At 36.5% G+C, this 56,397-nt stretch carries 68 protein-coding genes and 3 pseudogenes; 8 read left to right on the forward strand and 63 right to left on the reverse strand.

What is annotated here, in order from left to right; all coding sequences use genetic code 11:
• The first annotated feature begins 185 nt into the window (after positions 1-185).
• Positions 186-317, forward strand: a complete 132-nt coding sequence (locus tag AC3WOM_RS03440) for a hypothetical protein (RefSeq protein WP_492444972.1) — start codon at positions 186-188, stop codon at positions 315-317.
• 83 nt (positions 318-400) lie between these two features.
• Here AC3WOM_RS03440 and AC3WOM_RS03445 read toward each other — a convergent pair whose 3' ends face one another.
• From AC3WOM_RS03445 to AC3WOM_RS03600, 32 genes are all read right to left on the reverse strand, one after another.
• A complete protein-coding gene (locus tag AC3WOM_RS03445) occupies positions 401-1,429 on the reverse strand; it encodes an Ig-like domain-containing protein (RefSeq protein ID WP_492444974.1) in 1,029 nt (342 codons plus the stop codon).
• A gap of 210 nt (positions 1,430-1,639) precedes the next feature.
• Positions 1,640-2,314, reverse strand: coding sequence for a M15 family metallopeptidase (locus tag AC3WOM_RS03450; protein WP_492444976.1), 675 nt, complete (start codon positions 2,312-2,314; stop codon positions 1,640-1,642).
• Positions 2,311-2,715, reverse strand: a complete 405-nt coding sequence (locus AC3WOM_RS03455) for a phage holin family protein (protein ID WP_492444978.1) — start codon at positions 2,713-2,715, stop codon at positions 2,311-2,313. Before AC3WOM_RS03455 ends, AC3WOM_RS03450 begins: the two co-directional genes overlap by 4 nt.
• Before the next feature lie 106 nt (positions 2,716-2,821).
• A complete protein-coding gene (locus AC3WOM_RS03460) occupies positions 2,822-3,043 on the reverse strand; it encodes a hypothetical protein (protein WP_492444980.1) in 222 nt (73 codons plus the stop codon).
• Positions 3,044-3,141: 98 nt separating this feature from the next.
• Entirely contained in the window at positions 3,142-3,414 is a 273-nt protein-coding gene (locus AC3WOM_RS03465; RefSeq protein WP_492444981.1) for a hypothetical protein, read from the reverse strand.
• 85 nt (positions 3,415-3,499) lie between these two features.
• Positions 3,500-3,724 carry a hypothetical protein gene (locus tag AC3WOM_RS03470; protein ID WP_492444983.1) on the reverse strand — a complete coding sequence of 75 codons (225 nt, stop codon included), beginning with the start codon at positions 3,722-3,724 and terminating at the stop codon, positions 3,500-3,502.
• A 17-nt stretch (positions 3,725-3,741) separates the two neighbouring features.
• Entirely contained in the window at positions 3,742-5,583 is a 1,842-nt protein-coding gene (locus tag AC3WOM_RS03475; RefSeq protein ID WP_492444984.1) for a phage tail protein, read from the reverse strand.
• Entirely contained in the window at positions 5,580-5,717 is a 138-nt protein-coding gene (locus AC3WOM_RS03480) for a hypothetical protein (protein WP_492444985.1), read from the reverse strand. The genes AC3WOM_RS03475 and AC3WOM_RS03480 overlap by 4 nt, the downstream gene beginning before the upstream one ends.
• 161 nt (positions 5,718-5,878) lie before the next feature.
• The gene (locus tag AC3WOM_RS03485) at positions 5,879-6,577 is read right to left on the reverse strand and encodes a hypothetical protein (protein WP_492444987.1); all 699 of its coding nucleotides are present in this window, start codon (positions 6,575-6,577) and stop codon (positions 5,879-5,881) included.
• A 91-nt stretch (positions 6,578-6,668) separates the two neighbouring features.
• Positions 6,669-6,827 carry a hypothetical protein gene (locus AC3WOM_RS03490; protein ID WP_492444989.1) on the reverse strand — a complete coding sequence of 53 codons (159 nt, stop codon included), beginning with the start codon at positions 6,825-6,827 and terminating at the stop codon, positions 6,669-6,671.
• Positions 6,827-7,120 (reverse strand): hypothetical protein, encoded by a 294-nt coding sequence (locus AC3WOM_RS03495; RefSeq protein WP_492444990.1) that lies wholly within the window; start codon positions 7,118-7,120, stop codon positions 6,827-6,829. The genes AC3WOM_RS03490 and AC3WOM_RS03495 overlap by 1 nt, the downstream gene beginning before the upstream one ends.
• Positions 7,121-7,131: 11 nt before the next feature.
• Positions 7,132-9,525 carry an SPFH domain-containing protein gene (locus AC3WOM_RS03500; protein WP_492444992.1) on the reverse strand — a complete coding sequence of 798 codons (2,394 nt, stop codon included), beginning with the start codon at positions 9,523-9,525 and terminating at the stop codon, positions 7,132-7,134.
• An 18-nt stretch (positions 9,526-9,543) separates the two neighbouring features.
• Positions 9,544-10,440: a phage tail domain-containing protein gene (locus AC3WOM_RS03505; RefSeq protein WP_492444993.1), complete on the reverse strand. Its 897-nt coding sequence runs from the start codon at positions 10,438-10,440 to the stop codon at positions 9,544-9,546.
• A gap of 7 nt (positions 10,441-10,447) precedes the next feature.
• The gene (locus tag AC3WOM_RS03510; protein ID WP_492444995.1) at positions 10,448-14,812 is read right to left on the reverse strand and encodes a phage tail protein; all 4,365 of its coding nucleotides are present in this window, start codon (positions 14,810-14,812) and stop codon (positions 10,448-10,450) included.
• A 13-nt stretch (positions 14,813-14,825) separates the two neighbouring features.
• Complete coding sequence (locus AC3WOM_RS03515; RefSeq protein WP_492444996.1) at positions 14,826-15,131, reverse strand: hypothetical protein; 306 nt, start codon at positions 15,129-15,131, stop codon at positions 14,826-14,828.
• A gap of 50 nt (positions 15,132-15,181) precedes the next feature.
• On the reverse strand, positions 15,182-15,685 hold the full coding sequence (locus AC3WOM_RS03520) for a tail assembly chaperone (protein ID WP_492444998.1): 504 nt from the start codon (positions 15,683-15,685) through the stop codon (positions 15,182-15,184).
• 68 nt (positions 15,686-15,753) lie between these two features.
• Positions 15,754-16,506, reverse strand: coding sequence for a phage major tail protein, TP901-1 family (locus AC3WOM_RS03525; RefSeq protein ID WP_492445000.1), 753 nt, complete (start codon positions 16,504-16,506; stop codon positions 15,754-15,756).
• 11 nt (positions 16,507-16,517) lie between these two features.
• Positions 16,518-16,937, reverse strand: coding sequence for a DUF3168 domain-containing protein (locus AC3WOM_RS03530; protein WP_492445001.1), 420 nt, complete (start codon positions 16,935-16,937; stop codon positions 16,518-16,520).
• Positions 16,938-17,355: 418 nt separating this feature from the next.
• Positions 17,356-18,039, reverse strand: coding sequence for a hypothetical protein (locus AC3WOM_RS03535; RefSeq protein ID WP_492445003.1), 684 nt, complete (start codon positions 18,037-18,039; stop codon positions 17,356-17,358).
• Between the two features lie 105 nt (positions 18,040-18,144).
• A complete protein-coding gene (locus tag AC3WOM_RS03540) occupies positions 18,145-18,399 on the reverse strand; it encodes a hypothetical protein (RefSeq protein WP_492445005.1) in 255 nt (84 codons plus the stop codon).
• Positions 18,400-18,401: 2 nt separating this feature from the next.
• Positions 18,402-18,722, reverse strand: a complete 321-nt coding sequence (locus AC3WOM_RS03545; protein WP_492445006.1) for a hypothetical protein — start codon at positions 18,720-18,722, stop codon at positions 18,402-18,404.
• Positions 18,709-19,035 carry a head-tail connector protein gene (locus tag AC3WOM_RS03550; protein WP_492445008.1) on the reverse strand — a complete coding sequence of 109 codons (327 nt, stop codon included), beginning with the start codon at positions 19,033-19,035 and terminating at the stop codon, positions 18,709-18,711. The genes AC3WOM_RS03545 and AC3WOM_RS03550 overlap by 14 nt, the downstream gene beginning before the upstream one ends.
• An 8-nt stretch (positions 19,036-19,043) precedes the next feature.
• A complete protein-coding gene (locus AC3WOM_RS03555) occupies positions 19,044-19,202 on the reverse strand; it encodes a DUF7302 family protein (protein ID WP_492445010.1) in 159 nt (52 codons plus the stop codon).
• A gap of 13 nt (positions 19,203-19,215) precedes the next feature.
• The gene (locus AC3WOM_RS03560; RefSeq protein ID WP_492445011.1) at positions 19,216-20,079 is read right to left on the reverse strand and encodes a phage major capsid protein; all 864 of its coding nucleotides are present in this window, start codon (positions 20,077-20,079) and stop codon (positions 19,216-19,218) included.
• A 32-nt stretch (positions 20,080-20,111) separates the two neighbouring features.
• On the reverse strand, positions 20,112-20,783 hold the full coding sequence (locus tag AC3WOM_RS03565) for a DUF4355 domain-containing protein (protein WP_492445013.1): 672 nt from the start codon (positions 20,781-20,783) through the stop codon (positions 20,112-20,114).
• A 211-nt stretch (positions 20,784-20,994) separates the two neighbouring features.
• The gene (locus AC3WOM_RS03570) at positions 20,995-21,180 is read right to left on the reverse strand and encodes a hypothetical protein (RefSeq protein WP_492445015.1); all 186 of its coding nucleotides are present in this window, start codon (positions 21,178-21,180) and stop codon (positions 20,995-20,997) included.
• 95 nt (positions 21,181-21,275) lie between these two features.
• Entirely contained in the window at positions 21,276-22,337 is a 1,062-nt protein-coding gene (locus tag AC3WOM_RS03575; RefSeq protein ID WP_492445017.1) for a putative phage head morphogenesis protein, read from the reverse strand.
• Between the two features lie 11 nt (positions 22,338-22,348).
• Complete coding sequence (locus AC3WOM_RS03580; RefSeq protein ID WP_492445018.1) at positions 22,349-23,764, reverse strand: phage portal protein; 1,416 nt, start codon at positions 23,762-23,764, stop codon at positions 22,349-22,351.
• A gap of 12 nt (positions 23,765-23,776) precedes the next feature.
• Positions 23,777-24,952, reverse strand: coding sequence for a PBSX family phage terminase large subunit (locus tag AC3WOM_RS03585; protein WP_492445091.1), 1,176 nt, complete (start codon positions 24,950-24,952; stop codon positions 23,777-23,779).
• Between the two features lie 32 nt (positions 24,953-24,984).
• Positions 24,985-25,905 carry a terminase small subunit gene (locus tag AC3WOM_RS03590; RefSeq protein ID WP_492445020.1) on the reverse strand — a complete coding sequence of 307 codons (921 nt, stop codon included), beginning with the start codon at positions 25,903-25,905 and terminating at the stop codon, positions 24,985-24,987.
• Positions 25,906-25,990: 85 nt separating this feature from the next.
• On the reverse strand, positions 25,991-26,986 hold the full coding sequence (locus tag AC3WOM_RS03595; protein WP_492445022.1) for a hypothetical protein: 996 nt from the start codon (positions 26,984-26,986) through the stop codon (positions 25,991-25,993).
• A 298-nt stretch (positions 26,987-27,284) separates the two neighbouring features.
• Positions 27,285-27,473, reverse strand: coding sequence for a hypothetical protein (locus AC3WOM_RS03600; RefSeq protein WP_492445023.1), 189 nt, complete (start codon positions 27,471-27,473; stop codon positions 27,285-27,287).
• A 409-nt stretch (positions 27,474-27,882) separates the two neighbouring features.
• Here AC3WOM_RS03600 and AC3WOM_RS03605 point away from each other — a divergent pair, with 409 nt between their 5' ends.
• Positions 27,883-28,230: a hypothetical protein gene (locus AC3WOM_RS03605; protein WP_492445025.1), complete on the forward strand. Its 348-nt coding sequence runs from the start codon at positions 27,883-27,885 to the stop codon at positions 28,228-28,230.
• A gap of 229 nt (positions 28,231-28,459) precedes the next feature.
• Here the strand turns inward: AC3WOM_RS03605 and AC3WOM_RS03610 are convergent, their stop codons facing one another.
• The 24 genes from AC3WOM_RS03610 to AC3WOM_RS03725 all read right to left on the reverse strand — a co-directional run bounded on the left by AC3WOM_RS03610 (position 28,460) and on the right by AC3WOM_RS03725 (position 45,103).
• Positions 28,460-28,789, reverse strand: coding sequence for a hypothetical protein (locus AC3WOM_RS03610; protein ID WP_492445027.1), 330 nt, complete (start codon positions 28,787-28,789; stop codon positions 28,460-28,462).
• 237 nt (positions 28,790-29,026) lie between these two features.
• Entirely contained in the window at positions 29,027-29,524 is a 498-nt protein-coding gene (locus AC3WOM_RS03615; RefSeq protein ID WP_492445029.1) for a hypothetical protein, read from the reverse strand.
• Between the two features lie 33 nt (positions 29,525-29,557).
• Positions 29,558-30,523 (reverse strand): DUF6731 family protein, encoded by a 966-nt coding sequence (locus AC3WOM_RS03620; RefSeq protein ID WP_492445030.1) that lies wholly within the window; start codon positions 30,521-30,523, stop codon positions 29,558-29,560.
• 227 nt (positions 30,524-30,750) lie between these two features.
• On the reverse strand, positions 30,751-31,308 hold the full coding sequence (locus tag AC3WOM_RS03625; RefSeq protein ID WP_492445031.1) for a hypothetical protein: 558 nt from the start codon (positions 31,306-31,308) through the stop codon (positions 30,751-30,753).
• Positions 31,283-31,507: a hypothetical protein gene (locus tag AC3WOM_RS03630; protein ID WP_492445032.1), complete on the reverse strand. Its 225-nt coding sequence runs from the start codon at positions 31,505-31,507 to the stop codon at positions 31,283-31,285. Before AC3WOM_RS03630 ends, AC3WOM_RS03625 begins: the two co-directional genes overlap by 26 nt.
• Positions 31,507-31,905, reverse strand: a complete 399-nt coding sequence (locus tag AC3WOM_RS03635) for a RusA family crossover junction endodeoxyribonuclease (protein ID WP_492445034.1) — start codon at positions 31,903-31,905, stop codon at positions 31,507-31,509. Before AC3WOM_RS03635 ends, AC3WOM_RS03630 begins: the two co-directional genes overlap by 1 nt.
• Positions 31,895-32,125, reverse strand: a complete 231-nt coding sequence (locus AC3WOM_RS03640) for a hypothetical protein (RefSeq protein WP_492445036.1) — start codon at positions 32,123-32,125, stop codon at positions 31,895-31,897. The genes AC3WOM_RS03635 and AC3WOM_RS03640 overlap by 11 nt, the downstream gene beginning before the upstream one ends.
• A 333-nt stretch (positions 32,126-32,458) precedes the next feature.
• Positions 32,459-34,693: an AAA family ATPase gene (locus tag AC3WOM_RS03645; RefSeq protein ID WP_492445037.1), complete on the reverse strand. Its 2,235-nt coding sequence runs from the start codon at positions 34,691-34,693 to the stop codon at positions 32,459-32,461.
• Between the two features lie 40 nt (positions 34,694-34,733).
• Positions 34,734-34,985 carry a hypothetical protein gene (locus AC3WOM_RS03650; RefSeq protein ID WP_492445038.1) on the reverse strand — a complete coding sequence of 84 codons (252 nt, stop codon included), beginning with the start codon at positions 34,983-34,985 and terminating at the stop codon, positions 34,734-34,736.
• A 176-nt stretch (positions 34,986-35,161) separates the two neighbouring features.
• Positions 35,162-35,458: a hypothetical protein gene (locus AC3WOM_RS03655; protein ID WP_492445040.1), complete on the reverse strand. Its 297-nt coding sequence runs from the start codon at positions 35,456-35,458 to the stop codon at positions 35,162-35,164.
• A 1-nt stretch (position 35,459) separates the two neighbouring features.
• Positions 35,460-36,059, reverse strand: coding sequence for a hypothetical protein (locus AC3WOM_RS03660; RefSeq protein WP_492445042.1), 600 nt, complete (start codon positions 36,057-36,059; stop codon positions 35,460-35,462).
• Between the two features lie 52 nt (positions 36,060-36,111).
• Positions 36,112-37,692, reverse strand: a complete 1,581-nt coding sequence (locus AC3WOM_RS03665) for a DEAD/DEAH box helicase (RefSeq protein WP_492445044.1) — start codon at positions 37,690-37,692, stop codon at positions 36,112-36,114.
• 9 nt (positions 37,693-37,701) lie between these two features.
• Positions 37,702-38,316: a hypothetical protein gene (locus AC3WOM_RS03670; protein ID WP_429982395.1), complete on the reverse strand. Its 615-nt coding sequence runs from the start codon at positions 38,314-38,316 to the stop codon at positions 37,702-37,704.
• A gap of 27 nt (positions 38,317-38,343) precedes the next feature.
• Positions 38,344-39,465, reverse strand: coding sequence for an ATP-binding protein (locus tag AC3WOM_RS03675; RefSeq protein ID WP_492445046.1), 1,122 nt, complete (start codon positions 39,463-39,465; stop codon positions 38,344-38,346).
• Positions 39,465-40,766: an AAA family ATPase gene (locus AC3WOM_RS03680; RefSeq protein ID WP_492445048.1), complete on the reverse strand. Its 1,302-nt coding sequence runs from the start codon at positions 40,764-40,766 to the stop codon at positions 39,465-39,467. Before AC3WOM_RS03680 ends, AC3WOM_RS03675 begins: the two co-directional genes overlap by 1 nt.
• A gap of 56 nt (positions 40,767-40,822) precedes the next feature.
• Positions 40,823-41,359, reverse strand: coding sequence for a hypothetical protein (locus tag AC3WOM_RS03685; RefSeq protein ID WP_492445050.1), 537 nt, complete (start codon positions 41,357-41,359; stop codon positions 40,823-40,825).
• A gap of 143 nt (positions 41,360-41,502) precedes the next feature.
• Positions 41,503-41,760, reverse strand: a complete 258-nt coding sequence (locus tag AC3WOM_RS03690) for an AbrB/MazE/SpoVT family DNA-binding domain-containing protein (protein ID WP_492445051.1) — start codon at positions 41,758-41,760, stop codon at positions 41,503-41,505.
• The gene (locus tag AC3WOM_RS03695; protein WP_492445053.1) at positions 41,757-42,362 is read right to left on the reverse strand and encodes an HNH endonuclease signature motif containing protein; all 606 of its coding nucleotides are present in this window, start codon (positions 42,360-42,362) and stop codon (positions 41,757-41,759) included. The genes AC3WOM_RS03690 and AC3WOM_RS03695 overlap by 4 nt, the downstream gene beginning before the upstream one ends.
• Positions 42,363-42,367: 5 nt before the next feature.
• Entirely contained in the window at positions 42,368-42,598 is a 231-nt protein-coding gene (locus AC3WOM_RS03700; RefSeq protein WP_427546304.1) for a hypothetical protein, read from the reverse strand.
• Positions 42,579-43,247, reverse strand: a complete 669-nt coding sequence (locus AC3WOM_RS03705) for a sigma-70 family RNA polymerase sigma factor (RefSeq protein WP_492445055.1) — start codon at positions 43,245-43,247, stop codon at positions 42,579-42,581. Before AC3WOM_RS03705 ends, AC3WOM_RS03700 begins: the two co-directional genes overlap by 20 nt.
• Before the next feature lie 32 nt (positions 43,248-43,279).
• Positions 43,280-43,732 carry a hypothetical protein gene (locus AC3WOM_RS03710; protein ID WP_492445057.1) on the reverse strand — a complete coding sequence of 151 codons (453 nt, stop codon included), beginning with the start codon at positions 43,730-43,732 and terminating at the stop codon, positions 43,280-43,282.
• A gap of 90 nt (positions 43,733-43,822) precedes the next feature.
• Positions 43,823-44,047 (reverse strand): hypothetical protein, encoded by a 225-nt coding sequence (locus tag AC3WOM_RS03715; protein ID WP_492445059.1) that lies wholly within the window; start codon positions 44,045-44,047, stop codon positions 43,823-43,825.
• 67 nt (positions 44,048-44,114) lie between these two features.
• Positions 44,115-44,849 carry a phage antirepressor KilAC domain-containing protein gene (locus tag AC3WOM_RS03720; RefSeq protein WP_492445061.1) on the reverse strand — a complete coding sequence of 245 codons (735 nt, stop codon included), beginning with the start codon at positions 44,847-44,849 and terminating at the stop codon, positions 44,115-44,117.
• 56 nt (positions 44,850-44,905) lie between these two features.
• Positions 44,906-45,103 (reverse strand): helix-turn-helix domain-containing protein, encoded by a 198-nt coding sequence (locus AC3WOM_RS03725; RefSeq protein ID WP_492445063.1) that lies wholly within the window; start codon positions 45,101-45,103, stop codon positions 44,906-44,908.
• 175 nt (positions 45,104-45,278) lie between these two features.
• Between AC3WOM_RS03725 and AC3WOM_RS03730 the strand changes: the two are divergent.
• The 3 genes and pseudogenes from AC3WOM_RS03730 to AC3WOM_RS03740 all read left to right on the forward strand — a co-directional run.
• A pseudogene (locus AC3WOM_RS03730) lies at positions 45,279-45,644 on the forward strand (helix-turn-helix domain-containing protein); the annotation flags it as partial.
• Positions 45,645-45,794: 150 nt separating this feature from the next.
• A pseudogene (locus AC3WOM_RS03735) lies at positions 45,795-46,211 on the forward strand (LexA family protein); the annotation flags it as partial.
• 84 nt (positions 46,212-46,295) lie between these two features.
• Entirely contained in the window at positions 46,296-48,197 is a 1,902-nt protein-coding gene (locus AC3WOM_RS03740; RefSeq protein ID WP_492445065.1) for a recombinase family protein, read from the forward strand.
• 52 nt (positions 48,198-48,249) lie between these two features.
• Here the strand turns inward: AC3WOM_RS03740 and AC3WOM_RS03745 are convergent.
• The 3 genes and pseudogenes from AC3WOM_RS03745 to comGA form a co-directional block, all read right to left on the reverse strand.
• Positions 48,250-48,330, reverse strand: a pseudogene (locus AC3WOM_RS03745) (prepilin-type N-terminal cleavage/methylation domain-containing protein); the annotation flags it as partial.
• Between the two features lie 10 nt (positions 48,331-48,340).
• The gene (gene comGB, locus AC3WOM_RS03750) at positions 48,341-49,414 is read right to left on the reverse strand and encodes a competence type IV pilus assembly protein ComGB (RefSeq protein ID WP_492445067.1); all 1,074 of its coding nucleotides are present in this window, start codon (positions 49,412-49,414) and stop codon (positions 48,341-48,343) included.
• Positions 49,392-50,411 (reverse strand): competence type IV pilus ATPase ComGA, encoded by a 1,020-nt coding sequence (gene comGA / locus AC3WOM_RS03755; protein WP_492445068.1) that lies wholly within the window; start codon positions 50,409-50,411, stop codon positions 49,392-49,394. The genes comGB and comGA overlap by 23 nt, the downstream gene beginning before the upstream one ends.
• Before the next feature lie 326 nt (positions 50,412-50,737).
• Between comGA and AC3WOM_RS03760 the strand changes: the two genes are divergently transcribed.
• Both AC3WOM_RS03760 and AC3WOM_RS03765 read left to right on the forward strand, forming a co-directional pair.
• A complete protein-coding gene (locus AC3WOM_RS03760) occupies positions 50,738-51,448 on the forward strand; it encodes a helix-turn-helix transcriptional regulator (RefSeq protein ID WP_492445070.1) in 711 nt (236 codons plus the stop codon).
• A gap of 118 nt (positions 51,449-51,566) precedes the next feature.
• On the forward strand, positions 51,567-51,809 hold the full coding sequence (locus AC3WOM_RS03765) for a DUF2626 family protein (protein ID WP_024361272.1): 243 nt from the start codon (positions 51,567-51,569) through the stop codon (positions 51,807-51,809).
• A gap of 101 nt (positions 51,810-51,910) precedes the next feature.
• Here the strand turns inward: AC3WOM_RS03765 and yidC are convergent, their stop codons facing one another.
• The 3 genes from yidC to AC3WOM_RS03780 all read right to left on the reverse strand — a co-directional run bounded on the left by yidC (position 51,911) and on the right by AC3WOM_RS03780 (position 53,559).
• Positions 51,911-52,561: a membrane protein insertase YidC gene (gene yidC, locus AC3WOM_RS03770; RefSeq protein WP_492445071.1), complete on the reverse strand. Its 651-nt coding sequence runs from the start codon at positions 52,559-52,561 to the stop codon at positions 51,911-51,913.
• 30 nt (positions 52,562-52,591) lie between these two features.
• On the reverse strand, positions 52,592-52,852 hold the full coding sequence (locus tag AC3WOM_RS03775) for a hypothetical protein (protein ID WP_427541617.1): 261 nt from the start codon (positions 52,850-52,852) through the stop codon (positions 52,592-52,594).
• A gap of 62 nt (positions 52,853-52,914) precedes the next feature.
• Positions 52,915-53,559, reverse strand: a complete 645-nt coding sequence (locus tag AC3WOM_RS03780; RefSeq protein ID WP_427541620.1) for an MBL fold metallo-hydrolase — start codon at positions 53,557-53,559, stop codon at positions 52,915-52,917.
• A 169-nt stretch (positions 53,560-53,728) separates the two neighbouring features.
• On the opposite strand from AC3WOM_RS03780, the gene AC3WOM_RS03785 reads away from it, so the two are divergent.
• Positions 53,729-53,908 (forward strand): DUF2759 domain-containing protein, encoded by a 180-nt coding sequence (locus tag AC3WOM_RS03785; protein WP_427541623.1) that lies wholly within the window; start codon positions 53,729-53,731, stop codon positions 53,906-53,908.
• Between the two features lie 355 nt (positions 53,909-54,263).
• On the opposite strand, the gene AC3WOM_RS03790 is transcribed toward AC3WOM_RS03785, so the two are convergent.
• The gene (locus tag AC3WOM_RS03790) at positions 54,264-56,159 is read right to left on the reverse strand and encodes an LTA synthase family protein (protein WP_427541629.1); all 1,896 of its coding nucleotides are present in this window, start codon (positions 56,157-56,159) and stop codon (positions 54,264-54,266) included.
• Positions 56,160-56,397: the final 238 nt, after the last annotated feature.

Consider the following 56,397-nt stretch of genomic DNA (forward strand, 5'->3'; position numbering starts at 1 on the left):
TTAATAGTACCTTATCTCAATATTACTTGAATAATTTTTCCCCTTTCACCATTCCAACCAATTATCCAACTATGGTTCACCATGCACTATTGATTGCGGAAGGCTATCATGTTCTCTTTTGATATTTCTAGCCAATTTCAATATTATTAATATTGGAGATAAAAAACATAAAAGAGGATAATTAAATGAACAGATTAGAACAAACAACCCAAGAATTACTGGAAGCTGGTTATACAATTGAGGAAATTAAAGCAGCTTTTGAGGAAGTAATTGAACAAGCTAAACAATCCAATACGGAACGTGGAACAGATAACTAAAAAGGTTGTCTGTTCTACACACTAAAAGACTAGTCACAAGTGCAACTAGTCTTAAATTCTATATATTTATTCTAAGTTGGCAACTACTTATACTCATCAACAGTAAAACTAACAATCTTATCATACATAATATACTCTGTTCTTGAAACTATATTTCCTGTTGATACATTCAATTTAAATTTATAGTAAGGTTTTCCCTGTCCGACCTCACGACCATCTAACCAATTCATAAATTGCTCTATTTCTGTTAAAGATAAATCGTACTCATGGATATCTTTAGTTGTCGTTGTAAGTCTTAAAATTGCTCTATTTGCGTCAATTTCTGCTTCTTTTACTGTCACCTCTGCTGTAGCTGATAGGTTGCTTCCATCAGTAGTTGCTGCAGTAATTGTCACCTTACCAGCTTTCTTTCCGATTACATTTCCATTACTATCAACTGAAGCAATCTCTGGATCACTACTTGTCCATTGAATTACTTTGTTAGTAGCGTTTTCTGGAAGAATTGTTGCAATAAGTGATTCACTGGAACCAACAGTCAAATCCAATTTTTCTTTATTTATATCAAGTGATTCCACAATTGTGTCGGGGGGATAAATCTCACCGTCAGTATCTATGTCTATTGCATCTATTACTAGAGTTTTATTATCATCAGTATATATTTTCACTGAATGTATAACATCTTCCAAACCAGTTTTCTCGTATAATAATATTTGATATCTATAAGTATTATCGCTATTTATGGGATTATACGTTTGTGTTATACCGTCAATATTAATCTTTACATTTGAACTAGCAAATGCAAAACCGTTTCGAATTTTTGGAGATATTATTCTAATTTTTGTACCTTTAAATTTAAATTCGAGACTCCCGTTTCCTGGGTTTGTATCCGGAACTAAATGATGATCTCCCTGAAATGATTTTGATTCTGTGTAATTAAACATGTTACTGCTATATTGAAAAGATTCATAATCATTATTAAACCTTTTCCAACCTTCTTCTGGTTGTAATAATTGTTGTCCTAATATTGCTGCCTCTGCCTTGCTTCCATAAAACGTATCTAGTGAAAAACTAAATAAAATAATTGCAATTAACAAGCCTAAAATTTTTTTCATAATTCCCCTCCTAATATTTACTATTATAAGTATACTTTGAATTACTAAATATACCAATAATATAAATAGAAAAAGCCCAGGCTCAAATTAATTGAGTACATGGGATTTTTTAAGAGAATCAACATTTATAAATTAATACTTCAACCTATACAACTTCTTAACAAATAGTAAATTTATGATTAAATACAACAGGTACCGTACTGATTTTGATTACTTTTTATTACTTCTTCGTTGCTGAATTGTAATATACAATCCAATTAAACGATCAGTCGTCATAGTACCATTCTGTAAGTCCTTCAAATGCGATTCCTGAATAATGCCGTCTTTAACCGCCTGTGCAATAAAATTTTCCGTTTCAGTTTTCATAGCTGGTGAACCTGGATTCCAATTTGGCATTTTAATTTCCTCCTTCGGTTTATCTTCCACAATTAATTGAACTTGCCCTTTGCTATTTGTAGGCACGTTTACTTTTCCTTCTAACTTATAACCTGCAGGCATCTTCCACGATGATTTAACTTCAAAGTGTGGTCGGTCAATAGCTTTCGTCCATGTACCTCCCCACTCAATACCTAATTTTTTAGCGATAGCTCCTACTCGAGTAAGTGTCGTTACATCATATAAAGACTGTGGAGGACCGACAGCAATATCCCACGCTAAGCGTGATTTGTGATTGCTATCTAATGTCCAGGTAACAATTTGCCCAGGTCTTGTACGACCCTGAGCGTATAAATATTTTTGGCGTTCTTGGCTGCGGTACGTTTCGGTAATGAAGATGTTCTTAATGCCTGCCTTGTAACACTCCTGGAATAACAAACGGCAAGCTGTTTGTGCAGCAGGTAATAGCTCAGCAAGATCTCGGCATGTAGTTGTAACACTTAAGCTCATTTCGCATCACCTTCCCTTGTTTTATCCTTTACGATTGCTAAAATGTTTTTAATGAAGTCAGGTGTTGGTAAGCCCATTTTCGTACCGTTTTCTGTGATAGAAATAAATTCGAGTACACAAAAAGCAATGGCTGCCCCATCACCTGCATACTCGATACCTGGAATCACTAGCGCCAGTAAATACACTGAACCGACTAGCATTAAGTAATAAATTTTGCGAATAATGCCGTTGAAACCAATACGGCTGTTTAAGTTACGATTTACAATGCTCCCCATAATTCCGGTAGCATAATCAATTGCCATAAAGGCGATTAACACAGTTACAGCCATACCTAGGCCGTCAACCGAGTATGAAACGATTGTGCCAATTACTCCACTTACTGCTGCTATCCATTTTTCCATTTGAACACTTCCCTTTGACATATTAAAAAGGACACGTCTTATTGACGCATCCTTCATATTCCCAAACGCTTGGGAATATAAAAAGCACCCTCAACTGAGAGTGCCTTCATGATTTACTTTTCACTGGTTCTTTTCCTACATACAAAAATGATTTTACTTCTCGTCCTGTTTCAATCAAAATTTCGTTCGCCAATTTACTAGCAATTACATTCGGATTAACGTAATTCAAATTTTGACTGAACTTAGGTGAAGTGTACGTTGCTGACTTTTCCTCACCATTTTCCAGATAAATGTATCCACATTTCAAATGAATCTTCACATCATACATAAACATTCCCTCCTTTTAATCATCATTCGACAAAAGAAGGATTTATCCTTGTACTATAAAACCCTCAAATGATTGTAGAAGGCATAATGTTTAAAACTTTACTCAGTTATATATCCCCGTACAACGTCCCAATACACACCATAAAATACTAAACTTTTAAGATTGAATTGCTCTACTATATTCCATATTTGTTTACCTAATTCATCACTACATCCATCACCATATTCCATAGTAAATCGCACATAGCAATCACCGTTAATTTGTTCTACTTTAACATTATCTATGCCTTTAGTAAGAAATAAGTAATGTGCAAATTCATAAGCTTCTTTTAGATTATTTGTAAAAACTAAGTCATTTCTTAATACGCTCAATTAAAATGCGCCACCTCTCATCTTACTTTATTCGATGAAAGGGGAGGATTTCCTTTTAAAGTTGACAATAAAAATAACGCTAAGCTTATGCTTGCGTTTGCTCTAATTGTTCTTCTTTTACATCTTCTGTTTGTTCTTTACTAATAAGTGGAATCAAACCATCAACTACATGTTTTTGTAATACAATACCTCCAAAATTAACAAATAAAATTTGATGGTTATTCAATGTATCAGTTAATGCATTTGCATCAATATTTGATCCTGTTAATGTAAATGATTCACCTGTTTTTAAACGTAATTCGTAATCCATAATTTCATATCTCCTTTTTAATTCATAGATAAATACCCGATATCAGAACCGTTTTTTCTAACAACTAAAACTTTGGGATTGTTAGAACTTTGGAAGAAACTAATTCCATTACTGTTATTGAGACCTGTCACAGTGACTCGTGAAAAGTCTACAACATCCCCATAAAATATATGATGTCTTCCTTGATATTCAATATTTTGATATGCATCTAATAAAATAGTTCCATTAGAGCCTCCTATTGTTGTCATATCACTAAAATGCAACATACGTCCCATATAAATATCCCTGTCTACATTTATATCTGTAGCGCCTGTTATGCTACCATTAACCATTACAGCACCATTAAGGTTTATTTTCTGAGCATCAATGGTTACTGAGTAAGGGTCTTGGTTAATCTTACTCACTATGGTTGAGCCGTTATAATCTGTGTAAGATACCTTTTGTGTAATTTGGTCACTCATCTGTGTAATACTAGATTGTGCACTGCTCATCTGCGTATTCAGACCGTTTATTGAGCTTGAATGACTTGTAACCGTAGATTGGATGCTACTAGCTGTAATTGACAGGCTTGATACGTCTTGCTTCACATTATAAATATTATTATTAATTGTTGTGACTTCCGAGCTCACTTCAGCTCGTATCTGTGTTGCCGTTTGTGAAATAGAAGAATTAAAACGTGCTTCCATACTTCCCAAATTATTGTTGATGGTCGTTACATGTTGAGTCATCTCAGTTTTTAATTCACGTGCAGTCATGCTAATCATGGCTGTGTATTCTGTAGTAATATTTTTTTCTAAATCCGTGACAGTTTCAGATAATTCAAGCTTATACTCTTTCCTGATTACCTCTGTCGTTTTTTCAGCTGTCTTTTCAATATTGTCATTCACATTTGACTCAGTGTCTTTAATCTGGTCCTGAAGAATCTCCTCAGCTGTTTTAAACACATAGTTACCTACAGTCACACTTGTAGCTACTAAATCCTCACCGTTCCACTCTTCACGTATCTTCAGGATATTTGTGACGATGGACAGGTCATTCATAGGTTCATAGATAGTGTGAATGGTTTCTCCAAGTTCATAAGACTCCCCCAACTCAGCGATGTCCAAATCGTAAGAAATCTCAATATCTCGAAACTTTTCCTTCGCCCGCTTATAGGCAGCGTCTGAAGTCTTGATACGTTCATCATTTATGATATCCCCATAGATTGGCCGGTCATAGTTGCCAGCTGTTGAAGAAACAAAGGTTTCAGTCTGTTTTAACTCTTCGTCAAAATTCACGATTACATGTGTGACAATATCAGTAGATGTTGAATCCTTAGTGATATTTCTTAGATTATATGCGTAACGGAATTGTCGACCGTAATCTGTACTTAATGTTTTTTTTATGTTCAGGATCTTACCTGGTAGTATTTCAAATTGCACACGTAACTTATTGCAAAGTTCCAGAAGCAATTTCCATACATTGTTTCTACCCCAATCAACTAATTCGATAGAAGCATCTACACCAGTGCTATCGAAATGTGCTGTCCATCCTGTGTTACTAAGCAGCATGCTAAACAGTTCTGAGGGAGTATAGGAACCTTTGAGCTTTTGGTTAAACGGTACACCAACCAAGTCTGTAACAGTATGAAGTGCACTAATATTTTTATAAGGTGTCTTTTCACTCACCTTTTTAATGCGGTACTCATGCCCTTTTATTTTTATAATGGATTCTTCCTGCAGATAAGGATATGCTGGATTATTTTCACGATTTACCACGATCATATTCAACTCATGTGCTGCGTTTAATTCCAGATCTCTACGCATAGCTTGAATGTGATTGATTGGATATTCAGTGCCTTTGTAAAGAACAGTTGTCATGCCTTATCACCAACTAATCTAATTTTTGAAGCCTCTAGTGTAATAACTGATGCAGTGATAGTAACCACTGATTTTTTTCCATTCTCCTCAACTGCACAACCCATCTTGTCCTCGCTCATTTCGATTGTAGACATACATTCACCTTCTTTCTAAGCATAAAAATACGCTACTCCAATTGAGTAGCGCTTACTGAACAATATGGAACAACTAGCAAATAAAATAAAATACGCTACTCGATGGAGATAGCTCCTAATGAAAAAATAAGGATAAATTAATTGATATGTCCTTTCATCATCTATTGAAATTGCTTTATCAAATTATTATTATTCTTAATACAAATAAAGTATAAATATGAAGAGAAACCTAATAGAAAAACTAAAATTCTCCATAAATTAAAAACCTCTTGGGATAAAATAATCAATCCCATTCCTATTACTATTAAAAATAAAGAAATCAAAACCAATATCATATAGTACTTAATAATTATATCATGTCCTAATAATTTAAATTCTTTTACCATTTCTCTCTTTATTTCTTTATTCATAATTAAATCAATATCAAAATGTTGGAAATAATTATTCTCTCTACTGGCTAGAATTCTATTTTTACTAATTCTTTTTTCAAAATCCCATTTTTGATTTTCATCATCTTTAAAAGAAAATTTAACTTTTACACTTAGTAAGTATACTATGGAGAAAATAATAGTAGATATAACTGTTACAAAAGTTATCGTGACAATCGCTAGCCCTACTATCATCTCTTTATCAATTAATTCATCACGTAGAATGTATGCTGTAACTGTGATTAAAATCGTACTAATACTCAGAATTATCAACTGAGAGAAGAATATTATCAACCTTCTCGAGGGAGATAAAAATACTTTCTCTATTGGTTTATGATTAAGTGCATCAATCCCTAATTTTAAAAAAGCAATAATTACGGGTAAAATCCCTATTAAACTTATACTAGAAAATATTTGTTTTGAAATATCCAATTACATCCTCCTTATCTATTAGATCCATTAAGGAGAATATATCATTCTTCTAATCCACAATACAAAATAAACTACCTAAAGTTTTTTACATTTATACACCTTCAGTAGCTGTTAAAATGTAATCTTCAACAGCCGCACGATATGCCTCGTTTGTCACATCATCAATAACATACGTTTTCTCTGTCTTTGGATTAAGTCCTTTGTTAATAATACGTTCTGCAGCAATCCTTACTACGATTTCATTGACCATTATAAAATACCTCCTGTCTCTAAGTCTGTTTGCAATAATAAAGCATCCTCAAGTTCACGGATGCGCTTTTGTTCTTCTGTTTCAGGAATATCATAAGATACGACCACAGGATTTCCATCTTCATCAATACGATCAATATAGGACTTTGAATAATCAATGGACCCATATGGTACGTCAATATATTCTAATGGGTTCCATTCTTCAAGCGGATTTATGTCCCCTTCTGCTTCACCAGTTTGAAAAACAATTTTACCTGTAACAGAATCAAAAATAACTCTATTATCTCTTTTCACATCAATACCTCCTATTCGTACGCATACCATGTATAGTTTGCTGATTGACTAGTAACTGGAAATCTGTATCCTCCTGATATAGCTATATGACTCAAATTATGATTTGGGCTATTAGAAAATAAATTAGAATTATATAAGGAAATTTTAGTAGATGATGTAAAGCCTGTAGGGTCATTAAAGGATGTAAATATACTGTATGACATATTACCATTGCCCGTTGAAGTCATTAATACTATTATACTAGGGGTAAAGTTAAGACCTGTTAAATCTATATACGCAATACTAACTATACCTCCACCTTTATAATTAAATGACGCTAATGTTGATGAAGAAATTAATAACCCGTTAGCTTTTCTACCACCTGTAGGTATGGCATTAATATTATTAGCCATTGTTGTAAATGTAGCATCCGAAGCAGTTTGAACTCCTTTACCAGTAATGGCAGATGCTACTTGTGCTTTACCATTACTTACAGATGTGAAAAGCTGTTGTACATCTACATCTTGACTTTGAATACATACCCATGTAGACCACGTAGCATCATTAATTTGGTATCTTTTATATATCCTATCAGACGTTTCAAACCTTTGCTTTAAACCTCCTCCTGTTTCATTGTTCCACGGTTTAATGGTAGTTAATATACCATAAGTGTCCAATGATGATAAACCCAAAGAAGCTGTGTTTACAAAGCATTTAAAAGTACCTTTTTCATTAGCTAAAAAATAAAATAAGAAATCCCTAAAATTTTCAGGTGTAAATTGTGCCATATTGTGAGCAACACCACCAACTACATAATCCCTACCGTCAATAATATCATTCCACATTGACGTATCCCAAAATCTAGTTTGTGCTCCTGTAGGTATTCTACTAACTTGTGGCATCCATGGATAACCATTATGTGTTGGACTGCCATTGTCGTAAATAACCCAAGTTGTTTCATACATTGATGTAAATGCATTTTTACCACTACCATAACCCTGTAGCTCAAGTTTAACCACAAAAGGATTATTAGCAGATGGTGCTTTTTGCACTATTAAAAATATATTCCCGTTGTTAGCTTCAATGTAGGGTTTGTGTATATAATAATTTTTAGCAAAATCAGGCGTTATAGTCTCTAATACATAATCGTTTAACTTTGTTCCCGTCCCCGATGCTGTATAGTTTCCAATTCTATATAGAACAGTTGCACCTCCATGTGCTTCAGAATTACCCCACATAGATGTATAAGTAACCTTTATTAGACCTGAGAAGGAACCATCTACAGGAATAATTATATCTAATTGTTCTACGTTACCTGTGTTTTTCCAATCCATGTGATTAATGAACAAAGTTCTTTCTGCCGTATTACTGCCTAAATTGCTAATTGATACATTATTATACTGTCCTTTTTGCCATGAGTTGTCGACTTTAGGTTTCATTTGTTCCAAATGTTCAGTAATTTCCGTCAAATCTGCATCTTTTCCCGGTGGACCAGGTGGTCCTTCTAGCCCTCGTGGTCCTGTCTCGCCCTTTAACGATTCAATCCATTCCTCTATTGTTCCAACAAAACCATTTTCAACAGCTAAATCGTATGCTGATTTACCTTCTGGACCTTGGATTGGACCTACGTTCTTCCAGCTACCTGTGTCATCCTGCCAAACATAAAGGTCTCCATCAATCATATAAGCGTCTCCTGCCGAACCAGTTGGTGGTAAATCATCTTCACTTTTAAGGCTAGTAATAATATTTACCCCTGTACCGTCTTTGCCATCCTTACCAGGTAATCCGCGCGGTCCTTCTGCTCCCTGTGCTCCTTTATCAGCGAATAAAGTCCATGTATTTTTATCTGTGACAGGTGTATTGATATTTTCTTTTAAAGCAATGTAAGTGCGCCCGTCTAGACCCACAAGATTATTTTTAAAGTATTGTGTGGCCGAAGACCATGCTCCACGATGACTAAAATTATCGATGAGTGACTGCATAGTGTTAATAGCATCTTGTGCATCCTGTGTTGCTTGAATAGCAGCATTTTTAGCGTTTGTTGCATCTGCAGTAGCCGTTTCTGTATTTCCTATAGCTTGAGTTACCTCTATTAGTCTTTGTGCAACTGTATCAAGGGCAGTTTGTAATGCTGCATTATTAGCTGCAATTGCATCTTGTGTCGCTGTGTTGTTAGCATCTATAGCCTGTTGGACAGTTGTATCAACTTGAGTAATGTAATTTTGTACATCGATCTCAGCCTTTTCGATTGCTTGCTCAAGCCGTGTGATTAATTCATCTACCTCTTGTCCACCAGCTAACACTTTAATCTGAGATTGCACATAGTCAAAGTAAGCCATGATACGTGTCCAGTTCTCATTTATTCTGTCGCGACCATCCTTATTAATAGGAGATAAAGTTTCTTTTAAAGGATATTTCTGTGACAAAGTTATCACCTTCCTTGTTTACCTAAAATAAAAAGGGAAATCAAAACTGATTGAAGCGACAATACCGCCACTAATCACAAATTGATTTACCCCACGTTTAAGTGATATTAATTTTTTATTGGTTTGTCCTGTAATGTGCTGACCGTTTTTCAAATAGCTCACACCATCTATGATCATTGTGTCGTTGGCTGTAAGTGAGCCGTTATACGCAAAAGTATCACCTGTTGATTGATTGCTAATGGTTACTCCACTTGAGAAATTACCACGCAAGACAATTCGTAATGGCATATACCTTGGATTGATAGTTACTTGACCATAATTTTTTAGAGTAAAATTGTTACTTGCAAATGTAAATTGTGGTGAATCGTCGTCCCATTCAAAACCTAGGCCCCATGCAATTTGATCTAAATCCCACTCTTTGTCTAAAAGCTGCTGACTTGTGAAAGGTGTCTCACCGTAAGGCAAGTCACTTGTTTCAAACTCAATGACTCGCTTACCTCGTAAACCGTTCCATTCGACAGCATCATTGTTTATACGTTCTACCTTCCAGCGTTTGTACATGTGAGGTGTCCACTCTACATTATCCAAAGCTTTTTTGAATGATGAATCACCAGGTAATTCGAATTTATAACTATCTGTCATTAGTTGCTGATAAATATAAAATTCTTCATCACCATCTAAGATATCAGCCAACTTATCGGTTAACAGTTCAGTGTCAGTAACGTTTTTGGCTTGTAATAACAAAGTCAGTTGCAACTTACGAACACCATGGTACCGTTCCGTTCGATTACGTCCTGGTCTACCTTTTATGTTTTCTGAGTTGTACATAATATCGATTGGCGCTACTTTTAGGACAGGGACACCATATTTGGTTAAATCATGACGTACTCCATCCATTGTCTCTAAGATTGCCATTATGACGTCATCCTTTCTTAAAAGTTTTTAGTTTAAGATTTGTTGCACTACGTTGATCAAGCCATGTCTCAACTGTTTCACCATTCCAACCTTGATTAAGATTAATATTAATAGGTTGTTGTTCATCGTCAATATCATCAGCTGCATTTAACAAACGATTAGCATTTCCTGCTAGAGCACCAGACAAAGCATTGACAGCTATAGAACTTTGATAACTGCCATCATTTGTTAATAAATTAGTTAAGGTTCCAGAAACAGAATTGGCAATACCTTTCACAGTAGTTTGCAGATTCCCTTTCATCGACTTCATGCCATCCATTAACCCTTGGATAGCTGCTGCACCAATTTCAGGCAAGGTTGATGTCATTACATTAAATTCATCTTCAGCACCATTTACCATCTCATTCACTTCAGATATAAACGTCTCAGATAGTGCTTGAAGCTCTTTCTCAGCATTGATATGCAATTGAGCAATCTCATCTTCCATCTTTTTACGAGCACCAGCAAGTTCAGTAGTTGCCTGTTTATTTGCGAGCTCTGTTTTTGTTTTCCACAACATTTGATACTCTTCTAACTCAGATGCAGTCATTTGTGTAAGAGCCTTAATTTCAGCGCCTGATTTAGCTCCTAATGATTGCAATTCTGCTAGAAGATCCTTATCAATACCTTTTGCTTCAAGAACAAATAAGTCATTCATCCAGCCTCGTAAAGCATTGACTTGACCACGCATATTCTCGAGTAAATTTATTTGATCTTTAATAGTTCCATCTTCGTTATAGGTCACCATCTCAGTCAGATTTACCTTATCAAATAAGCCCCAAGTATTTTTGATAGCCTCTACACGACTGTTGTACGTTTGCTCATATTCATCACGTAAAGTTTTTTCATCATCGATAAGCTTCTGATTGATGTCTCTCATTTTCGAATAGTAATCATCAGCAAGTGACTTAATATTGTTATACAAACTCAGCTTCTTATCGTAGATCAGTTCTTCATAAGCAATCTGCTCTGCAGAACCAATCTCATAGCTTTTCATGTAATCCTCGTAGGCTAGTAGCTGTTCTTTTAGTGACATCTTCCCGTATTTTACTAAGGCATCTATCATATTTGTCTCAGCATTAAACTGATCTTGCATGGCAGTTTTATGAGCAGACTTATACTTGTTAAGAGCCTTAATTTTTTCGTCTGTGCCATCCTTGAAAGCTGTTGATGCGTATTTCCAGTAAGCTGATTCTTCTGCAGCACTCAAGCCATACAATTCCTTTTGCAAGTCTATATATTCTTGGAGAGACTGTAGTTTATCAGCATTGACAGTATCATTGACCTTCTTGGTTTCTTCTGCAAGCTTCCGTTGTATTTCAAGTATTTGGTTATTTGCATCACGTTGAAGCTTAGTGATCTCAGCATTTCCGGCTTTAACTGTCTTACTTTTTCCTTTAGTTGCTTTACTAGTAATGCCATTGAGGTCCTTCGCCAACTTGTCTTGGATTTTATAAATCTCTTGTGCTGCATTACGGTTTAATTCTTTAATTTCACTATTATTATCAGAAATGGCACGACTAACGGCTTTTTGAGCACCTTCAATCTGTGCCTGTGACGCTTTTATTTCTCGAGAAAAGTCAGGGAATGTAGCTTGTGCCATCTCTTTTGATGCAGTTCGCACAACATTGATGTTATCGATGATGCCTTTAGCAATACCTGCTGGAATCCACTTAGCAATTGCCGCCATTACTCGAGAAGGAGAATGGATGCCAAGTGCATCTTTTACCCATTGAGGAATTTTATCTGTGAGCTTACCTAGCGCTTTAGCTACTGACTCAAACATAGAAGTGATACCTTCAATTAAACCGTTAATGATATCTACGCCTATTTGCCAAACCTTATCTATTATGCTGCCGAATGTCTCAACAATAGTTGTACCAATTGACTTAGCTGTTTCAACAATTGTATCCCATGCAGCTTCCCAATCACCTTGCAAGAGAGACATACCTGTAGACACAATACCTAATACTAAATCAATCGCTATTTGTATAATTCCTTTTATCAAGTCCCACGCAGCACTAAATATTTTTGTGATTACGTTCCAAGCTGTTTTAATTACTATACCAACGAGCTTCAAGTTATTTGCGATAAAGCCATAAATGAATTCAAATGTCGTTTTAACAATTGACGAAATAGATTCACCATGTTGTTCCCAAAACTGTTCGAATTTCCCCAGTATCTGTTTACCAAATGCTACAACTTCCTCGAGTGCTTTCGAGATAGTATCATATACTGCTTTAAAAGCTTTAGTTGTTACTTCTTTTATGGACGTCCAGGCTTTATTAACCAAGTCACGGAACCAATCTACCTTGTTATATGCAAGTACGAGAGCCGAGATAATTAAAGCAATTGCAGCTACTGCTATACCTACAGGTGTAGTAAGCCACGCAAAAACAGCCCCTAATTTGGATAAATGCCCCCAAACTTTAGTGACAATATCAGTTACTTTTGTGACAATCGTTGAAAAGCTTGATAAATGTGGCAAGACACGAACTATAGCAGCAACAAGATTCCCGAAAATTGATACAACAGAAATAATTACTGGTGCTAATGCTGAGATAACGCCCAATACTACCGGGAATAGAGCAACTAATTTAGCTGCAGTTTGATTTGTCTGCAATAAATTGTTAAACCATTCTAAGAATGAGTTGGCGACATCCAAAACAATTGCGCCCATAGGAGCGAATGCAATCCCTAGATTAATAATTAAATCCCAAAGGTTGCCTAGCAATGTTAATACAGCTGGTGCTGAAGCTTGAATGAAACTTAAAAATTGTTGGAATTGCTGATTTTCTCCTAACGTTTCAGCCCACGCTCTAAAACTTTCCATCATGCCTGCAAGATGTGTCATGAAGCTACCACCCATGTCAGCAAACGCAGTAAAGAATGCAATAATGCCCATTGTTAAATCTGCAAATATATCTGAAATAACAGGCATATAGGTTTGTACATAACTTATAAACGATTGGAATTTCTCGGATTGACTTAAGCCATCAGCCCATGAGGCAAAGGATTGCATCATACCATTAAAGTTTTTGGACCATGCCTCAGCTGCAGGTGCAAGCGCTGCTATCAAACTACCTAGCCCAGTTATAAGATGACCAATACCTGCAACAAAATTCTCAAAGATCGATGCGCCGTATTTATTGAACGTATCGAATATCTTTTGAATCGGTTGACTGTTGATTGATTTATCAAAAGCACCCATCAATTTAGCTGCACTTATAGCCACAGATTCAATCATTGGTGTTAACGATTTAAGTATCTTTTGAGCACCTTGCATAGCACTTGTAAATGCTTGTAGCACAGGTTTTTCAGTCGATTTTACTAGATCATCATAAGTACCCTTGAAAGCATCCCATGAAGCTTTTGCTTGTTGTTGCTCAGCATTTAACTTGGCTGTTTCATCAAATAATTTTTTAATTGTGGGAATGGCAACAGCAGCTAGTCCAACAAACCCTAACGAAGCAATACTTAATGCACTTGCTAAGATTAATAACTGACCTGCTAACACACCAATCATGACACCTAAAGATCCGATTAACCCTACCAGTGCTGATAAAAATTGTGATAAAGCTGGTATTAATGAGAGCAATGCCCCACCTATAATTTGTCGCCCAGCCTCAGCAAATGCTTGTACTGTATTCGCATACGATTTCATAGCATTTGTATAATCAGCCCAAATCTTTATAACGATGTTCTTCTTCAGTTTTTTGGATTGACTATTAACAATAACAACGCCTCGTAAAAACTCAGTGATATCAGCATGTATGTCAATTGTGACATCTTTAAGTGCTAAAATAGCAAGCTTCACTTCATGGATAGCTGCAATCACTTCTGAAAAGTCTACATCGATTTTGATACTGCCACTTTGACCTGATAAATGAGCCAATAATGATTGTATTTGAGCATAATCCATCATAAAACTACCAAGAGATATCTCAACATTAACTTTTACACGTTCACGTTCTAGGGCATCGATTTCAGCTCTGATCATTGATAGTTGTGTATAGAATGCATCCATTTCAAGATGTACTTTGATTTTAATGGACTCTTTATCTAAGTCTTGTGCAAGTGCCTTGGCACGTAGGATGTCTTGCATAAAGTCGTTGAGTATGGCTTCGATTTCAACAGTTGCTTGAGTTGCATCTAGTTGTTGCAATCTCGCTTGTACCTGCTGCACCTTTGTTATAAATTCATTGATAGAAGCATTAATTTCGACAGACACACCTGTTGCAAGTTCTCGCATTTGACGGTCAACTTCAGCCATTTTTCGTTTAAAATCCTTTATGTCTGCATCTACTTCAGCTTTAAAGCGCTCAACTGGCATACACTCACCACCTTTATGATTTCTTCTCTACAAGCTGCCAATTAAATGTTTTTAGTTCTTCACGCATTTGATCATACAGTGTGAAGTCTAATTTCACTTGTTGCTTGTTTTCAGTCCCTGAAAGTACTTCTTTACGAGCTTTATCAGCATCAAAGTATTTCTTAGGAGGGTTTTCTTTTCGAGATTTTTTCGGTTTAGAAACCACGCCAGCTATCCATGCAGCTTGAATTGCTCGCTCATGATCATCAATTTTTGCTAATTGAGAGCCTTGCAAGAAATTACGATACTCTCTAGGTGTCCATGAATAGATTAATTGCACATCATAAACACCTAAGAACCTTGCACAGTTACGCTCAAAATCATCATAGGTTAAGCCGTCTGTTTTTCCTCGAATAGATCGCGACCAGTGATCTCCTTGTACCCCTCGGACATACGTTTCATCATTAGCGCTGTTTTCTGTACTTCTTCCTCGTCCTTCTGCTTCATCTCTTTTACGAGCAGCATATTCTTCTTGAATTTCGTCAACTCGTTTCGAGAAAAAGCCGATTCTTCAATTGCCTCAAACACTTCTGTAAACATAATCGTTGCGTCATCATCAGCATTCATTCGCTCATCAATTGCTTCAAGAATCTCATCTTGGGTTGGTGCTTTTTTTGTTTGCAATTTAATTGTTGCTTCCCAAAGATGTACAAGTGCTTCAATGTCTTGCTCAATCAGCTGTGGTAGTACCTTAGAGATCCCGCCTGACAGTTTATCTCTTTGTGATTCACTGTCTTTCGTTTTTGGTTCTGGAATTACTTTATTCAGTAATTTATCGAGCATAATAGAGCATTTTAATGTGTATTCCTTCTCTTTAACTGTTAATGTAGCCATTCTCTTTTCCTTCTTTCTGTTTGATTTTGGACATAAGAAAAGACGAACCTAAGTCCGTCCATTGATTATTAAGAAACTGTTACAGACACTGTATCAGTAATTGCAAGATTATCTTTTGATGTGACTGTAATTGTTGCAGTACCATCTGCTATAGCTGTCACTAGTCCATTTGGTGAAACTGTAGCTACATCTTTATTAGATGATGCGTATGCTACAAACTGATTTGAAGCATCAGCCGGTGTAATTTCTACGCTTAATTGTTGCTTATCTGTTGGTGTTAGGCTGAGCGTATCAGGTGTCACTGTAATGCCAGTAACCTTTGTTTTATTAACAATGTTACTAGAATCACCAGTAGTATCGCCCGGTAGCTGGAAGCCATATTTCGCAAAATTAATAAGTCCTGGCGGTAAATCCATAAATTCACCTTCTGCTGATTCAATTTGTACTGTCATTGATGTAGACAATTCTTCTAACCCTTCCACTGGACTAGATGTTTCAAACGAATCCACCACAGCAAAGGCAAACTTAGCATCATGCGTACCTTCATCATTTTTTTCTGTTTCAACTTCCCAAACCTTTAACTCTTTTCCGACCTTAATTGCACGGTAGATGGCTTTCTGTCCTGCATCACCTTTACGCCCATACATGGACAGTTCCATCGTTTCTGTTAAGGTACCGATAGCTGAAATGGAGCCCATTTTTGTAGCTTCAGTAGAGTTATCACGCTCTAAACTATGCGAATAATCTGTTTGGAAACCTGGTACTAAACCATCAGCTCCTAAAACATTATCAGTAGGTTGTACCAAAATAATTTTTACCATTGCGGATCCTCCTATTTCGTTTTTAATAGTTTGTATTTATAAGTAATAACACCGTGTTTTTGTACATTATCGATGTCGTCAAAGACACGTGGTTCACGTGGTGTTACTTGCATAATTTCATAAGATGGCAATTCTATTTTGTATCTCAGTGCCACATGAATGGTCTCTAAGATTGCATACACTTTTTCATTTCCATACTCACCGCTAGTTGCTTGATTGTGGTAGACATGTATGGCAATCGTTTCTTCGGCAATTTCCTCAACCTTCACTTCCTGGTCTATGTTCAATAACGGTTCACCAAGATACACATAGGGAAATGGAGTATCTTCGGTTACATGGTCATAAACACCTGCAACCAAATTTAAAAGCGCTGCATCATTGGATAACCTCTGATACACCGCCTTCTGTAATTCTAAAAATGGTAGTGCCATATTGTCACTTCCCTAACTTACGAAATTCTTTAATGAAATAATCCGATGCCTCGTCTACAGCTTGCTCCCAGAAGAATTGTGCTCGTTGGCCGTGAGTTAAAACAAAGCGACCCCAGCGAGTATTAAAGTAAACCCATGGGATTTTCTTTGCCCTACTTCCTCCTGGTCCTTGAGCGTAAATGCCAGTACCGTAGTTTACGTATCATTTGTTATTAACCATGAGTTTTTTATCTCATGCTCTGGAAGTCACCTTCATTTGCATCGGTTGGTCTATTCCAACCCAGTTTGGCGTACATTTTCAACCAACAAAAAAGACAACCTATATTGGCTGTCGGGGACTCTTGGGATATTATATTTATTCAATCCTACGCTCTACGGTGCTCACCAGCCTTTCGAAATCTAGTGAGTTACCTCGGTATTATCTTTGTTTTACAGGGGCAAATAATTCTTCTGACGTACGTTTACCTCGATTGTAACGACTGACAATTGTGCCATAATTGATATTTAACTTCTTTGACCATTGCTTTAAATTTAATCGCTCACCATTATATTCAATCCAAATTGTTGGACGTCTGTTATTAGCTTGATCTTCGAATTCAATCCAAGTACAATTATTGGGTTCGTAATTACCATTAACATCAATTCTTTCAATTGACAAATGATTTTCATAACCACTTTCTTCTGCCCATACTTTAAATGTGCTAAAGTCATTGAGCCATTCATCGTACACCTTAATGCCTCGTCCACCATATCTATTGTAACTGTTGTCATTTTTGTTATAACATCTAGCTTTGATATTTTGCCAAATATGATATAAACGGGTTCCACTACTTTTGTGTTTATGATTTTTAACAACATGCTCAGCGACAACTTTCTTTTTCCAACAACCACAAGAAACTGTTTTAGGTTCACGTTTACTTGTTAGTACATCGCTACGAATTTCTTTTAAATTGCCACAGTCGCATTTACACACCCAATATGTTTTGCGACCTACACGTCTTTCAGAAATCTCTATAACCTCTAACATGCCAAAACGTTGACCTGTTAAATCATTAATCCCTTGTCCTGTCACAAATTGCCCTTTTTCATTACGTACAGTCAATAGAAATCCACCTTTCTATATATGTTATTTCTATTATAACCCGTACCATAATTAATATAAATAAAAGATTTCCACCGATTTTCCCCGATTCTTAAACATCTATTGTTACCAATAGAGGCGACATACGTTTATCGCATAAAAGGCTCCAATCTCTAGCTTTGCACCATAGCCATCAGCATCAAACTTCACGTTAATGGATTGAGCCATCTCGCCAGTTTCATGCGGCATTCTAGCTTTCAACTCTTTTTCTAATAACAGAGTTGTGTTACTGATAATACGCTTTATTTCTTCAATGATGTCATCTTGCCAATTTTTAAGAGCACGTTGTACACGTTTATTTCCCCGCTTTGTGATACCCATTACTACACCCTCTTTAAAGGCAAACGCATTATTTCATTCATACCGCCCTGGTCTTCTGCATCTCCTGCAGCTGTATACTCAACACCTTCATACTCTATACGAGCCGTCACAGGAATTTCAATCCCATCATAAGGGTAGTACATGTCACGATGGAATGACACGCCTAATTGTTTCATCTCCACTAACCTAGATGTTGATGGTGTGTCCATGAAACATTCAAATTCACTCATTACTTCCCATTTCTTTGTAGAACCGCCAGAACCGTTAGGAACAGACTTCTCCTCTTTTATTTTTGCAACGTGCGGAAATTCATCGTAAAGCATGAAACTTCACCTTCTTGTAAGGTCTTAGATAGGTCCAGATGGCTTTCGGGAACTCTGTATCATAAGAATACGAAACAGACCCCATTCTCCGGCTAGTTAGTCCAGTTTTTTGCATATTAAACTGAATAGCTTTAGCAATGAACAAACGAACCCCTTGAGGCATTTCTGAAGGTTCCCATTTGCCATTACAATGGTCTTTTGCTACATCAAATAAAACAGGTGCCATCGCACAATAAAACTCTTCATGCTTAGCTCCTGTATCGCCATTTAATCGTTTAAGCTGATCTATTTCTTCTTGTGTTGGTTCCCACATAAGAACACCTACTTTTCTACTTCATTATCAGTTTCGGTTTTCTTTGATGGAGCTCGTTTAGGCTTTGGTGCTTCCACTTCTTCAAAATCTTCAGTACGTAAAAGACGGGCACCGTGTTCCTCAGTGACCGCCCATGTAATATCTGTTTTTAAGTTTTTAACTAACACGAATTATCCCTCCTTATTGTGGACGTTTAGCTGATAATACTGCTAGTGCTTCTGGACGTGTCACTTTGGCACCGTATAAATGTAGACCCTTGACTGCATCAGCAAAACGTTTTTCCATACGATAACCTTCCACTTGTGCTGCTTGTTCTGCATACGTCCAAGCCATATTATGTCCTGCGATCACCTTTGAATTTCCTTCTACTCCAGCTCCTGCTTCAATTGTCGGTGCATTATTAGATTTCAAAAGTAAGAAGCCAGCTGCACGACCTACTACACCGTTAATTAAACGGTCATCTGCTGGTAATGCACCAGAAGCTACAAAACGGTCATCTTTTAATAACAATCCTTCATACCATGGTGGCAGCACAGCAAAGCGTCCTTCTACTGGAATGTCGGATTCATCCAGTTTAGTTGATAAATCTACTAAAGCTTCATAAGCAGTGGTTTTATCAACATCAGCAGGTGCTGCATCAGTACCGATTGTATTTACAGCGTGTACATAGTGCGACGCAATAAATCGATCTGACACATTAGCTAACGCATAAGCAGCTTCACGCATTGCAGCGTCCATCAATTTCGGATTTTGTTGGATTTTATCTAAATCATCAATTTGGAAATTAAAGAATTTAGATTGGTCAATCACTAAGCTTCGAGTGTGGTCTGAAAGTTCTTCAGGATCCGTCATATCTGAGTTACGAGTGTAATCACCAACAGATACTGCACCAATGCCGTTAATTTTCACAGTATCGCCATAAGCCTTGATTTCACCTTCATAATCACGATTAATAACACCTGCTTGACCAAATACTAAAGACTTCTGTAAGTTGTGTAATAGTCGAGCTGACCAGATTGTTGGAATAAAGTTTGTTGTTGCCATATTAATATTTCCTCCTTACCGCTAGTGCGGTATTATAGTAATTTGTTTTTAACGATTTCATCCCAGTTGGCATTGATTTCATCTGTTGTCATTTTCAACACAGCTTCTTTTGTCAATGCTGTAGGATTACCGCCTTTTGGTGGTGGTGGCGTTCCACCGTCTTTGAAGCGTTTGTCTACTTCTACTTGTACAGCAGCATTAAACTCAGCTTCAAGAATGCCAAGATTTGCAGTTGTCTTTTCAGCATCGTCGTCTACAAAGAACTCTACCAATTTACTCGGCAAGCTCTTTGCAGTAGCTGTAGACAGCGCTTGATTAAATAGCTTTTCATGTGCAGCTTCTTTTTGAGATTGCTCAAATTGCGCCTTTAAATCACGTAACTGCTTTGCTTCCTCAGTTTCAGGTGGATAGCGCTTGGAAATCTCCTCTTCTAATTTCTTTGGAAGAGTTTTAGTTTCATACGTTTTAATGGCATCTGTTACGCGAGTATCAGCAAATGATTGTAGCCATTTCTTACCATCTTCATTGTCATTTAGAAATGTTTGTACTGATTCTAGATTCAACGTAGCCCCTTGAACGTTTCCTCCTGGTGCTGGCTCCGGTGTAGGTTTAGGCGTTGGCTCTGGATTAGGATTTCCTTCTCCTGCAAGCATTTGAATATCTAAAGGTATTAAAGTTTTTAAGTTGAATGGATTTTGATTCATAATTTCCTCCTTGCCCAATTTAGTTACTCAAATGAATCCCTAAATTGTTCATAAGTGTATTTGATCCCGTTCTTTATAGCGTCTGCGAGATGAAAGACAAAATAAAAAGCCACTCAAAATGAATGGCTTGATTCACAAACTTAGTATTAACTTCTCGTACTAAAGATCTTCACTTATATCTCCAACTATTTGTTAGTGGCACCATGATTTATTATAATAGCTCTAAATCCTGGTATTCTTTCATGTAAGGACCATCCTCTGCAACATATGAATGATACAATGCCTTTACTGCGAAATTTTTCTCTAAACCCATTTCAGATTTTAGCTTTTTTAATTCATCATGCAACGCTCGATGTTCATTGATAAGCTTCAGCATAATTGATTTATTATATTTCATAACATCCGTCCTTTTTCATGTCAAAGCTCGCATTATTTGTTGAAGCTATATTACACCATTATCACTCGTTATCGCAAGATCATCCTTTGTTGTCATCATCCTTTCTCTCCGTATTCCTCAAGCCAATCCTCGAATGTGATGTAAGGTACAGTTCGTTTTGGCGGCTTAATTTCATCTTGGGCCTGTTTCAATGATTGAAGATACGTTTTATTAGGTAACAGCTCATCGATGCGCTCAGCAAGCTTTATTTGATACTGCGGATCCTGATAATCATATACCCTGCTAAACATTGGATTTTTGCCTCCAAACAAAAGTAATATCTTACAACGACAACCATAATTCATACTTGGATCCTTCCAGGTTTTTGGGCGCTTAGCTTTATCTCCTGCATAATGGAAATATCCTTCCTCATCTGCGAATTGGCTATCGAGTATCCGATGAGCATGCCTTACTTGCATGTCACGCATAGAAATCCACATCTTTTCTACACCGTCAATCTTACCTTTGAGTGCGTCATATATTTTTTCCTGGACATAATTAATTGCGGTATTAAACATCTCCAGTAGCCGTTTGAGCCCGTTGTTTTTGGCTGATTCAGTACGCTTTTTTACTTGCTTAGAAATATCTATGAAGTCTGTTTCTGCTTTTAGATGATCCTGAGTATCAATAAAGATACTGTAAACATAATCATCTTTGTGCTTTTTAAATCGGAGCAAAGTTTCATACTCTGTCGCTTTTAAAAACTCTGTACGTAGTCGTTTGCGATTCTTTAATAACCAGTAGATGATTGCTACTGCAGCACTTGTACCAGTTGCTGTGCTTGTGATATTCAGTAAATTATTTTCCTCGTTGCTGAGGTACATATAAACCAGGTACGTATACAATAAGTACGTCTTGTCAAACGTCTCTTCTTGCATCTCCTCTGATTCTTCTAATAGCCTCTGATACTCCCTTGTAGAGACGGCATCTAATAACTTCTTTAGCGCTTCCAGCCTGCCGTATTTACGATATTCTGATAGGTTGTTTCCATACTTCTCATAAGCCTCTTGCAATGCTTTGACTATACGATTTTGTAGACGAGAGTATTGCTTTTCGAATTTCTCTTTGTATCGCTCATAGATTTTTTGTAAACGTTCGAAGATTTTTAGTTGGTCCATATAATCACCACTTATTCATCATCGTTATCAATTTCATCTTTATTACGCTCCAAGCCTTTTAATTCACCTTGGAACTGTTCTTTTTCTTTCTGCATTTCTTCAATCTCGAAGTCCACATCATCGACAATTGACATCTTGGAAAGACGGGTACGCTCTGAAACTTGACCTTGCAACGCTTGTGACGCTTGAGCTTCAGACAGTAAATCAATAGGAATGTTTCGTTTGTACTCATACCACAGCTTCAAATAATCCTCTTTCGCACAAATGCCCTTCTTTGCCCAGGCACTACACAACACCTTAAATTGATAGCGTAAAGCTGTCGTAAACTTTCTCTCCATTGTTTTACACTTGTTCTCTAAAGCCATAATCTTAAACTTCATAGCCACGCCACTCGCATTCCCTGCAAACGATTCATCGCTAAAGTTCACACTCTTAGCCAAACGCATGATATTCTCTTCTAGACGATTCAAATGGTTCTCAATCATCTGGTCATTGACTTCTTTGGTTAGATATTTAATGTCATCATCTTCACCCATTAACTCAAAAATGCCTGTTCGAGCAACTTTTTGAGCATCTTCTTCATCCATCCCCATACCTTTAAGCACTAGATATGCTAGACGCCACTGTTCAATCTCATTGGATGCATCTGATAGCGTTCGATCATAAGCATCGATTAACTTATATACTTTGTCAGCGTCACCCTGAAGCTCCTCATTATTTGGAATGCCGAATAATGGACAGTAGTCAAATAAATGTTGCCGTTCATTCTTTAGAGAAAATGGTGAATCTTTATCAGCACGTGTATATACCCTTTCTGTTGCCGCATCATATAACACCAGCTGCTCTATTTCTACTTTCTCTCCCTCAGCATCTAATTCTGCGACCTTGAAATACCGAAGTGCATACTTTGGCTCACTAACATCCCCCGTTTCGGAGAGGATGATTGTTTCCCAAGGATCAATAACCATAGCTCTTTCATTTCCATCGGTATCGATGTAAAGCAGCCGTGCTGAGTATCCACAAATAGCCGTTTTCTTTCCTGATTCGCTATCAAGATCATCAATGGAATTTCGCAAATTAAAAAGCTCAATCGCCTCTGATAGTTTAGCTAGGCTTTGAGCTTGCTTGTCTACTACGTATGAAATTGGATTACCAAACATATAACCAACCTTTGTATCCACTATTTCTGCATCGAGTGGATTGTTTAGAGCGTTGTTTACCTTATCATCCACGCGCTGTACATGCTCATTACCTTGTGCGTAGTCTGCAGGTTTCCGTGTTAAAATCGGTACTGCTGACACTTCTGTTTTATATCGATTATAGTTGAGTAATCGTTTGTTTCGTTCAGCTTTGGTTTCTTCTACTAGCTTATCGAGTAGCAGAGATGTAACCCCTTTCTCATCGATATAAGCAATGTATTCGTTCACTATGCCACCTCCTTAACGGTTCTTCCCTGTGATGATTTCTTTATAATAATGCGTATAAATTGCATAACGTAACGAATCCAAAACATCATCCCACAATTTCACTGGCTCCCCAGTACCAGGATTCCACACGTATTGAAAAATTTCATCTCCAAAACGCTTCACTCTATCGTGTACAACAAACAACTTTTCCAGTTTGAAACGTCTCGCTACTTCTTCAATACCTGCAACAACTGCCTTTTTTGCATTGAATGCTCGTATTTTTTCGCGTTTGAAACGTGCGATATGTTCTGGTCGAGCTGTATCACAATAAAAATTAATATTGCCGTAACGTACTTTAATATCTTTTGCTATCTTTACCCAATCATCAATCTCATAATATTGATGAGCATGCTCCTCACACAAATACACATCACCTTGGTCATCTTCAGCTAACACAACAATAGATCCGAAGTGCTCATATCCCCAGTCAACGCCAGCAAAATATTTCACAATATTCTTTTTGGCGAATTCTTGTGAGGAAACATAATGTACCTTCTCTTTAAAATCTTTATATACAATACCTTCTGCAGCTACCCATCGACCATGAATATCTCGATCTGTAAACATACCTGAAGGTGTACTTGCCACAATAGACTCAATGTATTCTTCATCCAATTCGTCATTATCAAATAAAGAAAAATGGAAGACACGAATGTTCAAACGACCACTTTCTAAAGTTTGACCATCTTTGTCAATATAGTCTTTCTTGATACTGTGTGCTGGATTCTCTGGGTTTGTATCGATTAATACTCTAGCTCCTGGGTAAGAACAACGTGAAATAACTTCTTTTACAAATGTGTCATGTAATGCGGTTCCTTCATTGACGAAAGCCCCTGCTGCTGTAAATCCACGTGCCTTTTTCCATGAATCTGCTTTTGCCCCATCAAACACGTATACCTTATTTCCAAAAATCGTAACAGCATTAGCCTTATTGAGTTTTAATTCTTTGCCCAATATCATTTCCATATCATCTAATACGTTGCGTCGTATACTCGCCTGCGTAGCACCACCGATGATAAAAGATAGCCCTTGTCCTTCATACTTTGCAATGTGCATTAAAAAAAGCAAGATAAACACAAATGTTTTTCCTGCTCGTTTAGCGCCACTAGCGACTATGATTTTAGGTTTTTCTTTAACGAACGAATCCATAACGGCTTGTTGTTTTTTCGTTAGTTCAGCCACTACTCTTCACCCGCCATGCGACGTAACATTTTCGCAATTTCTGATTCTTGCTTATTACTGTCAGGGTTATTAAGTTTACTAATTTCGGCTTTTGTCTTGTTAATACTCATTCGAGCCTGTTCAGCCTGCAGTTGCTTCAACTCGTTTTCGTTAAGTAAATCCGTATACTTCGCAAGGAACGCAAGTGCTGCCATTTTATCAGCGAGTTTAACCTTGAACATCCCATCTTTACCCTTTGATAGTTCGGTAATGAGTGTTCCGTCAATCTCTTCTGAATGATGCATCGAGAATTTTGTGTAAGTGTATGGTACAACTTCTGTTTTCTCAGACTTCTTTGAGCCATCTGGATTATATTCAACTGATGTTTCTATTGATTCTGACTCGACCTGTGTGAAATCAATGAAGTCGGTTATGTCCGCAAAGGCTATGGATTTGTACTTTTGCAATACATCCATTTTGTCTAAATCCTCTTGTTCTAAGCGCTCCTTTTTCAACTCAGCTATTTTAGCTTTTATCTTGGGATTTCTTGTGAACCTAGAGCCCTCCGACATAGCAGTAGCATAACTTGACTTATAAGCTTTTTTATATGCACTTGTAGCGTTTAATGAGCGAACGTAATACATACAAAAAAGCCGTTGTTTATCAGTTAATCCGTCATCACCTTCTGAGTCAAAGGCGGTAACTTCTTCTGATTCAACGACTTCTTTTTCTTCGGATGCATCCTCTTTTAGAGTTGCAACCTTCTTAGTTTTGGTTGCATCCTTTTCAGTTGCATCCCTAGTCCACGGATTACCTTTTTTAGTATCTCGGCTCTTTTGGCTCTTTACAGTACCTAAAGGAATATCATATTTCTCAGCTAGCTTAGCCAATGTTATTTTAGTTGTTTTGTATTCATGTTTTATTTCATCCCAATTAACCATATCTCATAAACACCACCTCCAACATTTGTTTTAGACAAAAGAAAAAGCACCCCAATAAGGATGCTTAAACTCTCTATATTCTTCTTTAATACTTTTTAACTTGAAACCATACAATCTTATCTTTAATGATGTAATCTTCTATATAATTATAAGGTGGCTCTGGAGACTTTTGCGTAAACACATAGAAGCTCTCAGATCCTGAAGCAAACCAATCACGAAAATTGTTTAGCTCACTACTTGTTAAGTTATATTCTTTGATTTGATTATTTACTAAATGTAAAACCAGTGTAGCATTACTATTCTCAATTATAGGTAATATCACTTCATTTGAATTTTCACTTTCAGCTCCATTAACTACAGTTGTTACTACATAATAATACTTTTTTCCTTTTTCGATATCATTGTCTAAATATGAATTTGTTTTAACATTACTTGCAATTACATCGTAAGGACCGCCAGCATTTAAGGAACGTTTTACATTATATCCCTTTGCTCCTTCGATTGAATTCCAAGTTAAGGCATGACCTTCACCTTTTACCTCACCATTAAGAATTGGAGATTCTATATCCAAAGGAATTAAATAACCTTCTGAGTCTATATCTATTGCGTCTAATGATATAATTTTACCATCATTATTTATTATTTTCACAGTGTGATAATCATCAGTTAAATCAATCTTTTCAAATGAAAGTGCTTGAGGAATACCGCCTATTGTTAAGGTATGTTGATTATAGTAATAAGATACACCGTCTATTTGAATTTCTATATTTTTAGATTTATTATGGTACCAATCACTTATAATGCGCATTTTCGTACCTTTAAATTTAAAAGAAACATAATCACCAACCTCTAAGGTGAAATTGACAGAACCATTAAAATAACCTGCTAACTTATCTACTCTCCAATCAGTTCCACTATAAATTATTGCATTATCTGTATCGTCATACCTTTTCCAACCTATCTCAGGTTCTTTTAATTGTTCTCCAATAGTAGCTGCTTTAACTTCATTCGAATCAAATATGAATAATGATAAACCAAATAAAAGTAATGTAAAAAATGAGACTACAAAATTCTTCTTCATTCAAATTCCCCCAATAAATTAAAAGATTATGTACAGTTTTTTATATTTAGTAATTTTATCCCATCACCTCCCACCCAATAATAACCCAACAAATGAAATATATGTAATAACTTTTTGCTCTCAAAACCACACCAAACTCCGCCCTATCGGTTATTAGTGCATGCCAGCCTTTTTCGATATCTAATGTTCCTGAGATACTTACTCGCCCGTAAACTAATCCATTATTATTTGTTTTGGCTGTTTGATGCAGTTTTCAAAGCACATTAAAAGCCACGCTCATAGAACGTGACCTGAAATATTATTTATTAGCATCCATATACTCATCTATAATTCTTATTGCCTCAACTACAATATCTGCACCAAGGGCTAGATGACTTCCAACACCTATTATTTCATCAATACTATTCATTTCTGGTAAATGGTCCAAACTATTAAAAAAGTGCGATAGTTCTTTTAAAATTTCCTCAACCTTTTCTGCTTGATTCATTTTATCATCCCCCTTTACTCTACTTCGATTTCTTGAATGCGTGTTGTTTCGTATTTTGCTTTTTCTTCTTCGGCTTTTTCTTTTGTGCTATAGCAGCCTACTATTACTTCATGAAATGGGAAACCACTTACTAATTTGTATACTAAATAAACAGTATCTATTTTTTAGCCATTGTCCACACCTCCTCTCTACCTAATCATAGATTAAAAGGAAATGTTTGTTATGGTTTTTTCATAATAAAAAGCCACACCTTGTCAGATGTGACCTCTCACTGATTGTATTTAACATACAATTTAACCTTTTTATCAAAAAAGTTATTAACTTTACATTTTAGGAAATATTTAGTATTGTAATATTTAGTAAGATTTACATAAAAATCCTACTAAATAAATCAAAAGGAGATGTAAAAATGACGAATACTAGAGCAATTGATGTACTAGAAGACGTAACAGCTACAACCTTGGGTGGAGTATACAAAGGTTCTTTTGAAGTAGATAATAAACGGAATGTGAGAATGAATATTAAAAACAAAGGAAATATATCTATTATTTTCCAGCTTGATGATGCAAAAAATGGTCCTACAATAGTTACAGAAACAATAAAACCGAATAGTGAGAAAGAAATTACTAAACCTTTAGCTGGTGGTAAATATTCTTACAACATTGATGCTCAAGGTGATGTAGTTAAGTTCGAATTTAGAGCAGTAGGGTTAGATTATATAACCAATTCTACCCCCCCTGCTCAAAATGAAAAATAAATTCTATTTTTAATAAAGAATGTCCTATAGTTACTGAGGCTGTCTTCAAAAGTCATTTTAAATTACTTTTGAGAAAAGCCTCTTTTTTTGTGTGTAGTTCTTAATTTCCCAATAGTAATCTACCTTTTCAATACTTGATTCTCCTCATCTTAGTTCCTCCGCAATCAAAGATAATTGCATAATAAAAAGCACCTCATAATGAGATGCCTTAAATTAACTATTTTGTCCTTTAACTAACAATCCACTTATACCCATCATTCAAACTGTTAGTCAATGCCTGATGAACTTCTGCAGTACTAGTAGCCGTATCTTTTACCTCGATTACAGAGACCGTTTGTTTCTTTCCTGTTCTATACTGTATCTCCACTTTGAAGTTTTTCGTATTAGGTAATTGTTTAGAATCTAAATGAAAATTAGCTGATGTATAAATACTATCTGCAGTTCTTCTAATATCATTTATATTATTGATTTTTTCTATGATGTCTTCTTGTATTTCTTTTCTTAATTCTTTGTTTGTTTGTCCCATGTTGCGTCCTTGTTCACCTTTTGTACAAGTCATGAGTCTCCCTCTCTTCATCATTAATTTTTAATTTAACAATTACTTACAGGGAAAATTATACAGGGAAAAACTTACTCTTACAAAAGAAAATTATCGACAATTTTATACAAAATTACACTATATATTACAGCATAATCAAATATATACTTCCTAAATTTACTCATAATAAAAAGCCACACTTGGTTAGATGTGGCAGTCAAAGGATCTCCAAGCAAAGTAGTCTTGTCTTTATCCTTTTTACTTCATACGTTGCTTAGTATCAACTTCTTTAGTAGCTAAATTCATAACAACCTTTAAATTAAATATAAATCCTAAAGTGATGTGAACCATAAAATACGACCATAATACAATCCCTACACCATTTATAATTATATTATCTACTGGTCCTACTATAGCTATAGCTAAATTGATTACCATAAAATAGACACAATACGCAATCTGCTTCTTTAATTCTTCATACAAATAATCATGTAGATTAGAAAAGTACTTTTTCAATCTTTCCATAACTGGACTAGCTTTTAACGTAACTAATAAAGTTAAAAAAACTCCATCAACTGTTAAAATACCTACAGCATATGTTACAACACTACCTGTATTTTCACGTATATTTGACATAAAACCAAAGTAATACAGAGTGATAGGCAATACAGAAACCATAAGATTAGTCCAAAAAGTTTTTCTTTCCCAAAAAGCCCAAAACCATTTGCTCATGTTCTCAAAAAATCTGCCTATCAAAATTAACACCTCCAGTTTAATTACTTAATTTTATTAATCAAGTGGTCGATTTATTGCTGCAATTCTGCCTCTTGGTACTGTATATTTCTCCATAAAAGCTTGATGGATATACTCGTGTCCAATTCCTTTTCTTTCTTCAACATCTAATGAAATTGTATTTGACAAAGTTGGTGCTGCTAAATTTACTAACTCCAAAGCTGCTTCTTCGTCTTCCCGTGCGGTAATCTCAACTTTTGGTCTAGATTTTTCATCCATTTTATGGAAACCATTAATTATTTCTTGTACAGTTTCATGGTCAAGGCTTTCACTTTTAGGAGCATGACCTAACGAAATAGTTACCTCAAAATTTATACCTTGAGCTCGTCCAATAACCTCGGATATTTCAGTTATAATACCCTGTTGAGCAAGTGCATCAGCCATGGCATCTGTACCTTTAACTGTTATTTTTCTAAAGATTGCAGCGTTTTTAATTGTATTAGCTCTTTTAATATCTAAAATTGGTTGCAATTCGATTCGTAAAGGCGTTCTATCAGTATTATTTTGAGAATTGTTATACATCTTTCTTAATTCCGTTAGATACTTTTCAATTTGTTTTAAGTTCAAACTATATTTATTTGATTGGACTGCTACTGTACAAAAAGTTGGATCAAATACTATAGTAACAAATTCACCTATATATTCATCGTCTTTCAGCTTTAAATCCTCTTTTGGTAATCCGAATTTTTTTACTGCAGGTATATTGACTGTACGTAATTTACTTAATTGAAAAGAGTAAACTTTTGCTTTTGAATCGAAAAGTAAGGTCTCTCTTTCAAATTCAGCTTTATATTCGCCAACATCTATGACACCATTCATCTGATTTCGCTTGATTGACAAATAATCCAATAAATCTGTCATGTCCCAAGCTGAGCCTATATTTCTATTAGCCATACCTGCTGGCATAGTTTCTGGCACTAGGTTAATTGAAAAATAATTAAATCTAACATACTTTTTTACCATGTAAATCCCCCTAAATTATCGACAATTTTATACAAAATTATACTAGATAATCCAAGTGAAAATAAAGGAAATGCAACATACGAACTTACGTTCTTATTTTAACACAACTTTATTTTTAAGTAAACTGAAAAAAAGCACCGATCAAGGGGAGATCAGTGCTTTTCATAAATTGTCGATACTAACATATTAACACGGCTATATTGCCCCCGTGTTGCTTAATTTTTGCTCTACTTGTCAACCCCGTAAATACCAAACAGCAACACAGATAATCTTTCTGCTACACTATCAAGAACCTTATACACACTACGCTCGTGCATGTAGTAGAACTCAGCCAGCTTTTGGATAGTCCAGCCCTCCATGTATCGCTTTTTCAAGACATTAAAGTCCCGTTCATTCTTTTCTTGCCTATACATGAATTCAAGCGTTTCAAGTGCTTTGTCTATATACTGAACCATGGCTACTGTACGTTTAGTCGTTACTTTAATGGAATTGATAATCTCTTCCCCATCTCCAAATGTAATTGTAGCCATAACGTTTTTATCTTCTGTCGTTAATTTAGAGGCTGCTTCTTGTCCTCTGGTTTTATCTGTATACAACTTGAACTCCTGATAATGTCTCAGCAGCAACTTTGTATTGTGCAGACGTTTATCTTTTTCCTTTTGAAGCTCGTCTTCCTTCTGGGCGTTAAACACTTCAATAGCTTTTAAGGTTGCTATTTGTGTTACTTCTTCGATTAATTTTTGCTTCACATGCATCACTTCACTTTCTTTTTTTCGTTTCAGCATACACATCTTCTAGCCATGAAAAAAGCATCACCATTTGTTTTTGTACTAATTTATTGTTATTGTACTTGTTCGCTATTTCCCCCATGGACCTTGAAACCCAATTCCAAAATTCGGTACTATCCATGTCATGCTGCACAGCTACCTGATTCACTTGCATGATCCACTCTGCTACTTCCGCATAAAAAGATTTATAGTTCATCAAATCTCCTCGATTCGAATATAAATGCCAGGGATAGATGCCCAAAAGTGTTCAACTATCAAACTAGCAATCTGTGCATCCCCTTTCTCAAAGTACCCCAAATCCTCCATGCAATCTTCAAGTAATTTATTCGAGTTTCCATTATCCGGTTTAGTATCTTTATATTGCCCGTCTATTTTGCCCCTTACCAACGGGAAACACCATTTTGCTGTTAATCTTAATGGTCCTTTGAATTTCCTCTTCGGCACATGTTGCCCCAAATAAGCCATTAACTTAGCACGCGCTGCCTTTAACTCTGCCGGCTCATAAAATACTGGCTTACCATTTTGAATCGTTACTTGCTTTTGTTGATGCGTTGTAGTTGGCGGCACCATGGACATGAAAAATTCAGTCACCATTGTACTCAACCCCTGTCCACACCCCTGTTGCAGCATTGTACTCAACATCATCTGAATTTTTAATATTGTTCCACAGATAATTCAAAATCTCTGGTTGCTCAATCAGCCAGTTGATAACTTCACTTTTTTTCATCTCAAACTTCTCACCTGGTAACGTGTGAAATGAAGGTGGTAGTTTTCTAGCTACCTCTAAATTTTTACTTCTCTTTTTGTATGGCATTTAATTCCATCCCCCTCTTTTATTTTTGAAATTTTGCATTGTCGTAAAATGAGAAAAATGGTGTGGCGGGCTGTGCTTAAGCCCACCACTTTTTTTCTCTACGACCTACGGGAGGGAAACCCATTTTTATATATTTATATATATAGCACTTTCCCTTCCCTCGGAAATTCTCGGTATTTTTCGAGTTTTTCCCTCATAGAGAAAGTAAGGAAAGTATTCGAGATTTTCCTTAATTAAGGAAGGGAAAAAGTCGAGAATTTCCTTAAAAGAGAAACTGTTTCCCTTCGAGTTTTTCCTTCACAAGGAAAGTGAAATTGTTCGAGATTTTCCCTTTTACTTTCTTCCGACATCTCCGTTTGTTACCCAAAAACCGCCATGCTCTTTTATCCTATTTCTAACGGTTTTTTCGGATATACCCATATATTCAGCCATTGCACTTACAGTAATTTTTTCATCAATTCCACATGCTTCAAATGCAGATTCAAGAGCTTCTTTACGTTCTCTTTTGGCTTCTTCAGGACTTTTCCTCTTGTCAAAATTGTTCTTCCAACTTGGCCGACTACCATCATCAAGCTTTATATCCTTCAATATCCCTGTCTCATCGACTCTGTGTACTGGATACTGGAACCACATATTAACGGCTTCAAACTTTGGATACTCACGCAACGTACCTTCAACACGCCAAGCTGAACGCATTGAGATAATCTTCATTGCATTAGCTATTTCTGTCTCAGCTTGTGCTGCCACTTCAGGGCTTAATGCACGTTTAGCATGATTGTACATTTGAGATAAGCTTTGCTCATCATCTAAGCTGACGTACTGATCGTAATAATCAAAGCTTGTTTGTTTTATTGCATTTGCATATATATCAGCTGTTACCTTGGCTTCCTGTTGTTTGATTAAATCTTCGCTTAAATCTAGTTCCACTAAATCAATTAACGCGTCCGGATCCCGAGCAAATACGCCAGAACCTGAAGCCCTGTCCATGGACTTCTTATTTCCTTGGCCACCCTTAGAATGATGGTGACAATAAATAACACTTGAACCTAACTCTGTAGCGATTTTATCGAATTGATTCGTAAAGTGAGCCATCTGGTCCGCGCTGTTTTCATCCCCTGTTAATACCTTGTAAATCGGGTCAATGATGACAGCAATATAGCCCTTCTTTTGAGCTCTACGGATTAACTTAGGAGCTAACTTGTCCATCGGTACCGACTTACCACGTAGATTCCAAATGTCGATATTTTTAATATTGTTTGGCTGTAGCCCTAATGATTTATATACATCTTTAAATCGATGTAAGGCACTGGCTCTATCAAGCTCTAAGTTGACATATAAGACATGCCCCTTGGTACATTGCCAACCTAACCATTTAGCCCCTTCAGCAATGCCGATGGCTAGTTCAATCAATGCAAAGGACTTCCCAGCCTTCGAGGGACCTGCCATTAGCATTTTGTGCCCTTGTCTGAGGACTCCTTCTATTAAAGAAGGCGCTAGTTCTGGTAGATTGTCGAAAAAGTCATCGAGACTCTCCATATCAGGAAGATCATCATTCAAATCTTCAATCCATTCATGCCATTCATTCCAGTCGGTCTTACCAATATTGGTATCGATGATAAATTGCTTTTTGCCGTTACGGACAATTCCTGGCAGTCTACTTAACCGTGATGGATTGCGATTCTGGTTATCGATATTTAGTCCATTCTTTTTACAGACGTTATATAAGTAATCAACACGCTTACGATATTCCTCATAGTTTGGAGCATCGATACGTACAATTGAATGGATACTACGTTTTCCACTGTGCACCATAATTGCAATTGGTAACTCGAGCTCACGCATAATAGCATTCTGCTTTTCAATTTCCATGTTGTCAGATTCGACTAGTGCATATCGATAATCCGATACGTTATCATTTTTTACACCTTTCCCATCAAGTGGATTAAAGCGAATCCATGCGCCAGCTTCTTCTTTGTAGTCTCCAAGAACAGACCCTATATCTCCATCACATTTATTCAATGCTTCAATTAACTGCCCAGCTGTACGATCATACGCACCACTTGTTGGCTTATAAATGATTTCTCCTGATTTTTCATCATTTATTTGGTACGTATCTGTTACATAGCCAACATTCTCAGTAGACTGAAACAATGCTTCTAAATAACGAGTAATCTCACGTACTGGATTCCATATAGTAGGCTCATGAATTTCTCGTCCTTCAATCCAGTTTTTATCGATAATTTTATAATCGTCTACACTGATTTCATCATTCCAGTCAAGCTCATGCGATTCTTCACTAGATTTAGGCAGCCATCCTCTCTCCTTGGCCATCTGTGTGATTGTTGCCCCTGTTATCCCACTACCTTCGAAAGAAGTCCACTTTTTGAAGCATTCTCCTGGTCGATAACGTCCACCATCTTGAGTGCTCCAAGTATCCCAATCACTTGCGGTATAGCCCTCATGTTTAAGGGCCATACCGACATTTAGCCATTCCTGATAGTCTAGACTGGAGGGATCAACGAATTTCAGTAAAGGGATTAAATCCATTTTATTTTCCAAGGGGATCACCTACTTTCATTTACCGACTTTAATCTTTCTGCATTTTTAGTTATTCATCACTATGTTCTGCCTCATATTCCTCCATCGGAATAGGTTGTATATGACATTCTTCTATCATTGCTTGTTCAGCTACAAATGGTATTAATTTAACATGAGCCTCATCGTATTTTGTTGTTGCAAATTCTTTCGTTACATTTAAAGCTATTTTTATAAAAGCCCCTGTATCTTCACCTTCACTATCATGAGCTAATTTAGCAGCTGGTAGCACTTTATAAGCAAACTCTGTTTTATATGAATCCATGGTTATCCTCCTATAAAAGACGTTGTTCCCTCTCACAGACTGCGAAACTACCACTCACATTGATAACTTGATAGTTTGGGTATCTTCGCATGTAATCCAGCACCAAGCGTCTGAGTTCATCGTTATCCTTCGCCTGCTCAAATATCCAAGCAGGCAGAAGGACTTTGTGGGGTACGTTATTCATCATCACCACGAATTAAATGCGGTTGCACTCTCGATTTAGGTAAACGTAGTAAAGTAACTAACCCAAAATCATGTAATGCATTTTCACCTTTTATCGCATCCTCTGGAATCCAAACTTCTAATTTGATACGATGATAACCTTTGTGTTTACCCGATTTACTTGGTGCATGTACAGAGCAATTACCAGACATTGGTGCTAGAACTGCCACGCTATCAGGATTATTTTCTGTAATCTGTTCAGCTACCTTTTGAACAGTTTCTGGTGTTACGTCAAAAATTACTTTTCTCATTTTATACACCCTCTACTTCTCGAGCGATGAAAAAATTATTAAAGTTATCTTGTACAGGCAGGCCATCTTCTCGGAAATCAGGTGTTGCAGGCTCTACAATAAGTTTTGAATTACATTCATGACAATGTACATGTTGAGCGTTATCATTCACCCAACGTTTGCCTGTGTGTCCACAATCACACCAATACTTACACTGGTACTTGATTTGACCATCTTCAAACTCTTTGGTACCAAAGATAGGTGCTTCACTGTCAGAAGCAAGACTAATTTTTGCCACTTCCCTAATTGGAGCAGAAAGAGAACGTTCAGCATTTATCTTTGGAAGCACCTTTGATATTTGTTGAGACTTTTCTTCCTCTTTATTAGCTTTAGTCGAAACTGCAATCGCAGAAGTTTTAACATTTTGAAATGGAACATAACCAGTTGGAGCTTCACCTAAATTTTTTAAAGGATTAATCTTCTTGCAATGACTACTGTTATTTTCAACTTGTTTTACAACTCCTAGCACTCCAAAGAAACCTTCAATAATGCTCGTTACATGGTTTTCTTGAATTTCCTCTGCTTTTAAATGTGCGTTTTGAACATTAATTTCGATTTTCATAATTACTTAGCTCCTTAGTTTTTTTATTTTTAATGCTTAGGATGATCCATAACTATTCCCCACGATATTCGCTTGGTACAATACCTTCAGGAATTCTCCATCCATTAGCAGCTATACGATCAATTAGCTTTTTAGCATTTTCAAACGGCCATGTACCAACGTGTTCAAAGCCACGCCCTTCTAAGAATCGAATTTGCTTAGGTGTTGTTAACCCTTCCTCTCGGCGCTTGTCCAATCGTTCAAGTAGTTTGCTAGCTTTGCCTGCATTATCGATTTGGTCAGGGAAGATGCCAAGCTTTTCAAGTTTCTTAATTTGTTGTTCACTAGCTGGACCAGACTCCCAACCAAAGGCAGGCACGTAACTGGCTAAATCTTCTGCTTGAATACTCATTTCAAATTGCAGTGGATCTACAAGTGAGCGTTTACGTTTTTTCATTTCAGCTAATTGTTTTGCCAATGCTTCTTCACGTTGCGCAACGACATCATCTGTAGCTTGTTTTTCCACAACTTCTAAATCTAATGGAATGCCAGCCTCTTCAATTTGCTTTGTCATCGCTTTTGCAATTTCATCATTTGCAGCAATAAGATGGGCCGGATGACAAAGTTCATGTCGTTCTGTATGCCATAAAAAGTCTAGTAACAATAATTCAGTTTTACCTGGATGAAGTCGGGTACCACGCCCAACCATCTGACTGTATAAACTTCGTACCTTTGTTGGTCTTAGCACTACTACACAATCCACCGACGGACAATCCCAACCTTCAGTGAGTAACATAGAATTACAAAGCACGTTATATTTATCATTTTCAAAATCTTCCAAAATCTCCGCGCGGTCTTTAGACTCTCCATTAACCTCTGCAGCTCGGAATCCTTTTTGATTCAAGATCTCTGTAAACTTCTGACTGGTAGCAACAAGTGGAAGAAAAACGACAATCTTTCTATTACTTGCGACTTTTACCATTTCATCTGCTATGGATTCCAAGTAAGGATCTAACGCATTTCCCAAGTCACCAAGTTTGAAGTCCCCTGATTGTTGACTAACAGAAGATAAATCTAATTTCAACGGAATTGTTAAAGCTTTAATAGGGCTAAGATAGCCACTTTTTATCGCCTTTGGCAACGTGTATTCATAAGCTAGACTTTCAAAATATGAACCAAGGTTTTTCATATCGCCTCGGTCAGGAGTAGCCGTTACACCTAATACATAAGCCTGTTCAAAATATTGCAACACACGTTGGTAACTATCTGAAATACAATGGTGTGCTTCATCAATAATGATTGTGTCAAAAAAGTCTATTGGAAAGCGTTCTAATCGGCTTTGTCGCATCATGGTTTGAACACTTCCAACAACTACCCTAAACCAGCTACCTATTGAAGTTTGTTCAGCCTTTTCAGTAGCCGTTTTCAACCCTGTTGATTTTTCTAATTTATCTGCAGCTTGTTCAAGTAATTCACCCCTATGGGCAAGGACGAGAACACGCTCGCTCTTTTTTACTCGATCTTCAATAACTTTCGAAAATACGATTGTTTTGCCACACCCAGTAGGTAACACCAATAACGTTTTTTTCACACCGTTCTCCCACTCGTTTTGAATGGACTCACGGGCTTCTTGTTGGTAGTCTCTTAGTTTCATAATTACCTCCTAAAACTGTCCTGGTGTGAATCCGCCCCCACCCTGTGGTGGATTCGATGTTGGGAATGGTGGCTGATGTTGCTGATATGTTGGTTGTTGTTGTGCTGGCTGTTGCTGATAATTTGGTTGTTGATTAGGTTGTTGATATTGTTGCTGTGGCACAGGCTGTTGGTAATTTGTTTGTGGTGGTTGTTGACCCTGAATTTCCTCATAAGAGTAGAATTTTCCCACCTGATTATTTGTTCCTTCTGATCCGTCTTTCTTTGTAAATTTATTAATTTCTAGCTTCAAACGACCACGAGCACCAATCACCGCATTCCAATTCATGCGTAATTTTTCACCTTTTCTCTTTTGACCAATTCCTGCAAAAAAGTTAGATAGTAAGCCTTCGGTTTTGGTATGCAACAATAAGTTATGGAAGATTACTACATTGCCATGTTCAGGTGAATGCACGGTTAACTCTAATTTCGCTTGATTACAAGCTGGCATCTTTGCACTACCTTGGAATCGTCCACGTTCAAATTTTGCAACAGTAAAATCGTAATCACCTTCCGGTAGTAATATATAGTCACTACCATCCTTTTCAATCTCATCATCCCAGCCTAATTCTCTTTCTTGATTCATTTAAAATACCTCCTGTGTATCATGTTTTTAATAGAATGGTAGACTTTCTCTAAACTCCACAATCATTCCATAGACTTGTTGCCACGCTCCTACTAGTACGCCCTCAACAAAGCTAGGATCATAGTTTGTAATTGGCGTATCTTGTGGGTAGTAACCTTTTTGATTTACCACAACCTGTATTTCTTGCTCAGTTACATTATTCTGCAGCATTAAATCTCGTAATGGTTGTGGTATTCCAGGGCTTAATGGCACTACTGGTGGATCTGGCACATTTGGCACCGTTTGTGATGGCTCTGTTGTTGGTGGAGCTGTTGGCTGTTCAACTGGTGCACTTGGTGGTGCTTGTTGGACTTGTACTGGCTGTGAATGTTCTAGTGGATGGCTTGACCACGTTTCTGTTACTTGAACTGGTTGCTGTACCCCTTGATTAAAAATATGTGCAATATGTGCATAATCAAGTGGCAATTCATCAGGTAACCCATGGCGATTTTTAGCATCCCACGCTGGATGGTGTGTCGTGAAAATGGTACGCACACCGCCTTGTCCTTTGTGCTTTTTACCTTTATCGTCAGTTGCGATGCTATACGTCTTATAGTTGATGAATAGCACCATATCAGCCCATTCCTTTACTAAAGGAGCCGTTTGAGAGCTTGTCTTTTTACCAAGCTTTAATTGATAACGGTCATAAGCACCCATTTCGTCAGGTTGCTCAAACTTTACAATTTGTGCATGTGCAGTCAATACGACATGTATACCTGCCTCAATCACATCGCTCAATAAATTTAAGAAACGGCCGAACTCTTCTTTTGTATAAACATAGCCGTTGCCATAGCCGAAATCTTCAATACCCTTTTTTCCATGTGTAGAACAAACGCTTTCTATACAAAGCATTTCAGCCCAGTCCACTGTATCGATAATGAGTGTTTTAAATCGACTGCCTTGTTGTTTCACCCATTCAATTTGTTGTTTTAACATTGTCCAACTAGACGGTTTTTGCAAACGATCTACAGTTAATTCCGTTGTAGATCCCTCTGTATCAATAAAAATCGGTGCAGGAAATTGTGCTGCTAATGATGATTTTCCGATACCTTCTGGACCATAAATCACAACTTTTTTAGCCTTCTCAATTTTTCCGCTAATCACTTCCATTAAAATTCACCTGCTTTCCAAGTCTTTTGTTGAGGTTGCTCTACTGTTGGTACAGTATCTTGACCTGCAACATATCCGTCCTCAATGATGATGGAACACTCTTCACCTGTACTTACTCGAGTAGCGATAGCTTGCAATCCTTCTTGTTCTAGCCATTTACCAAATTCGTGAAGAGAATCTAAATCCATCTGTTCCAATTTATCTAGTAGGATAAAACCGCAATTAGGTTTCAGTTTTCGTACAATCGCTGTAGATACTTTTAATTGATCAGCGCCACTCATGTTATCCCATTTCTGTCCGTTATAAATGAGCTCACCATCTTGAACAGATAATCCTTCTAAAGGTAAATTAGCGCTTTGCAATAAAACAGATTTTTGTTTACGAACCTCTTCAATTTTCACGGTTAACTGGTTATATTGATTGTGATATTCATGAGCATCAGTTTCGGCTTTATCTTTATCAAGATTCGCTCGAACTTTTCGATTGATTTCGTCAATCTCTTGAATATTTGACTCTAATTCTGCTGTTGATTCATCATGTAAATCGAGGGCTGATTTTTTAGCAATCTCTAAATCTTGTGATATTTGTAATAGCGCATTTTCTGCAATAGCAAGCTGTTGTTTGAGTCGTTCCACTTCTTGCTGTTGTTGAATATGCTTTTGCTCAATAAATGAAAGTTGTTCACGTTTTCGCTGATTTTCACCATTACATGCTAGAATTGCTTGCTGTTGCTGAATTAGATCTGAAATAGAAATCAATTCTTTGGGTACATCAGGAAAGTAAGGCTGCTCTTTTGCATATTTTGTTTTTTGGTCAGCAATCTGGCCAAGTGTTCTACGATTGTTATAAAGCTCGTTCTCCTGTTTTTCTAACTCATATAATTGATTGCCAACACCAATAATTTGCAAAAGAATATTTGCCTTTTCCTTATTGGTCGAATTCATGAATTTTGGTAGATTAATAGCCAATTCCTCTACGAAGCTATCTAAAAGTTGTTGCCCACCTTTTTGCCCGTTTGGATCGATGATTTTCAAATCGGAATTTTTACCTTTACGCTCAACAACCAATCCATTGGACAGTACAATGTGTAAATGTGGAGGAATAACGGATCCTTCGCGTGTAGCTTGTGAAGGACGATATTTATTGCCGCCTAGTCCCCAAGCGATAGCATCTAACACGCTTGTCTTACCTTGATTATTCTTGCCGCCAACAATTGTTAAACCATTTGCTGTAGGCTCAATCTTTACTGCCTTAACACGCTTTACGTTTTCTATTTCAAGTTTGTTTATTTTGATTGGCATGACTTTTCGCTCCTACCTTTCCTTTATTCATGCTATAATTGCTTTGTACATTGTTTCTAGGTCACTTTGCAGAGTGATCTTTTTTCATTCCAGAATGCTTCAATCCCCAAGCTGAATGAACTTTTCTTTCGTGCTTTAGCTAAGCTTTCTTCTTTAGACATAAGCGGAGTGACAGCAGCTGTATGCATGTCCATCCCCCTTTTCACACGTCTTCGGAATGTCTGATATGATATGCCATTTTTTTCTGCTAAAAGCACCAGTTCAATTGGATACTTTCTTCTTTTTTCAACATTTCCACTCATACGCAATGGATGATTTGGTGGTAGGGTTGGTTCCGTACATGCCCTTTCTATATCCCATCCATATTGAACTCTCCAACGAAATGTAGTAGGGTGAATATTATTTTCCTTTACCTTATCCATGATGTGTTTTGGATACTTACGTTGTTTTTTGACAGGTGTATTTAATGCTTTCGATTTACTCCAACCTAGTCTTCGGATTCTGTAATCAAGCGTTTTTTGTGAAATACCTCTCGCTTCTGCTAACTCATACTCTTCATCCATAATGTAGTAGTCATAAGGATTTCGAGTCATTTATATCACCCTTTCGTCATTACTATAGTGCCGTGTTGCCATTCAGTGATGAATTCATGAAACTCCCAACCTTTGTATAGTAGGTTGTTAGCAACAAAGTAATCGCCCAGGACTTCTAGAAGACAATCATTCATTTTCTTCACCTACCGTATTAATTTAATAGCGCGTTCAATTGTCTCGAGCACATTTGGATTTTTTGCACCGGTAGCCATCTTCTGCAAATTAGCAATGACCTCGTCTTTTTCACCGTTTGGCTGATATTTTTTCAAGATGATTTTGTCGTTATCGATATAGATTTCTAATGGATCTTGTTTATCAATCCCTAAAGTGTTTCTGAGTTCCGCCGGAATAACTACACGCCCTAAATTGTCTACACTGCGTACAATACCTGTTGATTTCATTTCGTTTTCTCCTTTCGATTGAGAACTCCCATTTTTGTATAGATATTTGCAATAACAACACCTGTCTTAGTGAGCTCAGGATCATTATTAAATAATTTATTTTGATTCATCCTTACTAGCTGTGCTCGAGTAATTAGCTGTAAATTTTCAAGTGAAATATTAAGTTTGTTTTGATCAAGGAAAATCAGAACATGACCTTTTGGTATTGGACCATTTGCCTTTTCCCATACCACCTTGTGTTTATGTCTCCATCTTTCATGCCAGGTACCTGAGTCAGAAACTTTAATTAATACATAGCCATCACGGTCAATGCGCTCAGTACCGACAGGTTTATAATTTCTCGGCTTGTTACCCTTTTTAAATGAAGTTTTATTAACTTGACCAGGAAACTTTTTACCCTTATTAGCTGGAGTGCTGCCTATCTCAAAATAACCAGTGCGACCACTTGTAATATTGTGATTTGTTAAGCAAGATTTTAATTGTTTTAGATTGATGTCTAATTGAAAATGTTGATTGAATAAAACTAACAAATCCCTTTGACTATTTGATGGATAGTGTTCACGTAAAAACTCTTTTTGCTCATGCGTCCAGGTATGTCGCATTAGGCTCACCCTTCCAACATTTTTGGTTTTTGTAATTCTTTAGATGCAAATTCCGTGTGAAATTTTTGTGCTTGTAACACCAAACTTCCATTCGATACTATTTGATTAGCAACGCTTGTTATTGCTCGAGCACGATCGATTTCTTCAGTTAATTTTTGTCCCTTCAAATCTTCATCGCTCAAACGCTCCAGCTGTGCGAATAAATGATTGTTTAAATCACCTAATGTGTTTCGCATCTAATCTCACCTCACTTCCAAAGGCAATAGATTGAGCCATTTCAGAAAGTTTGCTGATCACTTTCTTTTCTATCCGAGCAACGTAGGATTGGCTTACTCCTAGTTCTCTAGCAATATCTGCTTGTGTTACAGCATCTACTCCAAAATGTCGCTTCATAATCAATTGCTCACGAGGTTCTAATTGGTCGACAATATCCTTCAGCAAATCTTTCATCATTTGTGTTTCTACTGTTTCAAAGACCAAGTCCGGATTCGTTCCAAAGGTATCAAGTAAACAAAACTCATCGTCCTCCATACGATTACTGATTGGTACATCTGCAGAAGTTTCAATTGACCAACGACGTACTTTTCGAAGATGCATTAATATTTCATTTCTGATACAACTTGCTGCATATGTTGCAAACTTAATATTTTTACTTGTATCAAATGTATGGACAGCTTTAATCAAACCTATTGAACCAATACTAACTAAGTCCTCTGTTGGATAACCTGTGTTATTGAATTGCTTTGTCACAAGATAGACCACTAAACGTAAATTACCTTCAATAAGCATATCTTTTGCATGTTGATCTCCAGATTCTATGAAAGCTTGAAATAACGCTTTTTCATCTGTTGCAGTTAAACGTTCTGGTAACGGTGTATTGATCATGATAGAGCCTCCTTTTATTTGAATATTGCGACTTATTTAGTCACTAATGTTTGGCGTAAGTCATAAATAAATGATTCGAATTTACGTTTATTAAATTTATATAACCGAACAACAGGGTTGTCTGTTTTGGGTTGATTTGCTGGACCATCTAAGTTGATATAATATTTTCCAACGGTCAAATACCCATTGTTATCAAAATCCCTATCGTAATACTCCCAGTAATCAGATCCAGGGCTAACTGCTATTTTGGGTTTAAAGTTTGACCATGCTTCAAGTGCAATTTGCTCCATGTAAGCTACAAATTCTTTAAACTCAGTTTGAGAAAAAATATATTTGCGTTCTAGTTCACTTGGTTGAATTACAGGTGTTTGATCTTCCCAGTAGCGAGATACATACCCTTTGATATTCAAGTCTGTTTCTCTCTCGAAAAAGACTGCTGATTTTCTATGACGTACGATTAAACCATTGAAATTACGTTCTATCATTTTGCTACACCTGCCTTCATCTGAGCCCATCTAGCTACCCAAATTAGGATGGATGTTTCTGCAATCTTCGTCAGTGCCGCACGCCTTTCATCAATTGACATAGCCAGCCACTCTAGGTTGGTTGTGTTCATTTCGCACCTCCAATCCTTCATGTACTGCCGCCCATAAATCTCGAAGTGTTTTTTTTCCATCTCCCCAATCGCGTAATAGTTTCAACGCTAACGGCTCGTTAACACGTGATAGCTCTGATAACTTTTCAGGCAAGAATGCGCGTATTTTAACTAACTCCATGTTGATTGTTTTTTCTAACCCCATAAAACCTTTACACCTCATTTCCTTCATTTTTTTACTTCACCTTTATTGGTTTTGTATCACAGCGCAATCAACTAGCTTCCTCACGCTCAATCACCGGGAAAATACCTTCACGTTTCAGTAAGTCGTAAATGAACAGTCGTCCCTTTTGCGTCCATTTTGTGCTTACTCTTGACCTATCAGCATCAATAACATGCGTTGTTGTCTGCGTATAACCTTTATCTTGGTACTTGGCGTAAAGCAACCAAATATCGCCTTGTTTGTACTGCACACCTAGCTCATAAAGCAATTTATTTAACTTGATAGCACTCATGCCATAATCCTTAGCGATTTTAGACACGGACAACAAAGACTTATTCTGTAGCACCATATCGTAGTAGCTTGCTTTCGGCTGAAGTTCGCTGTTCTGCTGCACAAGTACAAGGTTTTCAGTTTGAAGCTTCTCAACACGAGCATTAAGATAATCCATAGCACGCTTCATAACCATTTCAGGACTGTTCCACTTCTCATCTAACTCAAGAAAATATTGCCGAGCAATCTTCCCCTTCTCATTGCGTTGTAGCATCGAAATTTCTTTCGCCATGTTAATCACTAGATGATGGTCATCTATTTCTCGTTTAGCCCCGTTATTTACAAGTGCAAAACTTTTAACACTTGTAAAATCCACATTCTCAACAAATCCATAAGTAACCATTCTTTCGAACCAACTGTTATAACGTTCTGTCACTTCTAAGAACTCATGTAAATCTCGGCCACTAACTAAAATACGGTCATTTCCATTAATAGTGGGGATTAATTCGTTCATTTCGATTACTCCTTTCGCTAAAACTTGATTTAAAATCATGTTAAGATTAAAAATTTTTAACCATCTCTCAAGCCTAGTAACTCATCTGAACTTACACCGAAAAATTTACAAACTTTAATTAGATATGGGGCGGATATGCTTTCAATATCTTTTTCCCATAAACTAATGCTCGTTTGCGTCGTACCTATTTTTTCAGCAAGTTCTTTTTGAGACATTTTTCCATGGCGCACTCTCAATTCTGCGATATTAAGCATTCTTATTCACCTCGCTTTTAACTTGTTAAATGAATCATACTTGATTTTAAATCAACATTCAAGCGATTTTCACTTTCTATTTAGCTAAATCTATAAAATAAAGATTTTAAATCATGTTTTATTATTGATTTTAAATCAAATACTAAATATAATTAATAGCGAGGGAGGTGAGACAATGAAAACAACAGGAGAAAAAATAAAAGAGTTGCGTGAATCTAGAGGGATGACTCTACAACAATTAGCTGAAATGTTAGATTTAAAATCATATACTACAGTTTCTAAATGGGAATCGGATGAAAATCATCCTCGTGGAAAAGAAATAAAGATGTTATGTAAGATATTCAATGTTTCTGCTGACTACCTACTAGGACTCAGTTATATCGAGGATATAGGATGGACAATTAAAGAAGAGAGAAAAGAACAAGATCTTTCTATAGAAGAACTTGCAAATGGTGTAAATATCAGCCCCAAAATGCTTACGGGGATAGAAGATGATTTAATCCCTCTAACTTCAGAACAATTAGAGGCGATAACTAATTTTTTCAGTATGACAGTCCAAGATTTTTTGATTAAATATGAAATGTATGATGAAGCTATTCCCCAATACTTCAAGGGTGATATTAATGCTTACATTAAATTTAAAGAGGCCGAAGAGATGGATGCAAAGGGAGAAACTATTGAAAATGTAACTCCAACCAACCTAATCCCTGTAGAGCCTAACTTTGTAAAAATACCAATTCTAGGTGTTATTGCATGTGGTGACCCGATTCTTGCTGAGGAAAACATAGAAGGTTATACTTATGAGTTTGCTGAATACTTACCAAGTGGTGAAATTTTTGCGTTGAAGACCAAAGGCGATAGTATGGAACCGACTATTATGAATGGTTCTAAAGTTTTAGTCAGAGTACAGCCTGATGTAGAGAATGGAGAAATAGCAGCAGTGTTGGTAAACGGTGACGAAGAAGCTACTTTAAAAAGAGTGAAGAAACAAGATGGAATTATATTTTTAATGCCTGATAATCTATCCCATAAACCAATAATCGTTAGCCCTAGCAACCCAGCACGTATTATCGGAAAAGTTGTTAGATCAATAATAGACTTTGATTAATTAGCGCTAATCAATCAAACAAAGAAAGAGCAGACCCATCCGTCTAGCTCTTTTCTTATAACTTTAAAAGGAGATGAGACAAAAATGACCGTAAAAGAAACTGCAGCCAAAAATATATTACGTGTAGCTATCTACATCCGTGTATCTACCCGCAATCAAGAAGATAAGTATAGTCTAGCTGCACAGGAACATGAATTAACAGAATATGCGAACAAGCAAAACTGGCGTATCGTCGATGTTTTTAAGGATGTAGACAGTGGTGCAAAGTTTGATAAAAAAGGCTTAACAGCTTTGATGGATTGTGTAGATGATGGCTTAGTAGATATTGTGCTGGTTGCCGATCAAGACCGGTTATCTCGCTTAGATACGTTGAATTGGGAAGAATTAAAGTTGGTGTTGCGTGAAAACAATGTAAAAATTGCGGAACCAGGCTTAGTTATCGACTTAGACAATGAAGATGATGAATTTCGTTCTGATTTATACAATATCATTGCAAGAAGAGAGCGTCGTTTGTTTCGTAGAAGATCTCAACGAGGACTACGCCAATATGTACGAGAAGGTGGTATATATGGCCGCATACCATTCGAATATGTTTATGACAAGGAAACAAAAGAGGTATCCATTAATAAAGAATTTTCTTGGGTCATACCATTCATCGATGATTTATTTTTACAAGGATATGGTCTATCGAGTATTGCTACAGAGCTAAATAAAATTTCACGTACATCAAACGGCTCTAAATGGCATCCTAACACCGTGTATCAAAGGTTAAGAAATGTGGCTTATTGTGGTGAATATAGCGTAACTTTTTCAAACGGTGAAACAATTACCAATGAGGATAAATATCCTCAACTAAGAACAGTAGAAACTTTCGAACGCATACAACACTTAATGGAAACGAATACGAAGCTATTCCCGACAACACGAATACATCACCATCCACTTGCTAAGTTGCATATTACATGTACTATTTGTGGACGCAAAATATCTTTACAACAAGGTGATAAATCGCAGTACGGCGGATACAGATGGTATTTAACACATAATCATGGATTAGCTGACCCTTGCCCCTTCGAGCCGAAATATAATGCTGTTCGCATTACTAGACCTCTTGTGTTAGCTGTTAAAAACATTTTATTAAGTGAGGAAACAGCAAAAAGATACCTTGATATTGAATTTAAGGATGAATCTCAAATTAGCCAACTTGAGCAACAAGCGTCAAGTTTACAAAAGATGATGAGCGATAATAACGGGAAAATTGATAAGTTGTTAGATTTGTATTTAGATAGCAAGCTGACAAAAGAAAAATATGAGGAAAAAACGAAACTAATTGAAAATGAAAATAAGAGCTTAAATTCAAAACTTAATGAACTAAATACGAAAATCCATCTGTTAAAAAGTGAAAAATATAGTTATGATGCACTACTTGATAATTTGGCAGTAGTAGAAGAACACTTGTCGTCTATACATCGAATAGATACTGAATATAGCGAGAAAGATAAAGAAGATTTGATAGCAGCACTATTTGAATATGCGCTACTCTCACCTGCTGATAACACAATCACTTTTAAATTCACTACCATCAATGATTTTCCTATTGATTTAATAGTGAAAATAGATGAAACGAATATAGAATACGAAGAACGTTTATTACAACAGCAAAGAGAACGTTACGAAGCTACACAAGCTATTTTAGATGCCCAGCCAGCTCCTATTTCATTTATGAAATTAAAACGACTGTCAGGATTGAATGCACAAACATTACGACTAGACGAAGAACGATTTGGACCTTATTCAAACTTGAAATTAGGTAAAGGTAGCCCTGAACGAAAAACAGAAATTGTTGAAGGTATTAAAAAGTTAATTACTGTAAATCCAAACATGGCCAGTATAGATATTGCGAAAGAGTTAGGTAGTTCCCAGGGTACTATTTTGAAATATATCAGAGAGAATAAATTGCGTGAAGGTAGACAGCGCAAGGGCTGAGGGGTTGATATGTACATAAACATTCATTGACATGTTATTCGTTTCAGAATTGTATAATTAGGATGGAAATAATTAGAAGCACAATTAACATTTCGATTAGCGTGAATCCAGCTTGCCGCTTTATTTTTTTCATTATGATCCTCCTAGACTAGTTCAATCATGTGATAAATTGGTAATAACAAACTGACATATGCAGCAACGATACAGACAGCAATGATGATAAAAAAAGTTGGCTGTACAAATGCAAGCATTCTGTGCAATAATTGCTCCTGCTTGTCTGTCAATAATTCGCTATAGAGTAAAAGCTCTTTTCCTAAATAGCCACTTTTCTCGCCATGCTCAACAAAAGTGGAGAAATCCCTCTGCCAAACTGCTGTTAATTGAACAGCCTGTGTCAAAGTGTCTCCAAAAACAACACGCTCCTTGATGCATTGAGCCAGATGCTGTAAAAGTGGCTGTAATTTCTGTTCTTCCAAGATTTGCAGACTGGCCTGTAAGGAAAAACCACTTTCTAGTAGACTCCCTAAATAGGCAGCAAATTGTCTCGTTAAAGATAGTCGCACATAAATTTGGATAAATGGGATTTTTGAGATAACTTTTAACTGGCGAGCAATTGGCTGGCGTTTAAGATAAAGCTGAAAAAATACAATACCACCAACTATAGCTATACCTGAAACGACAAGAGCATCAGGGAAGTGCAAGAACATTTTTGATAGCTCAACCATTGTTTGATCATTGCTAGTAGTTCGACTTGAAATCATTTTTTCTATATTTGGAAAAAATACTGTACGAAATACAAAAAACAATAGCAGCAAAAATAGTATGAGTACTACTGGGTATAAGAGCAGCTTCATTAATTTTTTCTTGGTCGCCTCACTTACAGCCATTTGCTTTGCTACTCCTTTTATGGCCTCAATCATATGACCATTATTTTCCGCAACCGTAATCGCCACTAAATGATGCTTTGCAAGCCGTAATGTTTCCAAAATCCCTGTAACACCTATCCCTTGCCTAAGTTTTTCGTCGATCCGTTGCTGAATTTCCTCATGTGCCTCAATATGGTGTGGTAAAAGGATTGAAATCGCTTGAGGAAATAAATAACCTTCCTGCATTAACACACTTAATCGACTGAAGAAATGTGCTTGATCCTTTACCCGCCACTTTGTAGCCTTATTGTATTCTACTAACATCTTGTCAGTGTATTTTCGTAGCTGCATATATTTGCCCCTCTATTAAATCTCTTTGACCTGCAAGTGTTAAATCACGTGGCAGCTCATAGCTAGTATTTTGCATGATTGCTTTGATGGCCTCTTGAAGATGAACATCGCTTAATATTTCAAACAATGCACGGCGCTCTTCCTGAATGATTGGCGACTGGAGAAGTATTTGAGCAACAATCCCTATTATCGTTTGACGAAGCTCTTCGACAGAAACACCTAAGTCGATCAGTCGATAAAGACAACTTACCGAATCCTTAGCATGGATGGTGCTTACCACTAAATGACCTGTTAAGGAAGCCTCTATTGCGATTTTGGCAGTTTCTTTATCACGTATTTCACCAATCATAATGACATCAGGTGAGTGGCGTAATATAGCCTTTAAACCGGCAGCATATGTAACACCAGCTCGTTCATTTACTTGAATTTGAAGAAGATTCGCTTGATTATTTTCTACAGGATCTTCCAAGGAGATAACATGACGATGTAATTCTGTTGAGCAATAATGAATGAGTGAATATAACGATGTCGATTTTCCAGACCCGGTTGCTCCTGTAAAACATAGAAGCCCTTGCTGATGTTTCACGAGCTCCATTAAGATGTTCGCTGCGAATTTGGAATAACATAAAGAAGTAAGTGGGAATGTATGATTTTGTAGAAGAAGTCGGATAATCAGACTTTCTTTTAAAAACACTGAGGGAAGTGTAGATACACGAAAGGCAAATGGATCTTTCTCCATTGATTTTTGAAAGGAGCCGCTTTGGGGTTTGCGACGCTCACTAATATCTAAGGCTGCCAAAAATTTATAGAAGGAAATCATCCGTTCTGCCAGATCGTTCGGTAATTCACCAGCCTGAAGCAGCTTATCGTATTTCCGAAAATACAGACGGTACCGTTCCATTTCGGGTACTAATAATAAATCTGATGCACCGAAATGATAAGCCCTTAGTAAAAGCTGCTCACATTTTTGTTCGACAACTGTTTCGAAATTCTGCACATTTGCACCTCTCTTCTACTTCATTCGAATATGACCGCCCTATTCGTTATTTCCTAGTATAGTGATGAATATGTCACGAGAAAAGCCCTTTTCTCAAAATAAAAATTTGCTATTAAAACGCCTAACAATTTAGGTTTTTGTTATAAAAATGTGGATAACTTGCAAATTTCCACTAAAAAAGAACATCCTTACATGAAAAAGTTAATATTTATGCCGAAAGGAACTGTATCTTTTTCAATAATACAATATAATAGAATCAACATGATTTTTTTACTAACACTTGGTAGACTAAATAGTATTTGAAAAATAAAATTGAGGTGAAGCAAATGATCCATCCATTAAAGATTACTAGTACATTAGCCGATGAAACTAGATACTCGATTTATGAGTACATATTGAAAGAGAGAAAAACAGTAACTGTTCAAAATATTGCTGATAAATTCAGCATTCATCCGAACGTTGCACGCCTGCACTTAACAAAACTTTCAGAAATTAATATAATTACTGCTGATTTTGCCAAGACTGGTAAGGGCGGGCGACCTGGCCGCGTATATAAGGCTTCCGAAAAAGGGGTATCATTAACATTCCCAAGACGGGATGAGGATCGACTATTAAAGTGGACAATTCAATTGATTCAAGAATTTGGCCCATCTGCTTTAACAAAATGCATGGACATCGGCTACCAAGACGGATTCCAGCAAATGAAGAATTATGTAAGTGCTGAGTTAAAATTAAATAATACCCTTTCCTTCGACCAAAAGCTTCAACTATTAACAGACAATGCTGCATTAATTGGCTATATCCCGCAAATACAGCAAACAGAGCATGGCAAAAAGGTGATATTCTCCATATTTAATTGTCCGTTCCAGGAACAGCTTACTACCCATTCAGAAATTGTATGTTCTTTACATGAATCCTATCTAAAGGGTCAGTTAGATGCATTATTTTCTAGTAATGAATTTATACAGATTGAAAGCATGATACATAATTGTGATTTATGTAAATATGAAATAAACGTGACAGAATTAGATCGTTAATTTAAAAATTCCATTTGTTTGTCACAAAGAAGGAGAAGTTCCAGTTTACAGACACCTTTCATATCATTTATAATGAGTAAGAGATTATTGTGTCGTGGGCAAAAGGAGGGGAAATTTCATGGATAATATGTATAAAGTTATGGCATTCTGGACAGGTATTTTTGCAGTTATGTTCTACCTTGGTGGTATGAACGAGGTATCGCTATTATTCGTAGGTAATACAGGTTTATTCTTATTATTAGGCTTCTTAAACCTTTCAGAACGTATGTACATGTACATTTTCGGAGCATATTTAACTGTATTCTTCGCTGGCTTCACGTACTATACAACATTTATTCACGTACCTGGTGGCGGTCATTAATACAGAGAAAATTGCGTGTCTCAAAATATGAGACACGCCTTTTTTGTTTCTATCTTTTATGAGCATAATAAAATCCCCCTTAGGTTAGGGGGATTTATATTTTATGAGGTTAGTTTAGGTTTATATTTATTAAACACAATCGTTTGTATAATCATCCACATAGAGGACACAGTCCAATAGAATGGGATGGCTGATGGCATGAATAGAGATGAGAATACGATCATAGCTGGCATGATCCCTATCATCATTTTCATTTGTGGATTACTATTTCCTGCTAGCTTAAATGATAAATACATTTGAATCATCATCGCTAAACCTGCAAAAGCTGCCATAAAAATATCTGCAGAACCAAGATTAAACCATAACAAGCTCTCATGCATAATAGCATTGTTTTTAGAAATGGTTAAATACAAGCCAGTTAAAATCGGAAATTGTATAAGCGCTGTTAGACATCCCGTTTTCATGCCTGAAAAGTTCTCCATCATTAATCGAGACATTTGCAGTTGATACTCTTTACGTTCTTCATCTGTTTTAGCTTGGCTTAACTTTGTTTGTAAAGCTAATAATTGCTCCTTATTCCCTTCGGTAGTTTGCGTAACCACCTGTTGGGATTTAAAAGACTTGAAATTTGGATACATTAGAATTAAACGTATAAGCACTGTAAGAAGTACGATTGCAAAAACATAGCTCCCTGTAAAATGAAAAAAAGCCTCTAACAAATTTGTCAATGGTTGTGTTAATAATTCAAGCATTAATGATTATCTCCCCTTTTATAATTTTTCTTATAAAAGGGATACTAATTCCTCATCATTATCGGATTTACTGTAAATTACTGTTCTCAGCCATTTATTAAGTGTGATATGAGATAAATACATCTTTGTTTCAAAACTTACATTGACTGTTAAATCAATCGTTACATCAAAATTAGTATCAAAAACAGAAATTTTATCAAATATAGTATAGATGTATACTTTAATAAACGGACTATGTTGAATTAAGTAATTAAAATCAGTAATCAGCGATAAAAGTAAAATCAATTCCATCTACATCACCTAAGTTTATTTTAGCACAAATAAATAAAATTGTTTAATTTTTCTATCGTTTTTTAAAATCCATTTAAAAAGGGATTTGTCTCCATTTCCGCTCCAACGGTCGTGTAATTGCCATGACCAGGATAGACAATCGTATCCTCTGGTAAAGTTAATAATTTATCATGGATGGATGCAAGAAGTACCTTTGTTGAACCGCCAATTAAATCGGTTCTTCCTACACCTTGTTCAAATAGCGTATCTCCCACAATAGCAAAACCATCATGTTCAAATATATACGAAATACTGCCAGGTGAATGACCTGGTGTAAAAATTGCTTTAAATACAAAACCGTTTATTTCAAATAGACGCTCTTCTTTTATTATATTTTCTTCAGCTGGTGCAGCAACAACATAATCTGGTAAAGCCGCATATTTGCTAGAGCCATTCTTTGATGGATCTCCTAACCAGCTAACTTCTTTTTCATGGATCCATACGGGAATATTAAAAGCTTCACGGACTGCATCCACTGCACCAATATGATCAAAATGTGCATGTGTTAAAAAAATAGCCAATGGCGTTAAACCATTACTGCGTATAGCTTTAATAATTCGCTGCGCTTCCTCTCCTGGATCAAATATTAAGCATTCCTTCTCTTTATTCGATACGATATAACAATTCGTTTGGACGGGTCCAAGTGAATAACTTCGTACGTTCATCATTGTCATCACCTCAATTTCCTATTATACAGCCTTTGCCACAATTTGACGATAAATGTTCATAGTTTACGCTATTTTAGTTCTCGACAAAAACAGGTAGAACGTTTACAATTAAGGAGGAATATTGTTTACGACATTCATTTTCTGATGTCGAAAGGAGTGTCAATTTTTAATGAACTTATTAATGGTTATTTTTGGTCTAGTAGCGATTTTCGCTGTAGTTGGTACATTCCAAGCAATTAAAGAAAAGAACCTTTTAAGTGTTGTTTTCAACTTATTAAGTGCTGTAGTATTCGGTTGGTTCGTCATCATGACAATCGTTCATAGCGGTTACCCACCAAAATTACACTAAAATCTAGACAGAAAAAAGAGCAGTCTCTATTATGAGGCTGCTCTTTTTCTATCTATATCATTATTGATGGGGAGCCATAAACCTACTTTTTTGACTATCTGAATGAATTTTTTTAATTAGGTGAGTCTCCTTTTCATCCGAGAAGTTTGCATTGCTTTCCGAGCGTATTTCTCATTCACCTGAGCATTTTTCTTTGCTACCCGAGCGAGTTTTTCTTTCATCTGAGCGGTTTCCATAATAACCGAGCAGTTTCCCGCGTTCCCTGAGCGGTTTCCTTCACTACCCGAGCATTTCTCCCCTTTTTCCTGAAATACAAAAAGAGAGATCTCCATATAAGTAGAGATCCCTCTTTATGTTATTTCACAGCATCTTGTTTCAAATTCCCAGTCTTTTCATCATAGAATCGAAGCAAGTCGCCGTTGATGATGGCATCGGAATTTTCTAATTCCATTGTAGCTCGATCAGCATATGGCTGACATGGCTCGCCATCAACCTCTTCACCGGTAGCTTTGTCATAGCAAGCCTCACCAGCATAAACATATTTATCTGTTATAAATCGACCGTCACGGAATACAACAAAGTCTTCATGCTCTGGTGAGAATAAGTCTGCGCCCATTTGCATGTCTTTTGACGTTTCAACGCCAAGAAGATGTAAGATTGTTGGACGTAAATCCATTTGTCCAGCTACCTCAGTCATTTCTTTACCATCGCCAGCTCCAGGGATATGGATGAATAAAGGTACTTCTTGTAGCAGTGCATTATCAAATGGTGTAATGCTTTCTTTTCCTAAATACTGTGCCATCGCCTTGTTATGGTTTTCAGAAATACCATAATGGTCACCATACATTACGATAATAGAGTTATCATATACGCCTTGATCTTTTAAGCTTTGGAAGAAGTCTTTCAGTGCTTCGTCCATATAACGAACCGTTTGGAAGTAGCGATTTAATGTACCTGAATTCGAAGTATATTCAGGAATCATAACATCATCCGGATCCAATGTGAATGGATAGTGGTTCGTTAATGTAATTAGTCGAGAATAGAATGGCTGTGGCATATCTTTCATTAATGCTGCAGATTGCTCTACAAATGGGACATCTTTCATTCCCCAGTTGACAGCTTGCCCTTCGCCAATCGTATATGAATCTATATCATAGAATTTATCGATATTTAAAGATTGATACATCATATCACGGTTCCAGAATGATTTATTATTTGGATGCATGACATTTGTAAAGTAGCCGTTTTCTCCAAGACGCTCAGCCATTGAGTTGTACGTATTCCCACCATGTGTGAAGAATACTGCACCACGTCCTAAGCCGAACAATGAGTTTTCTAAAATAAATTCTGAATCAGATGTTTTTCCTAAGCCAGTTTGGTGGTAGAAATTACTGAAATAAAACGTATCTTTATCTTTTGTTAAAGAGTTTAAGAATGGTGTAACTTCATGACCATCCATCTGATTATTAATAACAAAGTTTTGTAAAGATTCCATTGACACAACAATTAAGTTACGCCCTTTGTACTCTCCAAACATTTCAGGGTTAATGGCTGCCTGGTTAGAGCGAATATAGTTATTCACTTCTACTAGCTCACTACCATCCGCTAATGCACGTTGAGCAGAAGATTTTGATTGAATATAAATATCATACAAGTGGTAGTTGTACGTACCAATGTTTTTCACAAGTAATTCGCGGTCAAAGCTACGTGTTAACAGTTGTGGACGCTCTGTTTCTGCTAGCCCTAAGTTTAAGAAAGACATAGCAATTGCTAATACGAAGAACGCACGACGGAATTCAACGTTGACTTTTACTGCTTCTTTCATTCTAGGTACATATTTATTAGCTAAAATTAGAATTAGTACATCAACAAAATACAATAAATCCCATGGGCTTACAATAGCTGCTACAGAAGTTCCTAAATCGCTGAAATTACTTGTCTGGAATAATACCGGTAATGTAATAAAGTCATTGTAGAAACGATAGAACGCCACATTTCCATATAAGACTATTGATAAAAGAACACTGACAGTAATAATAAATCGGTTTTTAGCCTTTGTTGATTTAAAGAACAATGCTAATCCATAAGCAAAGAGTAAGAAACTTAACGGATTAATAAACAAGATAAATTGTTGCATCGCATTTTCAATTTTCATCTCAAAGCTTGTGTGATAAACAATGACCGTTTTTATCCAAGTTGCTACAATTGCTAGTATCATAAATGAATGTTTAGGCCACTTAATTGATTTCATTCCTAACATCCTCCCTACTTTCTTACACAAAAAAATAATAATTTTTAACAATTTGTTACTGAAACAAAATATATCTTAATCCTTTTTTTACAGATAATCAACAGATATATTTTTGGAAAACTCTTCTCCTTACTCTTCTATGCGCCAGATACTTATATATACGTTTTGCATTGTAAAAAGTTTCATAAAATCATAAAAACAGTGGAAAGCCACTGTTTCTTAGAATATTACAAAGTTG

The organism is Lysinibacillus sp. FW301-JW8 (genome assembly GCF_058788755.1).

Excerpts from the sequence above, each read along its gene's own strand:
- AC3WOM_RS03505 (WP_492444993.1), bottom strand. The coding sequence starts at position 10,440 with ATGGCAATCTTAGAGACAATGGATGGAGTACGTCATGATTTAACCAAA.
- AC3WOM_RS03575 (WP_492445017.1), bottom strand. The coding sequence starts at position 22,337 with ATGGACCAACTAAAAATCTTCGAACGTTTACAAAAAATCTATGAGCGA.
- AC3WOM_RS03695 (WP_492445053.1), bottom strand. The coding sequence starts at position 42,362 with ATGCGACATACCTGGACGCATGAGCAAAAAGAGTTTTTACGTGAACAC.
- AC3WOM_RS03450 (WP_492444976.1), bottom strand. The coding sequence starts at position 2,314 with ATGAGCTTAAGTGTTACAACTACATGCCGAGATCTTGCTGAGCTATTA.
- AC3WOM_RS03510 (WP_492444995.1), bottom strand. The coding sequence starts at position 14,812 with ATGCCAGTTGAGCGCTTTAAAGCTGAAGTAGATGCAGACATAAAGGAT.
- AC3WOM_RS03530 (WP_492445001.1), bottom strand. The coding sequence starts at position 16,937 with ATGGCACTACCATTTTTAGAATTACAGAAGGCGGTGTATCAGAGGTTA.
- AC3WOM_RS03790 (WP_427541629.1), bottom strand. The coding sequence starts at position 56,159 with ATGAAATCAATTAAGTGGCCTAAACATTCATTTATGATACTAGCAATT.
- AC3WOM_RS03600 (WP_492445023.1), bottom strand. The coding sequence starts at position 27,473 with ATGAATCAAGCAGAAAAGGTTGAGGAAATTTTAAAAGAACTATCGCAC.
- AC3WOM_RS03550 (WP_492445008.1), bottom strand. The coding sequence starts at position 19,035 with ATGTGGGAACCAACACAAGAAGAAATAGATCAGCTTAAACGATTAAAT.
- AC3WOM_RS03570 (WP_492445015.1), bottom strand. The coding sequence starts at position 21,180 with ATGAAATATAATAAATCAATTATGCTGAAGCTTATCAATGAACATCGA.
- AC3WOM_RS03460 (WP_492444980.1), bottom strand. The coding sequence starts at position 3,043 with ATGTATGATGTGAAGATTCATTTGAAATGTGGATACATTTATCTGGAA.
- AC3WOM_RS03625 (WP_492445031.1), bottom strand. The coding sequence starts at position 31,308 with ATGCTGAAACGAAAAAAAGAAAGTGAAGTGATGCATGTGAAGCAAAAA.
- AC3WOM_RS03520 (WP_492444998.1), bottom strand. The coding sequence starts at position 15,685 with ATGGCTACATTAACAGTTAAAGAGAAGGAATACACATTAAAATGCTCT.
- AC3WOM_RS03725 (WP_492445063.1), bottom strand. The coding sequence starts at position 45,103 with ATGCTTAATATCGCAGAATTGAGAGTGCGCCATGGAAAAATGTCTCAA.
- AC3WOM_RS03440 (WP_492444972.1), top strand. The coding sequence starts at position 186 with ATGAACAGATTAGAACAAACAACCCAAGAATTACTGGAAGCTGGTTAT.
- AC3WOM_RS03680 (WP_492445048.1), bottom strand. The coding sequence starts at position 40,766 with ATGCCAATCAAAATAAACAAACTTGAAATAGAAAACGTAAAGCGTGTT.
- AC3WOM_RS03545 (WP_492445006.1), bottom strand. The coding sequence starts at position 18,722 with ATGCTTTACGATGAATTTCCGCACGTTGCAAAAATAAAAGAGGAGAAG.
- AC3WOM_RS03480 (WP_492444985.1), bottom strand. The coding sequence starts at position 5,717 with ATGTCTACAATCGAAATGAGCGAGGACAAGATGGGTTGTGCAGTTGAG.
- AC3WOM_RS03455 (WP_492444978.1), bottom strand. The coding sequence starts at position 2,715 with ATGGAAAAATGGATAGCAGCAGTAAGTGGAGTAATTGGCACAATCGTT.
- AC3WOM_RS03640 (WP_492445036.1), bottom strand. The coding sequence starts at position 32,125 with ATGCCATACAAAAAGAGAAGTAAAAATTTAGAGGTAGCTAGAAAACTA.
- AC3WOM_RS03595 (WP_492445022.1), bottom strand. The coding sequence starts at position 26,986 with ATGAAGAAGAATTTTGTAGTCTCATTTTTTACATTACTTTTATTTGGT.
- AC3WOM_RS03635 (WP_492445034.1), bottom strand. The coding sequence starts at position 31,905 with ATGGTGACTGAATTTTTCATGTCCATGGTGCCGCCAACTACAACGCAT.
- AC3WOM_RS03565 (WP_492445013.1), bottom strand. The coding sequence starts at position 20,783 with ATGAATCAAAATCCATTCAACTTAAAAACTTTAATACCTTTAGATATT.
- AC3WOM_RS03670 (WP_429982395.1), bottom strand. The coding sequence starts at position 38,316 with ATGAATCAAGAAAGAGAATTAGGCTGGGATGATGAGATTGAAAAGGAT.
- AC3WOM_RS03785 (WP_427541623.1), top strand. The coding sequence starts at position 53,729 with ATGAACTTATTAATGGTTATTTTTGGTCTAGTAGCGATTTTCGCTGTA.
- AC3WOM_RS03540 (WP_492445005.1), bottom strand. The coding sequence starts at position 18,399 with ATGGGTATCACAAAGCGGGGAAATAAACGTGTACAACGTGCTCTTAAA.
- AC3WOM_RS03705 (WP_492445055.1), bottom strand. The coding sequence starts at position 43,247 with ATGATCAATACACCGTTACCAGAACGTTTAACTGCAACAGATGAAAAA.
- AC3WOM_RS03710 (WP_492445057.1), bottom strand. The coding sequence starts at position 43,732 with ATGATAGAACGTAATTTCAATGGTTTAATCGTACGTCATAGAAAATCA.
- yidC (WP_492445071.1), bottom strand. The coding sequence starts at position 52,561 with ATGCTTGAATTATTAACACAACCATTGACAAATTTGTTAGAGGCTTTT.
- AC3WOM_RS03660 (WP_492445042.1), bottom strand. The coding sequence starts at position 36,059 with ATGAAAATCGAAATTAATGTTCAAAACGCACATTTAAAAGCAGAGGAA.
- AC3WOM_RS03685 (WP_492445050.1), bottom strand. The coding sequence starts at position 41,359 with ATGACTCGAAATCCTTATGACTACTACATTATGGATGAAGAGTATGAG.
- AC3WOM_RS03690 (WP_492445051.1), bottom strand. The coding sequence starts at position 41,760 with ATGAAATCAACAGGTATTGTACGCAGTGTAGACAATTTAGGGCGTGTA.
- AC3WOM_RS03490 (WP_492444989.1), bottom strand. The coding sequence starts at position 6,827 with ATGGTCAATGAAATCGTAGTAAGGATTGCTGCAGAACGTATTATTAAC.
- AC3WOM_RS03715 (WP_492445059.1), bottom strand. The coding sequence starts at position 44,047 with ATGGGGTTAGAAAAAACAATCAACATGGAGTTAGTTAAAATACGCGCA.
- AC3WOM_RS03525 (WP_492445000.1), bottom strand. The coding sequence starts at position 16,506 with ATGGTAAAAATTATTTTGGTACAACCTACTGATAATGTTTTAGGAGCT.
- AC3WOM_RS03585 (WP_492445091.1), bottom strand. The coding sequence starts at position 24,952 with ATGGATTCGTTCGTTAAAGAAAAACCTAAAATCATAGTCGCTAGTGGC.
- AC3WOM_RS03475 (WP_492444984.1), bottom strand. The coding sequence starts at position 5,583 with ATGACAACTGTTCTTTACAAAGGCACTGAATATCCAATCAATCACATT.
- AC3WOM_RS03700 (WP_427546304.1), bottom strand. The coding sequence starts at position 42,598 with ATGCGAAACACATTAGGTGATTTAAACAATCATTTATTCGCACAGCTG.
- AC3WOM_RS03740 (WP_492445065.1), top strand. The coding sequence starts at position 46,296 with ATGACCGTAAAAGAAACTGCAGCCAAAAATATATTACGTGTAGCTATC.
- AC3WOM_RS03655 (WP_492445040.1), bottom strand. The coding sequence starts at position 35,458 with ATGAGAAAAGTAATTTTTGACGTAACACCAGAAACTGTTCAAAAGGTA.
- AC3WOM_RS03620 (WP_492445030.1), bottom strand. The coding sequence starts at position 30,523 with ATGGTAAAAAAGTATGTTAGATTTAATTATTTTTCAATTAACCTAGTG.
- AC3WOM_RS03560 (WP_492445011.1), bottom strand. The coding sequence starts at position 20,079 with ATGGCAACAACAAACTTTATTCCAACAATCTGGTCAGCTCGACTATTA.
- AC3WOM_RS03675 (WP_492445046.1), bottom strand. The coding sequence starts at position 39,465 with ATGGAAGTGATTAGCGGAAAAATTGAGAAGGCTAAAAAAGTTGTGATT.
- AC3WOM_RS03630 (WP_492445032.1), bottom strand. The coding sequence starts at position 31,507 with ATGAACTATAAATCTTTTTATGCGGAAGTAGCAGAGTGGATCATGCAA.
- comGB (WP_492445067.1), bottom strand. The coding sequence starts at position 49,414 with ATGCAGCTACGAAAATACACTGACAAGATGTTAGTAGAATACAATAAG.
- AC3WOM_RS03780 (WP_427541620.1), bottom strand. The coding sequence starts at position 53,559 with ATGATGAACGTACGAAGTTATTCACTTGGACCCGTCCAAACGAATTGT.
- AC3WOM_RS03590 (WP_492445020.1), bottom strand. The coding sequence starts at position 25,905 with ATGGTTAATTGGGATGAAATAAAACATGAATACAAAACAACTAAAATA.
- AC3WOM_RS03765 (WP_024361272.1), top strand. The coding sequence starts at position 51,567 with ATGGATAATATGTATAAAGTTATGGCATTCTGGACAGGTATTTTTGCA.
- AC3WOM_RS03470 (WP_492444983.1), bottom strand. The coding sequence starts at position 3,724 with ATGGATTACGAATTACGTTTAAAAACAGGTGAATCATTTACATTAACA.
- AC3WOM_RS03605 (WP_492445025.1), top strand. The coding sequence starts at position 27,883 with ATGACGAATACTAGAGCAATTGATGTACTAGAAGACGTAACAGCTACA.
- AC3WOM_RS03445 (WP_492444974.1), bottom strand. The coding sequence starts at position 1,429 with ATGAAAAAAATTTTAGGCTTGTTAATTGCAATTATTTTATTTAGTTTT.
- AC3WOM_RS03650 (WP_492445038.1), bottom strand. The coding sequence starts at position 34,985 with ATGGATTCATATAAAACAGAGTTTGCTTATAAAGTGCTACCAGCTGCT.
- AC3WOM_RS03720 (WP_492445061.1), bottom strand. The coding sequence starts at position 44,849 with ATGAACGAATTAATCCCCACTATTAATGGAAATGACCGTATTTTAGTT.
- AC3WOM_RS03760 (WP_492445070.1), top strand. The coding sequence starts at position 50,738 with ATGATCCATCCATTAAAGATTACTAGTACATTAGCCGATGAAACTAGA.
- AC3WOM_RS03610 (WP_492445027.1), bottom strand. The coding sequence starts at position 28,789 with ATGACTTGTACAAAAGGTGAACAAGGACGCAACATGGGACAAACAAAC.
- AC3WOM_RS03665 (WP_492445044.1), bottom strand. The coding sequence starts at position 37,692 with ATGAAACTAAGAGACTACCAACAAGAAGCCCGTGAGTCCATTCAAAAC.
- AC3WOM_RS03775 (WP_427541617.1), bottom strand. The coding sequence starts at position 52,852 with ATGGAATTGATTTTACTTTTATCGCTGATTACTGATTTTAATTACTTA.